The 44,772-nt window shown below is 70.7% G+C and carries 41 protein-coding genes, 1 rRNA gene and 2 pseudogenes; 18 read left to right on the forward strand and 26 right to left on the reverse strand.

What is annotated here, in order from left to right:
* Positions 1-53 precede the first annotated feature (53 nt).
* From ACWBNA_RS35765 to ACWBNA_RS35775, 3 genes are all read left to right on the forward strand, one after another.
* Positions 54-857 carry a DUF6597 domain-containing transcriptional factor gene (locus tag ACWBNA_RS35765; RefSeq protein ID WP_482708673.1) on the forward strand — a complete coding sequence of 268 codons (804 nt, stop codon included), beginning with the start codon at positions 54-56 and terminating at the stop codon, positions 855-857.
* Between the two features lie 90 nt (positions 858-947).
* On the forward strand, positions 948-2,369 hold the full coding sequence (locus tag ACWBNA_RS35770; protein WP_482708674.1) for an MFS transporter: 1,422 nt from the start codon (positions 948-950) through the stop codon (positions 2,367-2,369).
* Between the two features lie 119 nt (positions 2,370-2,488).
* Positions 2,489-2,836: a DoxX family protein gene (locus tag ACWBNA_RS35775; protein WP_482708675.1), complete on the forward strand. Its 348-nt coding sequence runs from the start codon at positions 2,489-2,491 to the stop codon at positions 2,834-2,836.
* 16 nt (positions 2,837-2,852) lie between these two features.
* Here ACWBNA_RS35775 and ACWBNA_RS35780 read toward each other — a convergent pair whose 3' ends face one another.
* A complete protein-coding gene (locus ACWBNA_RS35780; protein WP_482708676.1) occupies positions 2,853-3,743 on the reverse strand; it encodes an NADP-dependent oxidoreductase in 891 nt (296 codons plus the stop codon).
* Between the two features lie 126 nt (positions 3,744-3,869).
* On the opposite strand from ACWBNA_RS35780, the gene ACWBNA_RS35785 reads away from it, so the two are divergent.
* On the forward strand, positions 3,870-4,280 hold the full coding sequence (locus ACWBNA_RS35785) for a winged helix-turn-helix transcriptional regulator (RefSeq protein ID WP_482708677.1): 411 nt from the start codon (positions 3,870-3,872) through the stop codon (positions 4,278-4,280).
* A 71-nt stretch (positions 4,281-4,351) separates the two neighbouring features.
* Here ACWBNA_RS35785 and ACWBNA_RS35790 read toward each other — a convergent pair whose 3' ends face one another.
* Positions 4,352-4,825 carry a MarR family winged helix-turn-helix transcriptional regulator gene (locus ACWBNA_RS35790; protein ID WP_482708716.1) on the reverse strand — a complete coding sequence of 158 codons (474 nt, stop codon included), beginning with the start codon at positions 4,823-4,825 and terminating at the stop codon, positions 4,352-4,354.
* Positions 4,826-4,937: 112 nt separating this feature from the next.
* Positions 4,938-5,414: a hypothetical protein gene (locus tag ACWBNA_RS35795; protein WP_482708678.1), complete on the reverse strand. Its 477-nt coding sequence runs from the start codon at positions 5,412-5,414 to the stop codon at positions 4,938-4,940.
* Between the two features lie 124 nt (positions 5,415-5,538).
* Here ACWBNA_RS35795 and ACWBNA_RS35800 point away from each other — a divergent pair, with 124 nt between their 5' ends.
* The gene (locus tag ACWBNA_RS35800; RefSeq protein ID WP_482708679.1) at positions 5,539-5,874 is read left to right on the forward strand and encodes a YnfA family protein; all 336 of its coding nucleotides are present in this window, start codon (positions 5,539-5,541) and stop codon (positions 5,872-5,874) included.
* 12 nt (positions 5,875-5,886) lie between these two features.
* Here the strand turns inward: ACWBNA_RS35800 and ACWBNA_RS35805 are convergent, their stop codons facing one another.
* Positions 5,887-6,321 (reverse strand): ester cyclase, encoded by a 435-nt coding sequence (locus ACWBNA_RS35805; protein WP_482708680.1) that lies wholly within the window; start codon positions 6,319-6,321, stop codon positions 5,887-5,889.
* A 154-nt stretch (positions 6,322-6,475) separates the two neighbouring features.
* Here ACWBNA_RS35805 and ACWBNA_RS35810 point away from each other — a divergent pair, with 154 nt between their 5' ends.
* From ACWBNA_RS35810 to ACWBNA_RS35820, 3 genes are read left to right on the forward strand one after another with little or no spacing between them, the layout of a single operon-like run.
* Positions 6,476-7,252, forward strand: coding sequence for an SDR family NAD(P)-dependent oxidoreductase (locus ACWBNA_RS35810; protein ID WP_482708681.1), 777 nt, complete (start codon positions 6,476-6,478; stop codon positions 7,250-7,252).
* Positions 7,156-7,371 (forward strand): hypothetical protein, encoded by a 216-nt coding sequence (locus ACWBNA_RS35815; protein WP_482708717.1) that lies wholly within the window; start codon positions 7,156-7,158, stop codon positions 7,369-7,371. Before ACWBNA_RS35810 ends, ACWBNA_RS35815 begins: the two co-directional genes overlap by 97 nt.
* A gap of 38 nt (positions 7,372-7,409) precedes the next feature.
* Positions 7,410-8,666, forward strand: a complete 1,257-nt coding sequence (locus ACWBNA_RS35820) for a GNAT family N-acetyltransferase (RefSeq protein ID WP_482708682.1) — start codon at positions 7,410-7,412, stop codon at positions 8,664-8,666.
* A 43-nt stretch (positions 8,667-8,709) separates the two neighbouring features.
* Here ACWBNA_RS35820 and ACWBNA_RS35825 read toward each other — a convergent pair whose 3' ends face one another.
* The gene (locus ACWBNA_RS35825; RefSeq protein WP_482708683.1) at positions 8,710-9,903 is read right to left on the reverse strand and encodes an RtcB family protein; all 1,194 of its coding nucleotides are present in this window, start codon (positions 9,901-9,903) and stop codon (positions 8,710-8,712) included.
* Between the two features lie 203 nt (positions 9,904-10,106).
* Here ACWBNA_RS35825 and ACWBNA_RS35830 point away from each other — a divergent pair, with 203 nt between their 5' ends.
* A complete protein-coding gene (locus tag ACWBNA_RS35830; protein WP_482708684.1) occupies positions 10,107-10,943 on the forward strand; it encodes a DUF3558 domain-containing protein in 837 nt (278 codons plus the stop codon).
* 118 nt (positions 10,944-11,061) lie between these two features.
* A complete protein-coding gene (locus tag ACWBNA_RS35835; RefSeq protein WP_482708685.1) occupies positions 11,062-11,976 on the forward strand; it encodes a DUF3558 domain-containing protein in 915 nt (304 codons plus the stop codon).
* An 80-nt stretch (positions 11,977-12,056) separates the two neighbouring features.
* Here the strand turns inward: ACWBNA_RS35835 and argG are convergent, their stop codons facing one another.
* Positions 12,057-13,478 (reverse strand): argininosuccinate synthase, encoded by a 1,422-nt coding sequence (argG, locus tag ACWBNA_RS35840; RefSeq protein WP_482708686.1) that lies wholly within the window; start codon positions 13,476-13,478, stop codon positions 12,057-12,059.
* A 111-nt stretch (positions 13,479-13,589) separates the two neighbouring features.
* Here argG and ACWBNA_RS35845 point away from each other — a divergent pair, with 111 nt between their 5' ends.
* Positions 13,590-14,891 carry a DUF2637 domain-containing protein gene (locus ACWBNA_RS35845; protein ID WP_482708687.1) on the forward strand — a complete coding sequence of 434 codons (1,302 nt, stop codon included), beginning with the start codon at positions 13,590-13,592 and terminating at the stop codon, positions 14,889-14,891.
* Positions 14,892-15,122: 231 nt separating this feature from the next.
* On the opposite strand, the gene lysS is transcribed toward ACWBNA_RS35845, so the two are convergent.
* Positions 15,123-16,865 (reverse strand): lysine--tRNA ligase, encoded by a 1,743-nt coding sequence (gene lysS / locus ACWBNA_RS35850; RefSeq protein ID WP_482708688.1) that lies wholly within the window; start codon positions 16,863-16,865, stop codon positions 15,123-15,125.
* Positions 16,866-17,031: 166 nt separating this feature from the next.
* Between lysS and argS the strand changes: the two genes are divergently transcribed.
* Both argS and ACWBNA_RS35860 read left to right on the forward strand, forming a co-directional pair.
* Complete coding sequence (argS, locus tag ACWBNA_RS35855) at positions 17,032-18,792, forward strand: arginine--tRNA ligase (RefSeq protein ID WP_482708689.1); 1,761 nt, start codon at positions 17,032-17,034, stop codon at positions 18,790-18,792.
* A 62-nt stretch (positions 18,793-18,854) separates the two neighbouring features.
* Positions 18,855-19,802, forward strand: a complete 948-nt coding sequence (locus ACWBNA_RS35860; RefSeq protein ID WP_482708690.1) for a DUF4253 domain-containing protein — start codon at positions 18,855-18,857, stop codon at positions 19,800-19,802.
* 26 nt (positions 19,803-19,828) lie between these two features.
* Here ACWBNA_RS35860 and ACWBNA_RS35865 read toward each other — a convergent pair.
* The 3 genes and pseudogenes from ACWBNA_RS35865 to ACWBNA_RS35875 all read right to left on the reverse strand — a co-directional run bounded on the left by ACWBNA_RS35865 (position 19,829) and on the right by ACWBNA_RS35875 (position 22,949).
* Positions 19,829-20,660 (reverse strand): annotated as a pseudogene (locus tag ACWBNA_RS35865) (arylamine N-acetyltransferase family protein).
* 34 nt (positions 20,661-20,694) lie between these two features.
* The gene (locus ACWBNA_RS35870) at positions 20,695-21,921 is read right to left on the reverse strand and encodes an aminotransferase-like domain-containing protein (protein ID WP_482708691.1); all 1,227 of its coding nucleotides are present in this window, start codon (positions 21,919-21,921) and stop codon (positions 20,695-20,697) included.
* 128 nt (positions 21,922-22,049) lie between these two features.
* Positions 22,050-22,949 (reverse strand): SAM-dependent methyltransferase, encoded by a 900-nt coding sequence (locus ACWBNA_RS35875; RefSeq protein WP_482708692.1) that lies wholly within the window; start codon positions 22,947-22,949, stop codon positions 22,050-22,052.
* Positions 22,950-23,173: 224 nt separating this feature from the next.
* Between ACWBNA_RS35875 and ACWBNA_RS35880 the strand changes: the two genes are divergently transcribed.
* The gene (locus ACWBNA_RS35880; RefSeq protein WP_482708693.1) at positions 23,174-23,305 is read left to right on the forward strand and encodes a hypothetical protein; all 132 of its coding nucleotides are present in this window, start codon (positions 23,174-23,176) and stop codon (positions 23,303-23,305) included.
* A 53-nt stretch (positions 23,306-23,358) separates the two neighbouring features.
* Here ACWBNA_RS35880 and ACWBNA_RS35885 read toward each other — a convergent pair whose 3' ends face one another.
* Positions 23,359-23,715 (reverse strand): DUF805 domain-containing protein, encoded by a 357-nt coding sequence (locus tag ACWBNA_RS35885; RefSeq protein WP_482708694.1) that lies wholly within the window; start codon positions 23,713-23,715, stop codon positions 23,359-23,361.
* A 318-nt stretch (positions 23,716-24,033) separates the two neighbouring features.
* Positions 24,034-25,026 carry a porphobilinogen synthase gene (hemB, locus tag ACWBNA_RS35890; protein ID WP_482708695.1) on the reverse strand — a complete coding sequence of 331 codons (993 nt, stop codon included), beginning with the start codon at positions 25,024-25,026 and terminating at the stop codon, positions 24,034-24,036.
* A gap of 342 nt (positions 25,027-25,368) precedes the next feature.
* On the opposite strand from hemB, the gene ACWBNA_RS35895 reads away from it, so the two are divergent.
* Positions 25,369-26,763, forward strand: a complete 1,395-nt coding sequence (locus tag ACWBNA_RS35895) for an FAD-binding oxidoreductase (protein ID WP_482708696.1) — start codon at positions 25,369-25,371, stop codon at positions 26,761-26,763.
* Between the two features lie 203 nt (positions 26,764-26,966).
* On the opposite strand, the gene ACWBNA_RS35900 is transcribed toward ACWBNA_RS35895, so the two are convergent.
* The 5 genes from ACWBNA_RS35900 to ACWBNA_RS35920 form a co-directional block, all read right to left on the reverse strand.
* Positions 26,967-28,688: a bifunctional uroporphyrinogen-III C-methyltransferase/uroporphyrinogen-III synthase gene (locus ACWBNA_RS35900; protein WP_482708698.1), complete on the reverse strand. Its 1,722-nt coding sequence runs from the start codon at positions 28,686-28,688 to the stop codon at positions 26,967-26,969.
* The gene (gene hemC, locus ACWBNA_RS35905; protein ID WP_482708699.1) at positions 28,685-29,644 is read right to left on the reverse strand and encodes a hydroxymethylbilane synthase; all 960 of its coding nucleotides are present in this window, start codon (positions 29,642-29,644) and stop codon (positions 28,685-28,687) included. Before hemC ends, ACWBNA_RS35900 begins: the two co-directional genes overlap by 4 nt.
* Complete coding sequence (locus ACWBNA_RS35910; RefSeq protein ID WP_482708700.1) at positions 29,641-31,416, reverse strand: glutamyl-tRNA reductase; 1,776 nt, start codon at positions 31,414-31,416, stop codon at positions 29,641-29,643. Before ACWBNA_RS35910 ends, hemC begins: the two co-directional genes overlap by 4 nt.
* The gene (locus tag ACWBNA_RS35915) at positions 31,413-32,180 is read right to left on the reverse strand and encodes a redox-sensing transcriptional repressor Rex (RefSeq protein ID WP_482708702.1); all 768 of its coding nucleotides are present in this window, start codon (positions 32,178-32,180) and stop codon (positions 31,413-31,415) included. Before ACWBNA_RS35915 ends, ACWBNA_RS35910 begins: the two co-directional genes overlap by 4 nt.
* A 281-nt stretch (positions 32,181-32,461) precedes the next feature.
* On the reverse strand, positions 32,462-32,740 hold the full coding sequence (locus tag ACWBNA_RS35920; RefSeq protein ID WP_482708703.1) for a glutaredoxin family protein: 279 nt from the start codon (positions 32,738-32,740) through the stop codon (positions 32,462-32,464).
* A 114-nt stretch (positions 32,741-32,854) separates the two neighbouring features.
* Here ACWBNA_RS35920 and ACWBNA_RS35925 point away from each other — a divergent pair, with 114 nt between their 5' ends.
* From ACWBNA_RS35925 to ACWBNA_RS35935, 3 genes are all read left to right on the forward strand, one after another.
* Positions 32,855-33,766 (forward strand): HAD family hydrolase, encoded by a 912-nt coding sequence (locus tag ACWBNA_RS35925; protein WP_482708704.1) that lies wholly within the window; start codon positions 32,855-32,857, stop codon positions 33,764-33,766.
* Between the two features lie 340 nt (positions 33,767-34,106).
* Positions 34,107-34,880, forward strand: a complete 774-nt coding sequence (locus ACWBNA_RS35930) for an ECF subfamily RNA polymerase sigma factor, BldN family (RefSeq protein ID WP_482708705.1) — start codon at positions 34,107-34,109, stop codon at positions 34,878-34,880.
* Positions 34,881-35,113: 233 nt separating this feature from the next.
* A complete protein-coding gene (locus ACWBNA_RS35935) occupies positions 35,114-36,349 on the forward strand; it encodes a DUF5667 domain-containing protein (protein WP_482708706.1) in 1,236 nt (411 codons plus the stop codon).
* Between the two features lie 84 nt (positions 36,350-36,433).
* Here the strand turns inward: ACWBNA_RS35935 and ACWBNA_RS35940 are convergent, their stop codons facing one another.
* From ACWBNA_RS35940 to rrf, 9 genes and pseudogenes are all read right to left on the reverse strand, one after another.
* Entirely contained in the window at positions 36,434-37,498 is a 1,065-nt protein-coding gene (locus tag ACWBNA_RS35940; RefSeq protein WP_482708707.1) for a lysophospholipid acyltransferase family protein, read from the reverse strand.
* Between the two features lie 14 nt (positions 37,499-37,512).
* Entirely contained in the window at positions 37,513-38,574 is a 1,062-nt protein-coding gene (locus ACWBNA_RS35945; RefSeq protein WP_482708708.1) for an NAD-dependent epimerase/dehydratase family protein, read from the reverse strand.
* Between the two features lie 229 nt (positions 38,575-38,803).
* Positions 38,804-38,902, reverse strand: a complete 99-nt coding sequence (locus ACWBNA_RS35950) for a 30S ribosomal protein bS22 (RefSeq protein WP_003948845.1) — start codon at positions 38,900-38,902, stop codon at positions 38,804-38,806.
* A gap of 153 nt (positions 38,903-39,055) precedes the next feature.
* The gene (locus tag ACWBNA_RS35955) at positions 39,056-39,265 is read right to left on the reverse strand and encodes a helix-turn-helix domain-containing protein (protein ID WP_016437488.1); all 210 of its coding nucleotides are present in this window, start codon (positions 39,263-39,265) and stop codon (positions 39,056-39,058) included.
* 129 nt (positions 39,266-39,394) lie between these two features.
* Positions 39,395-40,210: a phosphatase gene (locus ACWBNA_RS35960; RefSeq protein WP_482708710.1), complete on the reverse strand. Its 816-nt coding sequence runs from the start codon at positions 40,208-40,210 to the stop codon at positions 39,395-39,397.
* A 1,185-nt stretch (positions 40,211-41,395) separates the two neighbouring features.
* Positions 41,396-42,568, reverse strand: a complete 1,173-nt coding sequence (locus ACWBNA_RS35965) for an acetoin utilization protein AcuC (RefSeq protein ID WP_482708711.1) — start codon at positions 42,566-42,568, stop codon at positions 41,396-41,398.
* Positions 42,519-43,628: pseudogene (locus ACWBNA_RS35970) on the reverse strand (MFS transporter); the annotation flags it as partial. The pseudogene ACWBNA_RS35970 and the gene ACWBNA_RS35965, both read right to left, overlap by 50 nt.
* A 358-nt stretch (positions 43,629-43,986) precedes the next feature.
* Positions 43,987-44,631, reverse strand: a complete 645-nt coding sequence (locus ACWBNA_RS35975; protein WP_482708712.1) for an HAD family hydrolase — start codon at positions 44,629-44,631, stop codon at positions 43,987-43,989.
* A gap of 71 nt (positions 44,632-44,702) precedes the next feature.
* Positions 44,703-44,772 (reverse strand): 5S ribosomal RNA (rrf, locus tag ACWBNA_RS35980); the annotation flags it as partial.

The following is a 44,772-nucleotide window of genomic DNA, read 5'->3' on the forward strand; positions in this document are numbered from 1 at the left end:
CGCCGTATTCCGGCAACCCGGCGACTGTCGGTCCCCCGTCCTACGATCGGTTCATGGCCCCCGTACGCCGTGACACCCGAGGCATCGTCGACGCCGCGGAGCTCTTCACACACGTGGACTTCCGCCGCGTCGAGCCCGCCGAGCCGCTGCGCCGGTACGTCGAGCAGTACTGGCTGATCGACTGGGACCTCTCCGAGCCATACGTCTCCCATGTGGTCCCGCATCCGGCGGTCAACATCGTCTTCCAGCACTTCGCGGACCAGGAGCCCTTCGTCGAGGTCACGGGCATCCAGTCCGGCCTCTTCGCGCAGAAGCTGGAAGGCCGGGGCCGGGTGTGCGGCGTCAAGTTCCGGCCGGGCGGCTTCCGCCCCTTCGCACCCGAGTACCCCGTCACCCACTGGACGGGCCGCCGGATCCGCTCCCCCGAAATCCTCCCGGACGCGGACCCCGCGGCGATCCTCACCCCGGACGAGGAGAAGGCCCGGATCGCGGCCCTCGACACCTTCCTCCTCGGCCTGGACCCGCGACCCGACCCCCAGGCCGACCTCGCCACGGCCCTGGTCGACCGCATCCACACCGACCGCACGATCCGCCGCGTCGCCGACTTCGCCCGCGCCGAGGGCATGTCCGTACGCCTGCTGCAACGCCTGTTCGCCGCGTACGTCGGCGTCGGCCCCAAGTGGGTCATCCTGCGCTATCGCATCCACGAGGCGCTGGAGCGGGCGGAGACGGACAAGGCGGTGGACTGGGCGGCCCTCGCCGCCGACCTCGGTTACGCCGACCAGGCCCACCTGGTGCGCGACTTCGCGGCGACTGTGGGCGTGCCTCCGACGGCGTACGCGCAAGCCGTGCACTGACCCCCGACGGCGTACGCGCAAGCCGTGCACTGACCTGCCGACACCAAAAGCGCTTGACCCCTCGGCACTTCCGGCCTCACATTTATCTGCGTGACACAGATACTGCATAACGAAGACGAAAAGAGAACGTCCGCCCGCACCCGCTGGGCGATCCTCGCCGTGGTCCTCGCCGCCGACGTCCTGGACCTCCTCGACGCCACGATCACCAACATCGCCGCCCCGACGATCACCAGGGATCTCGGCGGCGGTGCGAGCCTGATCCAGTGGCTCGGCGCCTCCTACGCGCTCGCACTCGGCGTGCTGCTCGTGCCCGGCGGCCGGCTCGGCGACAAATACGGGCGCCGCCGGCTCTTCCTGTTCGGCCTGACCGGCTTCGTCGCCGCGTCCCTGGCCTGCGGACTCGCCCCGACCCCGCTCGTGCTGGTCGTCGCCCGCCTCGTCCAGGGCGCCTTCGCCGCGCTCGTCATCCCGCAGGGCTTCGGCATCCTCGGCGCCACCTGGCCGCGCGACCAGATCGGCAAGGCGTTCAGCCTGTTCGGACCCGTGATGGGCCTGTCCGCCGTCGGCGGCCCGATCCTCGCCGGGTTCCTCGTGGACGCCGACATCGCGGGTCTCGGCTGGCGCCCCATGTTCCTGATCAACCTGGTCCTGGGCGGCGCCGCCCTGCTCGCCGCCGTACGCCTGCTGCCGCGTGACACCGGTGACCCGTCCGTGCAGGTCGACGTCCCCGGGGCGGCGTTGCTCGCCGGCGCGCTGCTCGGCCTGCTCGGCGGCCTCATCGACGGCTCGGACCACGGCTGGACGTCCCGCGCGTGCGCTCTGGTGCTCCTCGGCCTCGCCCTGTTCGCCGGGTTCTGCCACCGCCAGCGCACCGCCGCCCATCCCCTCATCCAGCCCTCGCTGCTGCGTAACCGCGGCTTCACCTCGGGCCTGGTCCTCGGCGTCGTCGCCTTCGCCTCGACGGCCGGCCTCCTCTACGTCATCTCGCTCTTCCTCCAGCGCGGCCTCGGCCGCTCCCCCGCCGGCACCGCACTCGGCCTGATCCCCCTGTCCGTCGGTATCGTCATCGCGTCCATCGCCTGCTACCGCCTCATCCACACCCACGGCCGCCGGCTCATCGTCGCCGGACTGCTGATCGTCCTCGCGGGCTGCGGCTACCTGGCCCTCCTGGTCGGCACCTCAGGTACCGGCACCGGCGGTTGGGCGCTCGTCCCGCCCGTGCTCCTCATCGGCCTGGGCATGGGCACCTGCTTCGGCACGGTCTACGACGTCACGATCGGCGACGTCGAGCCCGAGGAGGCGGGCAGCGCGAGCGGTTCGCTGAGCGCGGTGCAGCAGGTCGCGAACGCGATCGGGGCGGCGGCCGTGACCACCGTGTACTTCCACACGGCCGACGGCGGCGAGGCCCACGCGATGAGCGTGAGCGTCGTCGTGGTCGCCGCGGCCACGCTCCTGTGCGTGCCCCTCGTCCGCCTGCTGCCCCGCAAGGCACCGGCGGAGCACCACCACTGAGGCCGGCCCCGGCCCTCGGGTGCGGCCGCCGAAGAAAATCCGGCCGCCCCGTCACACTTTCGCCCCGCTCCCCGTCAACCCGGTGAACGCACCACAGCCCAACCGATGAGGAGCACCCCATGTCCGTCGCCCACACCGTCGTCACCCTGCTGGCCGCCGCGATGGCGGGGTACTCCGGGGTCGTCGTCCTCACCCGGGCCGAGTGGATCACCAAGGCGCTGACCGACTACCGGGTGCCGAGCTCGTGGTGGCCCTGGCTCGGGGCGGCGAAGGCCGCCGGGGCCATGGGTCTGCTGATCGGCCTGTTCGTGCCGGTCATCGGGATCGCGGCCGGGATCGGCCTGGTGCTGTACTTCGCCGGGGCGGCCGTCACCGTGGCACGGGCGCGCTGGTACGCGCACCTCCCGTTCCCGCTGGTGTACGCCGCCCCGGTGGTCGCCGCGATGACACTGGGCGCCCTGGCCTGACCCGGCCGGCCGCCCCTCAGGGAACGAGCACCAGCCGCCCCCGCACCCCGCCCTCCGCGAGCCGGGCGTGCGCCTTGGGGGCCTCGTCCAGGGCGTACGTCTCGGCCACCCGGAGGGTCAGCACCCCCTGATCCACCAGCGCGGCCAGCTCCGCGAGCCGGGCCCCGTCCGCGCTCACCTCCACCGCGCCGACCCGCACGCCGCGCACCGCGTCCGGAGCCGCCTGCGGGATGACACCGGCGAAGGCGCCGCCGTCCCGCACCCACTCCAGGGCCCGCTCCCCGAGAACCGCCGCGTCCAGCACGGCGTCGACGCAGCCCGGCCCGACGGCACCGGTGGTGAAGGACGAGGCCCCCAGCGACCGTACGAGCTCCTCGTCCTCCGCACGGGCCAGCGCGGTGACGGACACCCCCCGGTGCGCGGCCAGTTGGACGGCGAACCCGCCGACCGCGCCCGCGGCCCCCGTCACCAGCAGCGACTGCCCGGGCGTCAACTCCAGCAGATCCAGGGCCTGTACGGCCGTCAGCGCGTTCAGCGGCAGGGTCGCCGCCGCCACCGCGTCGACCGACCCCGGGGCGAGCGCCACCGCGTCCGTGTCCACGACGACGTACTCGGCGTGCGTGCCCAGCGGCTTGACCACGCCGTAGGCGAGCGCCACCACCTCGTCGCCGACATTCCAGGCGGCGGCCACGCCTGTCGCGTCCACCGTCCCGGCCACGTCCCAGCCGAGCCCGAGCTGCTTGCCCGCGCCGCCGAAGACCCCCGCCCGCACCCCGGCGTCCACCGGGTTCAGCGCGGCCGCCGCGACCTTGATCCGCACCTGCCGCGCCGCCGGCTCGGGCAACCCGGTCTCCACGACCCGCACGGCCTCGGGCCCGCCGAAAGCGGTCACCACCACAGCTCGCATGTCCGTCAACTCCCTGTACGTCACCGATTGCCTCGGAATCTCCTCAGCTGTCGACAACCCTAGGAAGAGTTACTATCCATCAGGAAGTAGTTACCCAAGAGTGCGTACGTACCCCGGAGGTGAGCCATGGCGACCATGACAGCGGCCCAGCGGCGGGAACAGGCCCGCGCCGAGTACGACGCGTTCATCAAGGGCTGCCCCACCAACCAGCTCCTGGACCGGCTCAGCGACAAGTGGGTCAGCCTCGTCGTCTCCGCCCTCTCCCCCGGCCCGCTCCGCTACAGCGACCTCGGCCGCAAACTCGCCGGCGTCAGCCCCAAGATGCTCACGCAGACGCTGCGTTCACTGGAACGCGACGGCATCCTCACCCGCACGGTCACCCCGTCCGTCCCCGTCCGCGTCGACTACGAACTCACCGACCTGGGCCGCAGTCTGAGCCTGCTGCTCCTCGCGGTGAAGGACTGGGCCGAGACCCACATCGAGGAGGTCCGGGAGGCACGGGAGCAGTACGACGCCGAGGACGCGGCGGCTTCCTAGCGGGCCCGCCCGTCCCTCAGCCGTCGGATTCCGGGCCCGGGCCGGTGCCGTTCAGACCTCGCCCGCCCGCATCAGACCTCGCCCGCCCGCAGCCGCGCCACCTGAGCCGCGCTGAAGTCCGTCGTACGCCGCATGTGGTCGACGAGCAGGCCGAGTTCGGAGTCGTCGAGGTCGTCGAAGAGCGACGACCAGCCGCCGCCCAGCCGCTCCCACATCCGCCCGAACTCGGCGATCCGCTCCGGCACGGTCACCACCAGCACCCGCCGCCGGTCGGCCGCGTCCCGCTCCCGTACGACGTACCCCGCCCGCTCCAGCCGGTCCACCAGCCGCGTCGCCGACCCGGTCGTCAGCCCGGTCAGCTCGGCGACGCGGCCGGTCGTGACCGGCCCGCCCTCCAGCGTGAGCAGGTTCAGACACTGCAGGTCGGTGGGGTGCAGTCCGAGATGGTCGGCGACCGCCTGGTTGAACAGGGCGTACGACGCCATGTACCGGCGGGAGACCGTGGACAGCTCCGCCATCAGCCGCTCACGTGCCGTACCCGTCATCGCCTCGCCGGCCATCCCGTCCACCTCTCCTCTGCGTCGCGCAGAGATCGTACGACGCAACCGCCGGGACGGGTGCGGTGCCGGCGCCTGATGTCGGTGGCACGGGTGCTGTTCAGAAGTGGTACTCGTCCCCCGTGTCCAGGACCAGCACCCGCCGCCGGTCGTTGTCCCGGTTGCGGTCCACCGTCCCGGCGCTCCACACGGTGTCGATCTCCAGCAGCACCTCCGACGGCGCCCCCCGCAGCCAGACCCCCAGCTCGACCCGCTCCCCCAGCCCGTCGGCGGCCAGCGCCCCCAGCCGGCACAGCACCACCCGCGGCCCCGACCGCGCACACCCGTCCGGCAGCATCTGCCGCAACGCCAGCGGCTGGGACCAGCGCAGCCGCACCGTCACGTCCGGCACCGCGGACGGCCCGTGATTGCGCGGCGTGAACCGCACGTCGACCAGGCCGGAGGCCATGGTCGCGGACCCGTGATAGGCGAGATCGGCCTCGGGCTCCTCCGTCGCCGACGCGGCCGGAGCCACCCCGCCCACCGCCACCACGACGGCACCCCACACCGCAAGACCCCGCAGAACCCGCTCCCGCATGCCACCACTCCTCGATAGGCAGTCAGCCGTGGTCGTACGGGATGTATCCCACGTGCGGCGCCCCACAGGCGCGGCCCAACAGGTGACACCCGGCCGCCCACACGCGCGTGGCAGGCTGGCCCGCATGCTCGTCCTGCGCTCCGCCGCCCTCTTCGTCATCGCCGCGCTCTTCGAGATCGGCGGCGCCTGGCTGGTCTGGCAGGGCGTGCGCGAACACCGCGGGTGGCTGTGGATCGGCGCGGGTGTCCTGGCCCTCGGCGCCTACGGCTTCGTCGCCACGCTCCAGCCGGACGCCGAGTTCGGCCGCATCCTCGCCGCGTACGGCGGTGTCTTCGTCGCCGGTTCCCTGGCCTGGGGCATGGCCGCGGACGGCTACCGCCCGGACCGCTGGGACGTCACGGGCGCGCTGATCTGCCTCGCGGGCATGGCGGTGATCATGTACGCACCGCGGGGCAACTGACCGGACGAACCGTCAGGACGGCTCGTCGGGCAGCAGACCGAGCTGCCCCAGGAAGTCCATCTCGTCGAAGTAGAGCCGGTAGTCGACGATCCGGCCGTCCGCCACGGTGGCGATGTCCACCCCGCGGATCCTGATCTCCTTCTGGGTCGGAGGAAGCGTCTCCCCGTTGGGCAGCTGCAGCGGCCCGGTGTTCCTCCCGCTGAAGAAGCCCTCGTCGATGGCCGTGTCGCCGACCTCGTACGAGTGCAGCGTCTCGTAGGTGGCCTCGGGGACCGCCTCCGTCATCTGCCGCCAGTACTCGACGATCTGGTCGCGCCCGCGGATCTCCCCCTCGTCGGGGGTGAAGGCGACCGCGTCGTCGGCATACAGCTCACCTATGACCTTGATGTCCTGGTGCGCGGTCAGCGCGTCCGTGAGCCGGTCCATGACCTCACGTGCCTGTCCCATTGATCCACCTCCGGTGCAGTCAGAGGATCACCCATCTCATTCTCCCACCGCACCCCCGCCCGGGCAGACCGGAGAACGAGATGCCGAACCACCCGAGCGCCGGGCCTGCCTATCCTGACCGAACAGGTTTCTGACCACGTCCGAGGAGCAGCCCATGGCCACCGCCGCACCGTCCGCCGCCTCCCGCATCGCCGTCGTCACCGGTGCGAGCAGCGGAATCGGCGCCGCCACGGCACGCCGGCTCGCCGAAGCCGGCTACCGCGTCGTGTTGACCGCCCGCCGCAAGGACCGCATCGAGGCGCTCGCGGAGGAGATCAACGCGGCCGGCCACCAGGCGACCGCGTACGCCCTCGACGTCACCGACCGCGCCGCGGTGGACGAGTTCGCCACCGCGTTCCCCGCGATCGGCGTCCTGGTCAACAACGCGGGCGGGGCCCTCGGCGCCGACCCCGTGGCCACCGGCGACCCGGCCGACTGGCGCTCGATGTACGAGACGAACGTCATCGGCACCCTCAACCTCACCCAGGCCCTGCTCCCCAAGCTCGACGCGAGCGGTGACGGCACCGTCGTCGTCGTCTCCTCGACCGCCGGCCACGGCACGTACGAGGGCGGCGCGGGCTACGTCGCCGCCAAGCACGGCGCCCACGTCCTCGCCGAGACCCTCCGCCTGGAGATCGTCGGCCGCCCGATCCGCGTCATCGAGATCGCCCCCGGCATGGTCAAGACGGACGAGTTCGCCCTGACCCGCTTCGCCGGCGACAAGGAGAAGGCGGAGAAGGTCTACCAAGGCGTGGCCGAGCCCCTCACCGCCGACGACGTGGCCGACACCATCGCCTGGACGGTCACCCGCCCCAGCCACGTCAACATCGACCTCCTGGTCGTCCGCCCCCGCGCCCAGGCGTCGAACACCAAGGTCCACCGGGAGTCGTGATGGCGGACAAGGAGCACCACAACGAACGCCAGATGTGGTGGTGGCTCGCCTACTTCCTCTTCGGCATCCACATCGTCGCCTTCGTGATGATCTACGCGATGACGCACGCGCCGAAATAAGAGGTACCCGGCACGACGGAGACGTAGGGTCCCGGTCCGTGGACAGACACCTACCGTTCTCCCGGCTGCACAACTTCCGCGACCTGGGCGGCTACCCGGCCCCGGACGGACTCCGCGTCCGTCCGGGCCGCCTCTACCGCGCCGACTCCCTCGGCAAGCTGACCCCCGGCACCCCCCACTGGGACCGCTTCCTGTCCCTCGGGATCCGCACGGTCATCGACCTGCGCCACCCCTGGGAGGCCGACGCCGCGGGCCGAGTCCCGCCGCACCCCTCCTTCACGTACCACAACCTCAGCATCGAGCACCGCCCCTACGACCAGGCGGTCCAGACCCCGGACGTGGACCCCGGCCCGTACCTGGTGCAGCGCTACCTGGAGGTGGCGGAGGACGGCACGAAGGAGATCCGCAAGGCGCTGGAGCTGATAGCCGAGGCGGATGCCCCCCTGGTCTTCCACTGCGCCTCGGGCAAGGACCGCACGGGCCAGCTGGCGGCCCTGGTCCTGGCTCTCCTGGGCGTCCCGGACACGACCATCACGGAGGACTTCAGCCTCACGGAACTGGCGACCCCGGCCCTGCTGGCCGACTGGAAGGCACGCCACGACGGCCGCACCCCGGCCTGGCCGGGCTTCGGCCGGGCTCCCGAGGCGGTGATGCGCCTGTTCCTGGCGTCGATGAAGTCCCGCTACGGCTCGATCGAGGCGTACGTCACCCAGGCCCTGGGCATGGACGCGCAGGCCCTCTCGGACACCCTCCGCACGGCCCTCCTCGAACCGCCCCCCACCACCCACCCGCCCCTGACCTACCGCAAGGCCACCCCGGACGACGCGAAGCTCCTGGTCCGCCTGCGCGACACCTCGGCCCTATGGCAACTCGCCCGCGGCATCTCCCAATGGCAGCCGGGCGAGAAGGACGAGACCCACTTCCGCACCCGCATGCACGAGGGCGAGGTCTGGCTCACGTACGCGAACCAGACCCCGATCGGCGCCTGGGAACTCTGGTGGACCGACCCGGCCGCCTGGGGCCCCCGCCCACCCGACGCCGGCTACATCCACCGCCTGATGACCACCCCGCACACGTCCCCGCCCGGGACGGGCCGCCGCATGCTGGCAGAGGCGGAATCCCGCATCACGGCAACCGGCCACCCCTACGCCCGCCTCGACTGCCTCGCCTCCAACCCCCACCTCCGCGCGTACTACGAGTCGGCCGGCTACACGGTCGTGGGCGAACAGCGCGCCAAGAAGGACGGATCGGGCAGCCCGTACGCGGTCACGCTGCTGGAGAAGCGGCTGCGGTGACGCGACGAGGGCCCGAGTCTCCTCGGGCCCTCGCGCCTGACCGTCAACCCTTCACACACACGACCTGCTTCAGCTTCGCCACGACCTCCACGAGGTCCCGCTGCTGATCGATGACCTGCTCGATCGGCTTGTAGGCGCCCGGGATCTCGTCCACGACGCCGGAGTCCTTGCGGCACTCCACGCCCCGCGTCTGCTCCTCCAGGTCCTTCGTCGAGAAGCGACGCTTCGCCGCGGTCCGGCTCATGCGCCGACCGGCGCCGTGCGAGGCCGAGTTGAAGGCCTTCTCGTTCCCGAGGCCCTTCACGATGTACGAACCCGTACCCATGGAGCCGGGGATGATCCCGTACTCGCCGGAACCCGCGCGGATCGCGCCCTTGCGGGTGACGAGCAGGTCCATCCCGTCGTAGCGCTCCTCGGCGACGTAGTTGTGGTGTGCGCTGATCTCGGGCTCGAAGGTGGGCTTGGCCTTCTTGAACTCCTTGCGGATCACGTCCTTCAGGAGCCCCATCATGATCGTGCGGTTGTACTTGGCGTACTCCTGCGCCCAGAACAGGTCGTTGCGGTACGCCGCCATCTGCGGGGTGTCCGCGATGAACACGGCGAGGTCGCGGTCGACCAGGCCCTGGTTGTGCGGGAGCTTCCGGGCGATGCCGATGTGATGCTCGGCCAGTTCCTTGCCGATGTTCCGGGAGCCGGAGTGGAGCATGAGCCAGACAGAACCGATCGTGTCAGTGCATACCTCAACAAAGTGGTTTCCGGATCCGAGCGTTCCCATTTGCTTTCCAGCACGCTCGTGACGGAATTTGACCGCTTCAGCCACTCCGTCAAACCGCCCCCAGAAGTCGTCCCACCCACCGGTCGCGAATCCGTACATCCGCCCCGGATCGACGGGACTGTCATGCATCCCCCGCCCCACCGGAATCGCCTGCTCGATCTTCGACCGCAGCCGCGACAGATCCCCCGGCAGATCGTTCTCCGTGAGGGACGTCTTGACGGCGGACATCCCGCACCCGATGTCCACGCCCACCGCCGCGGGACACACCGCCCCCCGCATCGCGATGACCGACCCGACCGTCGCACCCTTGCCGTAATGCACGTCGGGCATGACGGCCAGGCCCTTGATCCACGGCAGCGTCGCCACGTTCCGCAACTGCTGCAGCGCGCCTTCCTCGACCGTCGCCGGGTCGGCCCACATGCGGATGGGCACCTTCGCACCCGGCATCTCCACGTACGACATATCGCCCTCGTTCCCCCGAAATCACAACAGAAGTCCCACAACGCAAAAGCGGCGCCTAGGTCGACGTAAAGGACAACGGACCGGCGTCCACGGCCATGCGTGCGATACACATTGTCTGCCGGGCACGCCCCCGTGCGGCAAGCGATTAACCAGCGGGGACACTGATCATCCCGGCACCGAGCCCCGTCGAGAGGAACCTGACCGTGCAGCGGAAGGCGTACATACCCGGCGTCGCCGCGCTCCTCGCGGCCCTGCTGGCCGGCTGCACCGGCAGCTCGGGAGACACCGGTACGACCGACGACGCGAACCCCGGCGACGCCGGCACGGCATCCGCCGTGGCCGAGCCCGGCAAGTACCGCGTGCTCCCGGAACCCTGCGGCGCGGTCAGTCAGGGCACCCTCGACTCGCTCCTGCCCGGCATCAAACAGCTCACCGACGAGGAGCAGCGCGAGAGCGCGTACGCGGGCGAGGCCACGCCCACCTACGACACCGACCGCAAGGTCGGCTGCCGTTGGAAGGTGGAGTCCGCCGACGCCACCGACCACCTGCTCGTCGACTTCGAGCGCGTGGTCTCCTACGACACCTCGGTGAGCGACGACACCCAGGCCCAGCGGCTCTTCGCGACGACGGAGGAGGCGGCCGACCTCCCGGCGGCGAGCACCAGCGCCACGTCCGACGTCGACACGGGCACCACCCCGCCGACCGGCGCCGCCTCGGCGTCCCCCTCGCCCTCGTCGCCCTCGTCGACCCCCTCCTCCTCGGGCTCGCCCTCCTCCACGGTCTCCGCCACCCCGACCGACCTCCAGCCGCGTCTGCTCGACGATCTGGGCGACGAGGCGTTCCTGGACGACGTGTTGAGCAGTTCCGGTTCAACGGCCCAGCAGCGCACGGTGACTGTGGCGTTCCGCACGTCGAACGTGATCGTGACGATCGAGTACGTGGAGCAGCCGGCGACGATCGGCGTGGCCCCGGACAGCAAGGAAATGCAGGACAAGGCCAGGAATCTGGCCGTTCAGCTGGCCGACTCACTGGTCGGCTAGCGGCCCTTCACAGCCCTCTCACGCCCGCGCACAAAGCGGCCGAAGCGAGACCGCACAACTCCCTCACCGCGTACCGTGGCCCCTCGGACCAGATCCGACGGCAGGAACCACCAGCGTCATGAGTGAAGGAACCATGCAGCGACCAGCACAGGCAGAGCAGCGTGACGAGCGAGACCAGCGGGCCAAGCGCCTCCACCGCGTACTTGTCTGCGCGGCCGCAGTCCCCGTGATGCTGATCGCCGCCGGCTGCTCCTCGGACTCCGGCTCCGACGACACCGGCGGCAAGAGCGCGGACATCGCCGCGTCTTCTTCCGCGAGCCCCTCGCCGACGGTGCGGGCGGCGGCGTACAAGTCGCTTCCGGAGCCGTGTGCGGTGTTCGGGAAGAAGACTCTGGGCGAACTGGTGCCGAAGGCGCCGAAGTCGGGCAAGCAGGGCACCTCGGACGACACGAAGGTGCGTGCCAGCTGCTCCTGGAGCAGCCTCGACAACAACGGCGTGAAGGGCTCCCAGTTCCGCTGGCTGAACGTCTCCCTGCTCCGCTTCGAGTCGGACGTCTCGCGCGGCGCGGGTGACGAGCAGGCCCAGACGTACTACGAGAAGCAGGTCCAGGACGCCCAGGCGGCGGACGGTGCGAAGAACGTCAAGTCGCAGCCGGTGAGCGGGACGGGCGACGCGGCGACGACGGTGACGTACGACCTGAAGAAGAAGGAGGGCTCCTTCAGGCAGCAGACGGTCGTCACGCGCGTCGAGAACGTCGTCATCACCCTCGACTACAACGGCGCGGGTCTCGCCGGTGAGAAGTCCCCGAGCGCGGCCACCCTGACGAAGCTCGCCGAGAAGGCCGCCAAGGAGGCGGTGGCGGCGGTGTCGTCGGCGAACGGCGAGGGATCCGGCAAGGGGTCGGGCTCGGGGGACTCGGCCTCGACGAACCCTTCGCCGTCGAAGTCGGCGTCCAAGTCCCCGTCGAAGTCGGCGTCGCCGTCCGCGTCGAAGTCCGCCTCCGCGTCGGCGTCGGCCGCGAAGAAGAGCTGACGGACCTCACCGGCTCGGCGCCCCCGCTCCGGGCGTCGCCGTAGCCGGTGTGCCGCGCCCGGGTCGGGCACGGACCGGGGTCAGTCCGTACCCGACTCGATCGCCGCCTGGTCGAGCGCGTCGGAGTCCACCGGCGCGGCGCCTTCGTAGCTGCCCGCCGCGATGGCGTCCGCGCCGCCCGGGGGCAGCTCGCCGATGAGCCCGCCCCAGGCCGCGAGCTGGCCCTGTGCGGCGTACTGCTCGAGCTTGCTGCGCGAGTCGGCGATGTCGAGGTTGCGCATGGTCAGCTGGCCGATGCGGTCGTCCGGGGCGAACGCCGGGTCGTGGCTTCGCTCCATCGACAGCTTCTCGGGGTGGTAGCTGAGGTAGGGGCCCTGGGTGTCGAGGAGCGAGTAGTCCTGGCCGCGGCGCAGCCGGACCGTGACGCTGCCGGTGACGGGGTTGCCGACCCAGCGCTGCAGGCTCTCGCGGAGCATGAGCGCCTGCGGGTCGAACCAGCGGCCCTCGTAGAGCAGCCGCCCGAGCCGACGCCCCTCGCCGTGGTACATGGCGACGGTGTCCTCGTTGTGGATGGCGTTGAGCAGCCGCTCGTAGGCCAGGTGCAGCAGCGCCATGCCGGGGGCCTCGTAGATGCCGCGGCTCTTGGCCTCGATGATGCGGTTCTCGATCTGGTCCGACATGCCGAGGCCGTGCCGGCCGCCGATGAGGTTGGCCTCCTGCACCAGTTCGACGGCGGTCGGGAAGGTGCGCCCGTTGATCCGCACCGGGCGGCCGTTCTCGAACTCGACGGTGACGTCCTCGGCCGGGATGTCGACCTCGGGGTCCCAGAAGGCGACGCCCATGATCGGGGAGACGATCTCGAGCGAGGTGTCGAGGTGCTCCAGGCGCTTGGCCTCGTGGGTGGCGCCCCAGATGTTCGCGTCGGTCGAGTACGCCTTCTCGGCGGAGTCCCGGTAGGGCAGCTCGCGCTGGGTCAGCCAGGCGGACATCTCGTGCCGGCCGCCGAGCTCGGCGACGAAGGCCTGGTCGAGCCAGGGCTTGTAGATCCGCAGGTTGGGGTTGGCGAGGAGGCCGTAGCGGTAGAACCGCTCGATGTCGTTGCCCTTGTAGGTGGACCCGTCGCCCCAGATGGAGACGTCGTCCTCGCGCATCGCGCGCACCAGCAGGGTGCCGGTGACCGCACGCCCGAGGGGGGTCGTGTTGAAGTACGTCTGCCCGGCCGACCGAATGTGGAAGGCGCCGCACGCGAGGGCGGCCAGGCCTTCCTCGACGAGGGGCTCACGGCAGTCGACGAGCCGGGCCTGTTCGGCACCGTAGGTGCGCCCGCGCTCCGGCACATCGGCCAGATCCGGTTCGTCGTACTGCCCGATGTCGGCTGTATAGGCATAAGGGATGGCGCCACGCTCACGCATCCACGCCACGGCAACGGAGGTGTCCAAACCGCCGGAGAACGCGATTCCGATGCGCTCTCCGATTGGAAGTTTATTCAGTACCTTCGACATGTATGCATCCTAGACCCGAAGTAGAGCGGCCGATTCCTACCGGCCACGCGTACGAAGCACATCTGTGCCACCCTGTTGCGCGCAACAACACGCATCGGGAGGGGAGTACGGGTGGCCGCGCCACTGCAGCTGACACGGATGCACCGGATTCTGATCGGCGTGGTCGTCGCCGGTGCGGTCGTCATCGCCGGAATCGGCTTCGCCGGCTCGTACGCCGCCGTCCGTGAACTCGCTCTCCAGAAGGGCTTCGGGAACTTCAGTTACGTGTTCCCGATCGGCATCGACGCAGGCATCTGCGTCCTGCTCTCCCTCGACCTGCTCCTGACCTGGATCCGGATCCCGTTCCCGCTGCTGCGCCAGACGGCGTGGCTGCTGACGATGGCGACGATCGCCTTCAACGGCGCTGCCGCCTGGCCGGACCCGCTGGGCGTGGGCATGCACGCGGTGATCCCGGTCCTGTTCGTGGTCTCCGTCGAGGCGGCCCGGCACGCGATCGGCCGCATCGCCGACATCACGGCCGACAAGCACATGGAGGGGGTCCGCCTCACCCGCTGGCTCCTGTCCCCCGTTCCCACGTTCCTCCTGTGGCGGCGCATGAAGCTGTGGGAGCTCCGCTCCTACGAGCAGGTCATCAAGCTCGAGCAGGAACGTCTCGTCTACCAGGCCCGCCTGCGCTCCCGCTTCGGCCGCGCCTGGCGCCGCAAGGCCCCGGTGGAGTCCCTGATGCCGCTGCGGCTGGCGAAGTACGGCGTCCCGCTGGCCCGGACCGCCCCGGCGGGCCTGGCGGCGGCGGGCATCGAGCCGGCGCTCCTGCCCCCGGCTCCCCGTCAGGCGGAGGTGGAGACGGCGCCGGCCGCCGAGGCAGCCCCGCCGGCCGCCGCCGCGGCGCCTCCCGTCGAGCAGCGCCTGGAGCTCGACACCACCCCGAACGCACCGAACGCACCGAACGCGCCCGCGGAGGAGGAGAGCCCCTGGTTCAGGCCTCCGCAGCAGGTCGACTACCAGGGCGGCTACGACCCCGCCTACGACCCGCCGGAGCAGTACGAGCAGTGGTACGAGGAGCAGCAGCACGCCGAGCAGTACCTGGAGCCCCAGTACCAGGAGGCCCCGTACCAGGAGCCCCTGCGGGAACCCTCTCCCGAGGAGACCGGCAGCTTCCCCATCCCGGTGAGTCCCGGCCGCACCCGCGAGCTGGGCGAGGGCGGCGGCACCCCGGCCACCGAGCCGGACGAGGAGTCGTACTACCAGGTCTTCAAGCAGTCGATAAACGGCAGCTACCCGACCCCGAGCCAGTTCAGCGACAACGTGGAGGCGACCTACGGCGTGCCCGTCCCGGACGCCGAGGCCAAGCGCATGGTCATGCGCTTCCAGAACCGCCACACGGCGGAACTGGAGGAGGACCACATCGCCTGACCCACCCGGGTACGACGGAGGGGGGGGGCCGGGNGAGCCAGTTCAGCGACAACGTGGAGGCGACCTACGGCGTGCCCGTCCCGGACGCCGAGGCCAAGCGCATGGTCATGCGCTTCCAGAACCGCCACACGGCGGAACTGGAGGAGGACCACATCGCCTGACCCACCCGGGTACGACGGAGGGGGCGCCCGGTGTCAGCACCGGGCGCCCCCTCCGTCGTAGCACCCGGGCCTATTCCCCGAGCAGGGCCCGCACCCGCTCCTGCCCGACCGCCAACAGCAGCGTGGGCAGACGCGGACCCGTGTCACGCCCGACGAGCAGGTGGTACAGCAGGGCGAAGAAGGACCGCTGGGCGCTCTTGATCTCCGCCGGCAGCTCCTTCGGCGTCGCGTCCGCCGCGAACCCGGCCTGCACCTTGGGCACGCCGTACACGAGGTGGGTCAGCCCGTCCAGCGACCAGTGCGAGGCCAGCCCGTCCAGCAGCAGCCGCAGCGACCCCTGCGCCTGCTCGTCGAGGGACTTCAGCAGCTCGGCGTCGGGTTCGTCGCGCACGATGGTCCGCTGGTCGGCGGGCACCTGCGTGTTGATCCACGCCTCGGCCTTGTCGTACCGCGGCCGGGCCTCGTCGAGGGAGCCGAGCGGGTTCGACGGGTCGAGCTCGGACAGGATCCGCAGGGCCTGGTCCGCGTGCCCGGCGGTGATGTCGGCGACGGAGGCCAGCGTCCGGTACGGCAGCGGCCGGACGGTCTTCGGCAGCTCACCGCCCGCGGTTCCCACGGCACGCGCGTGCGCGGCCACGTCACCCGGCAGGGCGGACCCGTCCGCGACCTTCGCGTCCAGCTTGTCCCACTCGTCGTAGAGCCGCTGGATCTCCTGGTCGAAGGCGATCTTGAAGGACTGGTTGGGCCTGCGCCGGGCGTACAGCCACCGCAGGAGCTGCGGCTCCATGATCTTCAGAGCGTCGCCGGGGGTGGGCACGCCACCCTTCGACGAGGACATCTTCGCCATCCCGCTGATGCCCACGAAGGCGTACATCGGCCCGATCGGCTGCTTCCCGCCGAAGATCCCGACGATCTGCCCGCCGACCTGGAAGGACGATCCGGGGGACGAGTGGTCGACGCCGCTCGGCTCGAAGATCACGCCCTCGTAGGCCCAGCGCATCGGCCAGTCGACCTTCCAGACCAGCTTGCCGCGGTTGAACTCGTTCAGCCGGACGGTCTCGGAGAAGCCACAGGCGGTGCAGGCGTACGTCAGCTCGGTGCTGTCGTCGTCGTAGGAGGTGACGGTGGTGAGGTCCTTCTCGCAGTTGCCACAGTAGGGCTTGTACGGGAAGTACCCGGCCGACCCGGAGCTGCCGTCGTCCTCGCCCGCCGCCCCCGACCCTTCGGCGGCCTCCAGCTCGGCCTCGTCGAGGGGCTTCTGCGACGGCTTCTTGCCGGGGGCCTTCTTGGTCCGGTACTGGTCGAGGATCGCGTCGATGTCCCCGCGGTGCCTGATCGCGTGCAGGATCTGCTCGCGGTAGACGCCGGAGGTGTACTGCGCGGTCTGGCTGATCCCGTCGAAGTCGACGCCCAGCTCGGCGAGCGACTCGACCATCGCGGCCTTGAAGTGCTCGGCCCAGTTCGGGTGGGACGACCCCTTCGGCGCGGGCACGGAGGTCAGCGGCTTGCCGATGTGCTCGGCCCAGGACTCGTCGACGCCGGGGACTCCGGCGGGCACCTTGCGGTACCGGTCGTAGTCGTCCCAGGAGATCAGGTGGCGCACCTGACGGCCCCGCCGCCGGATCTCGTCGGCGACGAGGTGCGGGGTCATGACCTCGCGGAGGTTCCCCAGGTGGATGGGGCCGGAGGGGGAGAGCCCGGACGCGACGACAACCGGTTTGCCCGGGGCCCGACGCTCCGACTCCTCGATGACCTCATCCGCGAAACGGGAGACCCAGTCGGTGGTCTCGGTGCTCTGAGCCACGATCGGCACGTCCTCTTTTTGAAGGTTCCTGAAGTTTCCACACGAGCGGCCGGTACGGTCGCACGGCTGACGCCCCATTCTCCCAGACCACCTCGCGCCCAGGAAAACCGCTTTACGCACCGTGGGATACTGGCCGGGCTCACCTATTCCCACGAGGAGAACGGCACCCACTCCTATGGCCCCGGTCACGTCCCTCACCGCTTCCGTCAACCAGCGCCTCGCGTCCGCCCTCTCGGCTGCTCTGCCGGAGGCCGGCTCCGCCGACCCGCTGCTGCGCCGAAGCGACCGGGCGGACTTCCAGGCCAACGGGATCCTGGCCCTCGCGAAGAAGGCGAAGACGAACCCGCGGGAGCTGGCGACGCAGGTCGTCTCCCAGGTGGTCACCGGCGACGTGATCAAGGACATCGAGGTCTCCGGCCCCGGCTTCCTGAACATCACGCTCACGGACAGCGCCATCACCGAGAACCTGGCCGCGCGGCACGCGGACGCCGACCGCCTCGGGGTCCCCTTCGCCGAGAACCCGGGCACCACGGTCATCGACTACGCCCAGCCGAACGTGGCGAAGGAGATGCACGTCGGTCACCTGCGCTCCGCGGTGATCGGCGACGCGGCGGTCCACCTCCTGGAGTTCACCGGCGAGACGGTGGTCCGCAGGCACCACATCGGCGACTGGGGCACCCAGTTCGGCATGCTCATCCAGTACCTGGACGAGCACCCGCACGAGCTGGACCACAAGGACGCCCAGGTGTCGGGCGAGGAGGCGATGTCCAACCTCGACCGCCTCTACAAGGCCGCTCGCAAGCACTTCGACTCCGACGAGGAGTTCAAGACGCGGGCCCGCCGCAGGGTGGTCGACCTCCAGGCCGGCGACCCGCACACCCTCGCCACCTGGCAGAAGTTCGTGGACGAGTCGAAGATCTACTTCTTCTCCGTCTTCGAGAAGCTGGACATGGAGGTCCGGGACGCGGACATCGTCGGCGAGTCCGGCTACAACGACATGCTCGCGGAGACCTGCCGCCTCCTGGAGGAGTCCGGTGTCGCGGTCCGCTCCGAGGGCGCCCTCTGCGTCTTCTTCGACGACGTCAAGGGCCCGGACGGCAACCCGGTCCCGCTGATCGTCCAGAAGTCGGACGGCGGCTACGGCTACGCGGCGACCGACCTCTCGGCCATCCGCGACCGCGTCTTCAACCTGAAGGCGAACACCCTCGTCTACGTCGTCGACGCCCGCCAGTCCCTCCACTTCAAGATGGTCTTCGAGACCGCCCGGAGGGCCGGCTGGCTGGGCGAGGACGTCAAGGCGGTCCAGCTCGCCTTCGGCACGGTCCTCGGCAAGGACGGCAAGCCGTTCAAGACCCGTGAGGGCGAGACGGTGAAGCTCGTCGACCTCCTCGACGAGGCGGTCGAGCGCGCCTCGGCGGTCGTGCGGGAGAAGGCGCGGGACCTCTCCGAGGAGGAGATCGCCGAGCGCGGCACCCAGGTGGGCGTCGGCGCGGTGAAGTACGCGGACCTGTCGACGTCGGCGAACCGGGACTACAAGTTCGACCTGGACCAGATGGTCTCGCTGAACGGCGACACGTCCGTCTACCTCCAGTACGCGTACGCCCGTATCCAGTCGATCCTCCGCAAGGCCGGAGAGGTACGCCCCTGCGCGCACCCGGAGCTGTCGCTGCACGAGGCGGAGCGCGCCCTGGGCCTGCACGCGGACGCGTTCGCGGAGGTCGTGGCGGAGGCGGCGTCGGAGTACGCCCCGCACAAGCTGGCGGCCTACCTCTACCAGCTGGCGTCCCTCTACACGACCTTCTACGACAAGTGCCCGGTCCTGAAGGCCGAGTCGCCGGAGCAGGTGGAGAACCGCCTCTTCCTCTGCGACATCACGGCCCGGACGCTGCACCGGGGCATGGCCCTCCTGGGCATCAGGACGCCCGAGCGCCTCTGACCCCGTCACCGCGGGACAGGCAGGGGCAGCCGCTGTCAGTGGCTGCCCCTACAGTCACCGGCATGGCGACACTTCCCAACCCCCTGCCGCGGCTTGCGACGCTCGGCCTGCGGCTCCCGCCCGGAAGGCTGGTCGACGAGACGTCCGACGGCCCCTGGCACGAACCGCTGCTGTGGTACGCCGAGCAGCCCCCGTCCCCGGGCGACTGGGCGGCCCTGGCACCGCCCGCCGCCCGGCTCGGGCTGCTCCCCGTGCTCGTGGACACCTACGGCGCCGACGGTGGCGGCCCGGAGCGCTGGGCCCTGTGCCCCGAGCTGACGTCGTACCCCGGGGACCACGACGCCGAAGAGGTGCTCGCGGACTTCTGGGAGGAGCACACGGGATACGAGACCGAGCCCGACGAGCGGTCCACCGCCGAGACGACGGTCGATCACCCCCCGCACGACACCGAAGCGGCCGAAGCCACCGAAGCCACCGAAGCCACCGAAGCCACCGAAGCCACCGAAGCCACCGAAGCCACCGGGCAAGCCTCTTACGACGACACGCTCGCCCCCTTCGGCCCGGCCTGGCCCGGCCTCGCTCCCGCCGCCCAGGAGGAGGCAGCCGACCCGGACACGCGGGCGGCCGAGGTCGCCGACTCGGTGCGCGGCGGCAGGGGCTCCGCGTTCCACCACCCGCGCCTCGCCCTGGTCCCGGCCCGCCGCTCCGCCGACATCCCGGCGGCGATCGGCTGGACCGGCCCGCTCAACCATGAGAACGACGTGGCGCGGCTCTGCGCGGTCCTGCGTTCCTGGGAGGACCGATTCGGCATACGGGTCGTGGCGCTGACCTCCGACACGCTGGTCGTCTCCGTCGCCGCCCCGCCCCTCACTCCCGCCGAGGCCGAGGCGGTCGCCGCCGAGCACTTCGCCTTCTGCCCGGACAGCATCATGCAGGGCGACTTCGACGACCTGCGCACCTACGCGAAGAAGCTCATCGGCGAACGCTCCTGGTCCTTCTGGTGGGACTGACAGGCAGGCGGGAGTGATGGCCGGCGTCACGACAACAGGGTCGTCCCCGCCGGAGCCACGATCCCGAACTCGTCCTCCAGGACCCGACGCGGCCTCGGCCTCGTCCGCCAACTCCCGCTGCCTGACCGTGCCGTCGGCCCGCGTCTCGGTGAGGAGCCGGCCGTCGAGGAGGAGGTGCCGGTCGGGGGTGCCCCGCTGCACGTAGAGGCCCTGGGTGAAGGGGGAGCGCGGGTTCGTCGCGATGTGCCAGTCGATGACCTCGAAGTCGGGCTTTCTCGAACGGCTCGAGTGTGAACGCGTACGGCGCCTGCACCGGATCAGCGGCGCCCTTCCCCGGCAGGTACGCCTCGAGCACCCACGTCTCCGAGGGTCCCCGGTGCTCAGCCGCGTGCACCAACCGGTGCCGCCGCTCCGCGTCCCGGAACTCGGTGCCGGCCACCAGCGGCACCGGCTCCAGCAGCGACCCGAGGGTCCCGAAGCCGACGTCGGCCAGATACGGCCGGGGGTCGCCCGGCACCTCGACGAGCAGGGTCATGTGTGTGCGGCCGGCTCTCGATGCGGTCGGTGCCCACGACGACGCGGGCGGTCAGGCGGGTCACGCCGAAGCCCAGCGCCTCCAGGATCAGCGCGAACAGCGAGTTGTGCTCGTAGCACTAGCCGCCGCGCCGGCTGTGGACCGGCTTGGCCATGAGGTCGGCGGGGTCCAGGGAGGGCGCCCGGCGGTCCAGTGCGTCCAGGTTCTCGAAGGGGATGGCCCGGGTGTGCGCGCCAGGCGCACACCCTTCAGCGTCGCCGATCGGCCCGCCGCTCCCCGTCCCAGCCGATCCTTTCGAAGTACTTCTCCCCGACATCCGACATGACTGCACCATGAGCAGCCCCCATTGCGCGGACCTCAGGAAATCTGCGAAGCCGCCTCGCGCAGCCCCACTCCCAGCCGTCGCAGCCCCTCCCCGATCTCCTGCGGCGTCTGCGTCACGAAGCACAGCCGCAGCGTCGACCGGTCCGGCTCACCGGCGTAGAAGGGCGCCCCCGGCACGTAGGCGACGTCCTGCCGCACCACCCCCTCCAGCAGCTCGGTCGTGTCGTACGTAGCCGGCAGTCGAGCCCAGAGGAACATGCCGCCCTCCGGCCGGCTCCAGGCCGACCCCTCCGGCAGCGCGTCCCCCAGCCCCGCGAGCATGGCGTCCCGCCGCTCCCGGTACACCCCGGCGACCCGCCGGACATGGGCGTCCAGGTCCCGGTCGGCCAAGTAGCGTGCCGCGGCGAGCTGGTTGACCGTCGGCGTGTGCAGATCGGCGGCCTGCTTGGCGACCACGCACGCCCGCCGCAGCGATCCCGGCGCCCGCAGCCACCCCAGCCGCAGCCCCGGCGCCATCACCTTGGAGAAGGAGCCGAGCAGGACCGTACGGTCCTCCGCCCCCGGGTACGTGGCGATCCACGGCACCCGTTCGCCCTCGAACCGCAGCTCCCCGTACGGGTCGTCCTCGACGATCCACAGCCCCCGCCGGGCGGCAACGGCGGCGACCGCTGCCCGACGCGAGGCCGGCAGCGTACGGCCCGTCGGATTCTGGAACGTCGGCACGGTGTACAGCAGCTTGGGCCGCTCCCGCACCACCAGCTCCTCCAGCGCCGCCGGGTCCAGCCCGTCCTCGTCCCCCGGCACGGCCAGCACCCGCGCCCCGGCGAAGCCGAAGGCCTGAAGTGCCGCCAGATAACAGGGACGTTCGACGAGAACCGTGTCCCCGGGCTCCACCAGCGCGGTCGCGAGCAGGGACAGCGCCTGCTGCGAGCCCGTGGTGACCAGGACGTCGTCGGCCTCGGTCGGCAGCCCGCGCACCGACATCCGTCCCGCGAGGGCAGCCCGCAGCCCCGGCTCGCCCTCGGTCGTGGAGTACTGCAACGCCCGCGCGGGCGCCTCCGCCAGCACCGCCCGGTACGCCGCCGCGATGCCCTCCGCGTCGAACAGCTCCGGCGCCGGCAGCCCGCCCGCGAAGTTGATCACCTCGGGCCGGGCGGTGACGGCGAGGATGTCCCGCACGGCCGAGCCGCCGACCGCCCGGGCCCGAGCGGCGAGCTGCGGCACGGGAGCGGGCGCGGTTTCCACCTCGGTGACGGTCATGACGACGGCTCCTTCGACTACAGCGGACGAACAGCGACTCGTGCCACGGCAGCCTAGAGACATACATGCCCTCTACAAGTAGGTTTCCGCCATACGGACGGAATCAGCCCCCCCCAGAGCCCGGGCGGTCAGACCTTCGTCCCCACCGCCGCGTACACGTTGATGTCCGCGTCCGTCACGTCGTTGATGTCGGCGTACCGCACCTTCTCGATGGCGTCGAGCCCCGCCAGGTACGACGCCTCCGGCTGCTCCGGCACCGGCGCCGCGCCGTCCGACCGCCACCGGTGGGCCGGCACGACACCCGGCTCGACGAGCTCCAGCGAGTTCTCGGCGAAGAACCGCTCGACCTCCGCCTTCGTCCGCAGCACGAAGGTGAACCCGCGCTCGGTGTAGGTCCGTTGCACCGCCCGGACGTTCTCCGCGTTGAGGTCCTCGGTGAGATGGCTGAGGACCAGCCGGCTCCCGGAGGGCAGCTCGTCGACGAGTCCGCGCACGATCGGGTACGCCTCCTCGTCCTCGACGAAGTGCAGGATCGCCACCAGGCACAGTGCGATCGGCTGGTCGAAGTCCAGCGTCTTCGCGGCCTGTTCGAGGATCTGCGCCGGGTCCTTGAAGTCGGCGTCGATGTAGTCCGTACGCCCCTCGGGCCCGCTCGTCAGCAGGGCACGCGCGTGCGCGAGGACGACCGGATCGTTGTCGACGTACACGACCCGCGAGTCCGGCGCGATGCGCTGGGCGATCTGATGGACGTTCTCCGCGGTCGGCAGGCCGGTGCCGATGTCGAGGAACTGCCGGATGCCGTCCTCGGCGAGCGTGTTCACGGCCCGGCGCAGGAAGTCGCGGTTGTGGCGGACGTCGAGGTACCCGCGCGGGTTGGCGGCGAGCGCCGCGGCGGCCGCCTCACGGTCGACGGGGTAGTTGTCCTTGCCGCCGAGGAAGACGTCGTAGACACGGGCCGGGTGCGCCTTGGTGGTGTCGATCCTCCTTCTCAGCTCGGCGGGATCCTGGCTGAGGGCGTCACCGGACATCGGCGTCTCCTCGAAGAGTCGGCGGAAGAGGGTCAACAACCTAACTCCCGGCGGCACTTGATGGTGCCCACGCCCACATTTCCCGCATCCCCGCCCCACGGCGTCCCGCACGACGTCCCGCGACCGAGCCATCCCCGCAGGTCAGCCCGCGTCCCATCGCCCCGGCGTCCCGAATCCCCCGCGAACCCTGGCAACCGCCGCGGATCACCCCGCACGCTGTTCCCATGCCCGCCCGAATCCGCTGCCTCCTCGTCACCGCCGCCCTCACGCTCCTCGCGCTCGTACTGACGGGCTGCGAGGACGGAACGGGCGTACGCGACGAGGGCCCGTCGACCGTGTCCTCGACGACCCGCTGAACAAGCCGAAAGGCCGCCCGGTGAGCCGGACGGCCTCGAAGCACAGCAGGGTCTCAGGCGAGAACGGGCGCTTCCTTCGGGTTCGGACCGAACTTGTTCGGGCCCGACTCCCCCTCGCTGCACAGGAAGACCAGCATCACGATCGCGCCGACGAGCGGAACGAGCCCGATGAGGACCCACCAGCCGGAGCGGGCGGTGTCGTGCAGGCGGCGAACGGTGACCGCCAGGCTCGGCAGGAGGATCGCCAGGTAGAAGACGACCGCGATCAGCGGCTGCTTGGTCACGCCGGCGATGATGGCCAGCACGATGTAGATGATCGCCACGAACAGCGTGAACATCCAGTATTCCTTGCGGCGCGCGCGCCCACTGAACACGGCGTACTTCTTCAGCGCCTCGATGAACCAGCTCATTGCGTCCCCCCAGGGATCGACGTAAGACCCCTCCGAACGGATCAGGCCAGGCGCAGAAGATATGGACGCTGACGGGGACTCGTCAATTCGTCACATCCGTCCAGCTCCGCGCCCCGAGCCCACCGTCCGCCGGAGAGCCGGACCTCTCCTCAGGGTCGTTTTCCGGACAGACCCCCAGAAGCTCACCGCGGAAACCCCGAAACGCCACCGAAACACCACACTCGACGGCCCGTTTGTTCCCCGGACCGAGTTCCGTCCGTGACGGGACCGAGTTCGAACCGTTGCCCACCGTAGGCACCCGAGAGCGCCCCGTTCGCGTCACAGCAATCGCTGCGCGACCTCGGTGGCCCAGTACGTGAGGATGTTCCGCGCACCCGCCCGCTTGATGCCGGTCAGCGACTCCAGGATGGCCCGGTCCCGATCGATCCAGCCCTTCTCGGCGGCGGCCTCGATCATCGAGTACTCGCCGGAGATCTGGTAAGCGGCAACAGGCACGTCCACGGAGTCCGCCACACGGGCCAGGATGTCCAGATAGGGCCCGGCCGGCTTCACCATCACCATGTCGGCGCCCTCCTCGAGATCGAGCGCCAGCTCCCGCAGAGACTCCCGCGCGTTCGCCGGGTCCTGCTGGTACGTCTTCCGGTCACCCTTCAACGACGAACCGACGGCCTCCCGGAACGGCCCGTAGAACGCGGACGCGTACTTCGCCGTGTACGCGAGGACGGCGACATCCTCCCGCCCGATCTGATCCAGGGCATCCCGGACAACCCCGATCTGCCCGTCCATCATCCCGCTGGGCCCCACCACATGGGCCCCGGCGTCGGCCTGGACCTGAGCCATCTCGGCGTACCGCTCGAGGGTGACGTCGTTGTCGACCCGCCCCTCCCCGTCGAGCACCCCGCAGTGCCCGTGATCAGTCGTCTCGTCGAGACACAGATCGGACATGACGAGCAACTCGTCACCCACCTCGGCCCGCACATCCCGGATGGCGACCTGCAGGATCCCGTCCGGATCGGTCCCGGGCGTCCCCACCGCGTCCTTCTTCGACTCCTCCGGCACGCCGAACAGCATGATCCCGGAGATCCCGGCCGCCACGGCCTCCGCGGCGGCCTTCTTCAGCGTGTCCCGGGTGTGCTGCACCACCCCGGGCATCGCCGCGATCGGCACCGGCTCGGCAACGCCCTCGCGCACAAAGGCCGGAAGGATGAAATCCGCGGGATGCAGCCGGGTCTCGGCGACCATCCTCCGCATGACGGGGGTGGTCCGCAGCCGCCGGGGCCGACTGCCGGGAAAGGATCCGTACGTCGTCATACACCCACGCTACGCCCGCCCCACCACCCCCTTTGCCGACGCCCCGTCGGCCCGTACAAGCCCCAGGCACGACCCGACTCGGTCGGTCGAGAGGTGCACGAACTGCACCCGCGCCCGGCCACGGCGGCAAGGGGCCGTGTCGGGGGGTGTCCGCCAGCAGCGGTTGGCGCGTCAACACGGGTGAGCCGGTAGGTGACCGATTCCGCGCCGTTCCGAGGACGGACACCCCCCGACACGGCCCCGACCTCCCACGCATCCGAAGCCGGAACCCGTACCCCGCATGCGCCACACACACCACAGGTCCAAGCTGAAAGTACAAGCCTCCCACCCCCGGAGGACGAGATGACGTCCACGCACCACCCCCACCCCACCCCCGACCTCTTCGCCCTCTCCGACATCAGAGGCCCGGTCCTGCGCCCCGGCGACGACGGCTACGCCGACGAGGTCACCGGTTTCAACCTGGCCGCCCTGCACACCCCCGACGTGGTCATAGGAGCAACCAGCGCCGACGACATCGTCGCGGCGATGCGCTGGGCGACCGCGACCGGCACCCCGGTAGCCGTCCAGGCCACCGGCCACGGCGCCAACTTCCCCATAGACAGCGGCCTGTTGATCACGACCACCCGTATGACGGACGTACAGATCGACCCGGCCAACCGCACCGCGACCACCGCCGCCGGCGCGAAGTGGCGCCACGTCATGGACGCCGCGGCCCCCCACGGCCTCGGCCCCCTGACCGGCACCTCCACAGACGCGGGCGTCGTCGGCTACACCCTCGGCGGCGGCCTCCCCGTCCTCGGCCGGACCTACGGCTACGCGGCCGACCTGGTCCGCTCGTTCCAGGTCGTCACCCCCGACGGCGTTCTCCGCGAGGTGAACCAGAGCACCGAACCCGAGCTTTTCTGGGCCCTGCGCGGCGGCAAGGGCAACGTAGGGATCGTCACGCGACTGACCTTCGACCTGCTCCCCCTCGCCCGCATCCTGGGCGGCGGCATCTACTGCCCCGGCGAGCACACCGAGCCCCTCCTGCGCGCATGGGCGGAGTGGACACGCACCGTGCCGAACGAGATGTGCAGCGCGTTCAGCCTCCTGCGCCTGCCCCCGATCCCCCAGATCCCCGAACCCCTGCGCGGCGGCTTCTGGGCAAGGGTGGCGATCGCGTGGACGGGCGACACACAGGAGGGCGAACGCCTCCTGGCCCCCATCCGCGAGGCCGCCCCCGTGGCGGTCGACTTGGTGGAGGAGATGGACTACGCGGCGGTGGACCGCATCTACATGGAGCCCCAGGACCCGCTCCCCGCCCGCGAATCCTGCGCCCTGCTCCGCGACCTGAGCCCGGACGCCATCCGCACGTTCCTGGACCAGGTGGGCCCGGACAACCCCGACTGCCCGATCCTCCTGGTGGAGATCCGCCACATGGGCGGAGCCCTGTCCGACCCGGCAGCGGTCGAGGACGCGATCTGCTCCCGCGACGCGGAGTACTTCCTGGAAACGGTGGCGGTCCTGGCCGCCCCGCCGGCCGCCGAGGCCATAGAACGGGCCACGACAGCCCTGCAGACCGCGATGGCCCCGTACGGCACGGGCCGCACGATGGTCAACATCCACGGCACCCCGGGCGACGAAGCGGACCGGGCCCGAGCCTGGACCCCGGAGGTCTACGCCCACCTGCAACAGGCCAAGTCGACCTGGGACCCGGACAACCTCCTGCGCTACGGCCACACGGTGACACCGGCCTGAGCACGCCACTACCAGGCAACCGCCCGCCCCCCAGGCAGCCGCACGCCACCAGGCACCCGCACGCCACCGGCAGGCAGGCCGCACACCAGCACCAGACATCCGCCCGCACCACCGGTCAGACAGCCGCACACCACCCCAGGCAACCGCCCGCACCACCGGTCAGACAGCCGCCCGCCACCCCAGGCAACCGCCCGCACCACCGGTCAGGTAGTCGTACGCCTCCGCCGAGCCCCAGGCCGCCGCTCACTCGGCCGAGTCACCGCGTCCCCGGCCTCCAGCGCGGCAGCCCTCCGCCGCAGCCCGAAGTCGGCAAGGGCCTCGGCCAGCTTGTGCACGGACGGCTCGGGAGCCATCACGTCGACCCGCAGCCCGTGCTCCTCGGCGGTCTTGGCCGTGGCGGGTCCGATACACGCGATGACCGTCACGTTGTGCGGCTTGCCGGCGATACCCACCAGGTTCCGCACCGTGCTGGACGAGGTGAACAGCACGGCGTCGAACCCACCGCCCTTGATCGCCTCACGGGTCTCGGCCGGCGGCGGCGACGCCCGCACGGTCCGGTAGGCGGTGACGTCGTCGACCTCCCACCCGAGCTCGATCAGCCCGGCGACCAGCGTCTCGGTGGCGATGTCGGCACGCGGCAGGAACACCCGGTCGATCGGGTCGAACACCGGGTCGTACGGAGGCCAGTCCTCCAGCAGCCCGGCGGCCGACTGCTCCCCACTCGGCACGAGGTCGGGCTTCACACCGAAGGCGACGAGCGCCTTGGCGGTCTGCTCCCCCACCGCGGCGACCTTGATGCCGGCGAAGGCGCGCGCGTCGAGCCCGTACTCCTCGAACTTCTCCCGGACGGCCTTCACGGCGTTCACGCTCGTGAAAGCGATCCACTCGTACCGTCCGGTCACCAGCCCCTTGACCGCCCGCTCCATCTGCTGCGGCGTCCGCGGCGGCTCGACGGCGATCGTCGGCACCTCGTGCGGCACGGCCCCGTAGGACCGCAGTTGGTCGGAGAGCGAAGCCGACTGCTCCTTGGTGCGCGGCACGAGCACCTTCCAGCCGAACAGCGGCTTGGACTCGAACCACGAGAGCTGCTCACGCTGAGCCGCGGCGGACCGCTCACCGACCACGGCTATCACCGGCCGCCCGCCCTCGGGGGACGGCAGCACCTTGGCCTGCTTCAGCGTCTGGGCGATGGTGCCCAGCGTCGCGCTCCAGGTCCGCTGCCGGGTGGTCGTACCGGCGACGGTGACGGTCAGCGGCGTATCGGGCTTGCGCCCGGCGGAGACCAGCTCACCGGCCGCGGCGGCCACGGAGTCGAGGGTCGTCGAGACGACGACCGTGCCGTCCGAGGCTCCCACCTCCGTCCAGCACCGGTCGGAGGCGGTCCGCGCATCCACGAACCGGACGTCCGCGCCTTCGGCGTCCCGCAGCGGTACGCCGGCGTAGGCGGGCACGCCGACGCCGGCCGCGACCCCGGGGACGACCTCGAACGGCACCCCCGCGGCGGCGCACGCCAGCATCTCCTCGGCGGCGTACGCGTCGAGCCCGGGATCCCCGGACACGGCACGTACGACCCGCCTGCCGCCCCGCGCGGCCTCCATGACAAGATGTGCGGCATCCCGCACGACGGGGACACTCACGGTGGTTGATGCGCCGTCAACTACCGTTAGTTGAGGCGTGCCTGTGCCCGGAGTCGGACCGGAGGACAGATCCACAGAGGGATCCGAATCCGTGTTCACGACGGTGACACCGGCCCTGGCGTGCGTACGTACGACGTCGAGCACTTCGTGCCCGGCGACGAGAACGTCCGCGTGCGTCAGCGCCTCGACGGCGCGAAGAGTCAGCAGTCCCGGATCCCCGGGTCCGGCACCAAGGAAGGTGACGTGCCCGTGTTCGTGACCGGCGGCGGGAAGGGTGGTGGGGCTCACTGTGCTCGCTCCCCCATCAGACCGGCCGCGCCCTGGGCAAGCATCTCGGCAGCGAGCTCGCGACCGAGCGCCATTGCCTGGTCGTTCGTCTCGGGCACGGGACCGGTGGTGGACAACTGCACCATCCGCGTGCCGTCGGTGGTACCGACGACTGCGCGCAGGCGCATTTCCTTGACAATCTGCCCGTCGGCCAGAAGGTCGGCCAGCGCGCCCACAGGGGCGCTGCAACCGGCCTCCAGGGCGGCGAGCAGGGACCGTTCGGCAGTCACGGCGACCCGCGTGAACGGGTCGTCGAGCTCACCGAGCGCGGCGATCAGGTGCGCGTTGTCCGCGGCACATTCGATCGCGAGTGCCCCCTGGCCGGGGGCGGGCAAAACCGTGTCGACCGACAGGAAGTCGGTCACTTCGTCACCGCGGCCGATGCGATTGAGGCCGGCCGCGGCCAGCACGACCGCATCCAGCTCGCCGTCGCGCACGAACCCGATCCGCGTATCCACGTTCCCCCGGATCGGAACCGTCTCGATGTCCAGCCCGTGGCCGCGCGCGTACGCGTTCAGCTGGGCCATCCGGCGCGGCGAACCCGTACCGATGCGCGCGCCGCGCGGCAGGTCGGTGAACTTCAGCGCGTCCCGGGCGACGATCACGTCCCGCGGGTCCTCGCGCACCGGTACGGCGGCGAGCGCCAGCTGGTCGGGCTGCCCGGTAGGCAGGTCCTTCAGCGAATGAACCGCGAAGTCGACCTCCCCCTTCAGCAGCGCTTCCCGCAGCGCGGTCACGAAGACGCCCGTGCCGCCGATCTGTGCGAGCTGCTCGCGGGAGGTGTCGCCGTAGGTGGTGATCTCGACGAGCTCGACGGGCCGTCCGGTCACCTGGCTCACGGCGTCCGCGACCTGCCCGGACTGGGCCATGGCGAGTTTGCTCCGCCTGGTCCCGAGCCTCAATGCCTTGCTACTCATGCCGGCCCTCGGTTCTTGCTGTTCTCAGGTTCGTCGTCGGCGCCGTCGGCCCGGGAGACGGCGGCCACCGTCTCGGGGTCGAGGTCGAACAGGGTCCGCAGCGCGTCCGCGTACCCGGCGCCGCCAGGTTCGGCCGCCAGCTGCTTGATCCGTACGGTCGGCGCGTGCAGCAGTTTGTCGACGACGCGCTTCACGGTCTGGGTGATCTCGGCGCGGTGCTTGTCGTCGAGGCCGGGCAGCCGCCCGTCGAGCCGGGCGATCTCGCCCGCGACCACGTCGGCGGCCATCGTGCGCAGCGCGACCACGGTGGGCGTGATGTGCGCGGCCCGCAGCGCGGCCCCGAAGGCGGCGACCTCGTCGGCGACGATACGGCGGACCTGGTCGACGTCGGCCGCCATCGGAGCGTCGGCCGAGGCGTCGGCCAGTGACTCGATGTCCACGAGCCGCACCCGGGCCAGCCGGTGCACGGCCGCGTCGATGTCGCGGGGCATGGCCAGGTCGAGCAGGAAGAGGGTCGGCTCGGGCCGCGGGATCTCGGCGACGGGCTCGGGCTTGCGCCGCTCGGGCACCCGGCCGAGGGTGGCCGCGGCCGCGGCGAGCGCGGCGATGGCGTCCGCCTCCTCGGCCGGGTCGAGCACGGTGAGGGCACCCGCGGGGGCGGAGGTCTGCTGGCGCTGGGTGCCCTTGTCCACCCAGGCGGCGTGCTGTTCCAGGTCGGCGGCGGCCATCCCGGCCACGGCGGCCTCCCCGAGCACGGAGAACCCGGCGGTGGCGGCCTGCGCGGCCGGCAGGTCTATCGGGCAGCCGTCCTCGGTGCCCAGGCTGGTGGGCGGGAGCTCGCCGCGCCCGGCGTCCGCCACGGCCGTACGGCCGAAGCCGCCGTCGGACGGCGTTGGCGAAACGGTCCCGCTGTGCGCGACGGTCTCTTCGGTACGGTCCTCGACCGCCGCCGCGACCGCCTCGGCCGTCAGGACCAGGCCCGTCGCTCCCGTACAGGAGACGGCGAGATCGGCACGTGTCAGCTCGGCCGGCACCGATTCCATCGGTACCGCGCGGGCCAGCACGTCCGTGTCGTCGCCCTCGGTCAGGATCTGGACGAGCCGCTCGGCGCGGTCGGGGGTGCGGTTGGCGACGACGATCTCGGCGACCCCGGCACGCGCGAGCGTGGCCGCGGCCAGCGAGGACATCGAGCCGGCGCCGATGACCAGGGCCTTCTTGCCGCGGGCCCACTGCTCGACGGCGTTGCCGGCGGCCAGTTGCTCCAGGCCGAAGGTGACCAGGGACTGTCCGGCCCGGTCGATGCCGGTCTCGGAGTGGGCACGCTTGCCGACGCGCAGGGCCTGCTGGAACAGGTCGTTCAGGAGCCGTCCGGCGGAGTGCACGTCCTGCGCCTTGGCAAGGGAGTCCTTCATCTGGCCGAGGATCTGGCCCTCGCCGACGACCATCGAGTCCAGCCCGCAGGCCACCGAGAAGAGATGGTGGACGGCCCGGTCCTCGTAGTGCACGTACAGATACGGAGTGAGCTCCTCCAGCCCCACTCCGCTGTGCTGGGCGAGCAGCGTGGACAGCTCGGCGACACCGGCGTGGAACTTGTCCACGTCGGCGTACAGCTCGATGCGGTTGCAGGTGGCGAGGACCGCGGCCTCGGTGGCGGGCTCCGCGGCGACGGTGTCCTGGAGCAGCTTGACCTGCGCGTCCGCGTTCAGCGCGGCCCGCTCCAGCACGCTGACCGGGGCGCTGCGGTGGCTCAGCCCGACGACGAGGAGACTCATGCCGGCATCACGGCGGGGACGTCCCCGTCTGGACCCTTGTCGGCGGGCTGCTTGCGGGCGGCGGTGTGCGGGACCGCGCCGTCGGCCGCGGCGGCGGCCTCCTCGCCGGCCTTGCGCTGCTCGTGGAAGGCGAGGATCTGCAGCTCGATGGAGAGGTCGACCTTGCGCACGTCGACGCCGTCCGGCACGGACAGCACGGTCGGCGCGAAGTTCAGGATGGAGGTGACCCCGGCGGCCACGAGCCGGTCGCAGACCTGCTGGGCGGCACCGGCGGGCGTGGCGATGACCCCGATGGACACGCCGTTGTCGTCGATGATCCGTTCGAGCTCGTCGGTGTGCTGGACGGGGATCCCGGCCACCGGCTTTCCGGCCATCGCGGGGTCGGCGTCTATGAGCGCGGCGACCCGGAAGCCGCGCGAGGCGAACCCGCCGTAGTTGGCGAGGGCGGCGCCGAGGTTACCGATACCGACGATCACTACCGGCCAGTCCTGGGTCAGGCCCAGCTCGCGGGAGATCTGGTAGACGAGGTACTCGACGTCGTAGCCCACACCACGCGTTCCGTACGAGCCCAGGTAGGAGAAGTCCTTGCGCAGCTTCGCGGAGTTGACCCCCGCGGCGGCCGCGAGCTCTTCGGAGGAGACCGTGGGCACCGAGCGCTCCGACAGTGCGGTCAGCGCGCGGAGGTACAGCGGAAGGCGGGCGACGGTGGCCTCGGGAATCCCTCGGCTACGGGTCGCCGGTCGGTGAGTTCGGCCAGTTGCCACGGTGCTCCTGCGGGTAGAGCGGGGCTGCAGGCGGTCACACGTTCCCGGACCGCCCCGTCGAAAGCAGGCTATGTCTTTGTGAACGCGTGCACAAAGATGGTGTCCGATTTGCCCGGCCAACGTGACCGGGGTCACGCGCCCCCGGCGCACCTGTACGGAACCGGCGCACACGCACCACCGTTCCTCTTCTCTTGGGGGCAAAACCGCACACGCTCCTCTACGATTCCCGCCCCCGAGACCAAGTCGCCGCCGATCCTAAGCGACGTTCCGGCCCAGTTGGACTACTCGGTCAGTGCCGTGCGGAGGCGGCCCTCGTCCACCCGCCAGAAGGTGTGCTGCTCCCCGTCGACGAGCACGACGGGGATCTGTTCCCAGTACTGGTCGTGGAGTTGGGGATCCTGGGTGATGTCCTTGCGCTCCCAGGGAACACCGAGATCGGCACACACCTTCTCGACCACGGTCTGTGCGTCATCACACAGATGACACCCGGGCTTGCGGACGAGAGTGACGAGCCGGTCCTGTGGGGACCTTGGGGCGTTGCGCCGAAAGAGGGGAGTCATGTCGGCCATTCTCGCTCCGCCGGACCGGCTCTTTAACGACACGGTCGCCGAGAGTTCACACCCTTCGAACCTCGCGACTCCGGAACCACCGAACAGACTGGCTATGCTCACGCCATGGCCGCTCTCGGATGGCTCACTCCCCGTAGGCGCTCCGCCACGGCGCGGAGCGTGTTGGCAGGCGAGGCCTCGGCGGAGGCCGCGCGCAAGTCGACGCAGGAAACCGCCGGTGAGGAACCGGCGTTCCCGGTGCACGGCGACGCGCACGCCGCCGCCTTCTTCGACCTGGACAACACCGTGATGCAGGGCGCCGCCCTGTTCCACTTCGGCCGCGGCCTGTACAAGCGGAAGTTCTTCGAGACCCGCGACCTCGCGAAGTTCGCCTGGCAGCAGGCGTGGTTCCGGCTGGCCGGCGTCGAGGACCCGGAGCACATGCAGGAGGCCCGCGACTCGGCGCTGTCGATCGTCCAGGGCCACCGGGTCTCCGAGCTGATGTCGATCGGCGAGGAGATCTACGACGAGTACATGGCCGAGCGCATCTGGCCCGGCACCCGGGCCCTGGCCCAGGCGCACCTGGACGCGGGCCAGAAGGTGTGGCTGGTCACCGCGGCCCCGGTGGAGATCGCCCAGGTCATCGCCCGCCGCCTCGGCCTGACCGGCGCGCTCGGCACGGTCGCCGAGTCGGTGGACGGCGTCTACACGGGCAAGCTGGTCGGTGAACCGCTGCACGGCCCGGCGAAGGCGGAGGCGGTCCGCGCGCTGGCCGCGGCGGAGGGCCTGGACCTGTCCCGCTGCGCCGCCTACAGCGACTCGCACAACGACATCCCGATGCTCTCGCTGGTCGGCCACCCCTACGCCATCAACCCGGACAGCAAGCTGCGCAAGCACGCCCGCCGGCTGGAGTGGCGCCTGCGCGACTACCGCACGGGCCGCAAGGCGGCGAAGGTCGGCATCCCGGCGGCCGCGGGCGTCGGCGCGGTGGCGGGCGGCACGGCGGCGGCGATCGCCCTGCACAAGCGCCGTCGCTGACACCGGGCGTCACAACAGGTCACGCCCGGCGCGCCCGGTCAATCCCGCAGTCGTACCCCGTGACCCCGCTGTCCAGTCCCGTTGGCTGCACACGGCCACAACACGCCCCGGACCCAGACGGAACGCGACCCTTTTCGATCAACAATCGATCACTCAGCGGTACTTGATCAGGCGCCATTCGGTTACAGAAGCGACGTAATCGGTGAATTGAGCAACTGCGTGTAGCAGCGCCTGCACTAAGCGTTATTCTCCTCAGACGCAATCCGGTACCCCTTCCGTCGCTACGGCGGGTGAACGGTCCCGCACTGCACGTGATGGAAGCTCTGCCTCTGGGAGTCCCGTGTACCCACACGTCGGGGTTGACGCCTCGGGCCTGGCTACGCTGCGCGCAACGGTCCAAGGCCTGTTGCGCGGCTTCGTCCCCACCGCGTACGCCGTCCCTGCCCTCGCCGTTGCCACCACCCCCGTCGGCCCGTGCTACGCGCTCGCCGACGGCAGCGCCGCCGTCGGAAGACGAGGGCGTTCGACCGGTGCCACAACCACCCGCCGTCCCGCCGCGGACAGCGACAGCGCCCGCATGATGGATCTTGTGGAGCGCGCTCAGGCCGGCGAGGCCGATGCCTTCGGCCGTCTCTACGACCAGTACAGCGACACCGTGTACCGGTACATCTACTACCGAGTGGGAGGCAAGGCGACCGCTGAGGATCTCACCAGCGAGACGTTCCTGCGCGCACTGCGCCGGATCGGCACGTTCACCTGGCAGGGCCGCGACTTCGGCGCGTGGCTCGTCACCATCGCCCGCAACCTCGTCGCCGACCACTTCAAGTCGAGCCGTTTCCGGCTGGAAGTCACCACCGGCGAGATGCTCGACGCCAACGAGGTCGAGCGTTCCCCCGAGGACTCCGTCCTGGAGTCCCTCTCGAACGCCGCCCTCCTCGATGCCGTACGACGGCTCAACCCCCAGCAGCAGGAGTGCGTGACACTCCGCTTCCTCCAAGGGCTCTCCGTCGCCGAGACCGCCCGCGTGATGGGCAAGAACGAGGGTGCGATCAAGACCCTCCAGTACCGCGCCGTACGCACGCTGGCCCGGCTCCTCCCGGAAGACGCCCGCTGACAGAACACACTCGGTAATACCCAACTCGCAGTCAGTGAAAGTCCGTTGACTTCCCGATCCGCTCGTCCGTCGTCCGTAACCCAAGTGCCGCGCCGCTCGTTGTGCGGGATGCAGGCTCCCTGTGGTCACTCCCTGGCCGACTTCGATCACTCGATCGAGTGCTTGTGGTCAGGGCGTGCAACCCTCAGGACCCCCTGGGGAGTCGACCGTCTTGACGAGAGGAGGTGCCGCCAGTGATCGCGAACGTATCGGCGCACCGGCGGGCGAACGCCTTCGCCCAGGCCCTGGAGGAGCAGTCCAGCCAGGGCACGGCGGCCGAGCAGTCCGATGGACCACCGCCGTCCCCGGCTGCTGCGGAACAGACCGAGCAGGGCCGCCTCACGGCCCTCGCGACCGGTCTCGGCGAGCTGCCCAAGCCACAGCTGGACCCCGCGGTCAAGGTCGTCCAGCGGGCCCAGCTCGTGGCCGCTATGGAGGCCATGCTGCTGGAGGGCACCGCTGGAGGCGAGGCAGACCGTTCGGTGCCGGAGCAGCGCTCCCGGTCCCGTGGCGCCCACCGGGCGAGCACGCTGGGCAAGCTCCGACCGCGTTCCCGGCTCACCAAGGGCCTCGCCGCGGGCGGACTCAGTGTCGGTGTCGCCGCCGGCGCGTTCGGCGGAGTCGCAGCGGCGAGCTCGGACGCCCTGCCCGGCGACTCCCTCTACGGCCTCAAGCGAGGTATCGAGGACTTCAAACTCACCTACATGTCCGACGGGGACGACGAACGCGGCGTGGCCTATCTCGACCAGGCCTCCACCCGCCTCAGCGAGGCCCGCCGGCTGATGGAGCGCGACCGCGGCGGCCCACTCGACCACGAGTCCCTCGGCGAGATCCGCCGCGCCCTGTCCGGCATGACCCACGACGCCTCCGAGGGCCACCGGCTACTGACGGCGGCGTACGAACGCGACCCGGACTCCCTCGGCCCCATCCAGGCCCTGGACACCTTCTCGCGCTCGCACCGAGAAGTGTGGGGCGCGCTCCGCGACCGGCTGCCCGTCCAGCTCGGTGACGTCAGCCAGGAGGTGTCGTCGGTCTTCGAAGCCATAGACGAAGAGGTCGCCCCGCTCCAGTCCCTCCTCCCGAAGCCCCCGGCCCCGGGCGGCGGCAACGGCCAGCGGCAGGGCTCCGGCTCGGCATCCTCCGACACCTCGACGGGTTCCGGCCGTTCGTCGGCGCCCGGCACCGGCGACGGCGGCTCCTCCGGCGGCAGCGGCACCGGCAGCAACAGCCCCAGCAAGTCGGCCGGCTCCGACACCGAGGACGACGGCCTCCTGGGCGGCAACACCGGCGGCCTCCTCGACCCGCCCGAGGACACCGGCAGCTCGTCCCCGCCGACCACGACACCGACCACCCAGCCCGACGTCACCGTCCCGCCGCTCCTGCCCGGCCTGCTGCCCGGCCTGGGCATCGACCCGGAGGACGCGGAGTAGTCCGTACGACGACGGGGGCGCCCTTCCTGAGAAGGGCGCCCCCGTCGTCGTACCCAGGCTTTCGTCTGGTTCTCAAAAGGTCTCTCAGAAGAAGACCGACCGACGCTGCACCAGCAGCTTGTAAAGCGTGTGCTGGATCTGTTCGCGGACCTGGTCGGTCAGGTTGAACATCAGCATCGGATCCTCGGCCGCCTCCGGCGGATAGCCGTCCGTCGGGATCGGCTCGCCGAACTGGATGGTCCACTTGGTCGGCAGCGGGATCCCACCCAGCGGACCCAGCCACGGGAAGGTCGGCGTGAGCGGGAAGTACGGGAAGCCCAGGACCCTCGCGAGGGTCTTGGCGTTGCCGATCATCGGGTAGATCTCCTCGGCCCCGACGATCGAGCACGGGATGATCGGGGTGCCCTGGCGCAGCGCCGTCGAGACGAAGCCGCCGCGGCCGAAGCGCTGAAGCTTGTAGCGCTCGCTGAAGGGCTTGCCGATGCCCTTGAAGCCCTCGGGCATCACCCCGACCACCTCGCCCTGGGCCAGCAGCCGTTCGGCGTCCTCGGCGCAGGCCAGGGTGTGGCCGAGCTTGCGGGCCAGCTCGTTGACCACCGGCAGCATGAACACCAGGTCCGCCGCCAGGAGCCGCAGATGGCGGTTGGCGGGATGGTGGTCGTGGACGGCGACCTGCATCATCAGGCCGTCCAGCGGCAGCGTCCCGGAATGGTTGGCGACGATCAGCGCCCCGCCCTCCGACGGGATGTTCTCGACGCCCTTCACCTCGACCCGGAAGTACTTCTCGTACACCGGGCGCAGCAGGGACATCAGGACCTGGTCGGTCAGCTCCTCGTCGTAGCCGAAGTCGTCGACCTCGTAGTCGCCGGTGAGGCGGCGGCGCAGGAAGGCGAGGCCGCCCGCGACACGGCGCTCCAGGCCGCCGCCGGACTCGCTCTCGTCCGGCGACTGCTGGGGCGGCTGTTCCTCACGGGTCACAAGAACATCATCCTGCGCCGGCGACCTGCTGGGCAGGGGCTGGACCTCACGGACCTGCGCCGATTCCGTGCCCTTGCGCCGGCTGCCCGCGCTCCGGCGCCGCGGCGGGCGCTGCACGGCGCTCCCGCGGGACCGGTCGTCGTCGAACGGAATGACCTTGGCGTCCGCCATCGTTGATGCGCTCCTCAGTTGGCGCTCTGCGTCGGGGGGTGGCCGCTGCCCGCCAGCGGCAGCGCGGCGATCCGGTCGACGGCCCCCGCAAGGGCCTCCGGCGGCAGAAGTCCCGGTCCGCGACTGCGCGCGAACTCCGCGAACGTCTCCGCCGTCGTGTGCTTCGGCTTGAACCCGAGCGTCTCACGCATCTGGGTCGTCGACACGACCCGGCCGTGGGTGAGCAGCCGGATCTGTTCGGGCGAGAAGTCCGTCATGCCCAGCGTACGCACCAGCGATCCGGTCCAGGTGACCGCGGGAAGCAGCAACGGCACCGTGGGCCGCCCCAGCCGCCGCGAGCACTGCGACAGCAGCAGGACCCCGTCCCCGGCGATGTTGAACGTCCCGCTGTTGAGCGTCCCCCGCGCCGGTTCGTGCGAGGCGATCCGCAGCACCTCGATCACGTCGTCCTCGTGCACGAACTGCAGCCGGGGGTCGTAGCCCAGCACGGTCGGCAGGATCGGCAGCGAGAAGTACGCGGCGAGCGGGGTGTCCGCGGTCGGGCCGAGGATGTTGGCGAACCGCAGCACGCACACGGCGACGTCCGGCCGCCGCCGGGCGAACCCGCGCACATAGCCCTCGACCTCCACCGCGTCCTTGGCGAACCCGCCACTGGGCAGCGACTTCGGCGGGGTGTTCTCGGTGAACACGGCGGGATCGCGCGGCGCGGATCCGTACACGTTCGTACTGGACTTGACCACGAGCCGCTTCACGGTCGGGGACTTCTGACAGGCCCCCAGCAGCTGCATGGTGCCGATGACGTTGGTCTCCTTGACGGAGGTCCGGCTGCCGCTGCCCAGCGCGGTACCGGTGACGTCCATGTGGACGACCGTGTCGGCGGCCGTCTCCGCGAGCACACGCGCTATCCCGGGCTGGCGGATGTCGGCCTGGATGAAGTCGGCACCGCCCAGGTGGTGCTCGGGCGGCACAGCGTCCACGGCGATCACCCGGTCCACCTGCGGGTCACGCTGGATGCGTCGTACGAAACGGCCCCCCAGTTGACGGGCCACTCCGGTCACGAGCACGACCTTGCCCAAGATCAGCGCCTTCCTTCCAGCCCATCCGGCACTCGTAGCCTGCCGCGTTCCCCGTGTGCGGCCAACCTAGCGGGTTGATGTTGCGCTGTGATGACTGCCCAATGCAAGAAGTGACGACATCAAGCCCCCGAGTGACGAACCCAAAACCCTCGGACGCGGTACCCGGACACGCGTGTGGCCCCCCACCATCACGGGTGGGGGGCCACAGAACACGCTCTCGCGGTGTCGCTTACTTCTTGTTGCGACGCTGAACGCGCGTGCGCTTGAGCAGCTTGCGGTGCTTCTTCTTGGCCATCCGCTTGCGCCGCTTCTTAATAACAGAGCCCACGACTACCCTCGCTCACTTCTCATCACTCGGTGCTGGGCGCCATGGGCCCATACGACCTACGAGGGGCTAGCCTACCCGCCCGAGCGCTGAGGTCGTAATCGAGGGGACCGGGGTGATCCAATACCGCCCTGAGACCGCCCCGGCCCGCCGTCGTCAGGCTGTTTCCACCCCCACATAGCTCTCACGCAGGTACTCGTGAACCGCATTCTCCGGGACGCGGAAGGACCGCCCCACCCGGATGGCGGGCAGATGACCGCTGTGCACCAATCGGTACACGGTCATCTTCGACACTCGCATCACCGAGGCGACTTCCGCCACGGTAAGGAACTGAACCTCGCTCAGAGGCCTCTGCTCAGCAGCCATGACACACCTGAACCTTCCGCACTCGACGGCCACCGGCTTCCCCTTCCGGTGACTCTTCGTCGCTGCGTGCTCACTCCCCAATGTAGGGGCGGGTGATGCAAGTGGGGAAGAGGTGCACCCATCGGCGGCCTACTGTGACAGACACGCTCGATTGAGTACGTAGCGGGTCAGCGGCCGGTAGTAATCAGACCGCACACCGTCATCAAGTGGAACGACGACGGACACGACCCCCTCCGCCTCCCCCACAAAGAGCGCGGGGTCATCCGTATCCGCCAGCCCAATGGCCTCACACCCCAGCTGACCTGCTCCGCAGACCCAGCCGTGGTCTCCGATGACGAGCTCGGGAAGAGGTCCGCCGGCATCCGCGGCCGCGGCCAGCGCGACCCGAACCGGGAGCGGTGAGTGCGTGTGTGCGCCGGTCGCACAACCGGAGCTCGGCGCGCCCGGTTCCCGCACCAGCGCGACTCCTCGTACGTAGTCAAGGTTGTACGTGCGTAGACCGAACCGGGTCGTTATGTCGACAGAGTGACCCTGCGCCGGGGTGAGGACGGTACATCCCGCCGCCGACAACGCGTCCGCCAAGGCGGCGTAGAAGCCGAGCAGTCGATGGGGGTGTCCGGTGCCGAGGAGCACGGTCGAGCGGCACTGGACGGCCGCCTCGATCCGCCCGGCGAAGGCATCCAGGGCGGCCAGCGTCCGCTCAGGATCGATCACGTCATGGCCTTCGACATCCCGAGGGTCGCCCGAAACGCCACACTTGTCCGCCATCAATCCGATCAAATCCCGCTGCCCCCAAGACCACTGAGGATCAAGCCCGATCAGCACCCGAGGATCCCGAGCAGCGAACAACCGATAACTCCGCAGACTCTCCTCCCGCGAGGTCGCCACCTTCCCGGCCAACCCCGCGGCAAGCAGATGGGCACGCAGCGCCCCGACGCTCAACACGCTGCGATGCTGACGGAAAACCCCCACCCCCGCGACCCGAACCCCCAAACACCCCACAGTCGGCGTAACCCCCACCCACCCAGACCCGAGGCCCACCCCCAGCCCTGCCCGGGCGCAGAGTCCCGCCCCACCCGGCGCCCACCTCTGCCCGGGGCGCACGGGCCCGCCCACCCCGCCGAAGGCCCACCCCTGCCCGAGGCGCATGGGCCCGTCCACCCCTCCGAAGGCCTACCCCTGCCCGGGGCGCAGAGGCACAGCCCCACTCGCGCCCAAGAGCCCAGCCCGCCAAGGGCCCACGGCCCAACCCTGCCTTGGTGCAGGGGCCCGCCCCGCCCAGGTCCAGGGGCCCGGCCCGGTCCGGGCCCGCCCCGCCCGGGTCCAGAGGTCCGGCCCGCCAAGGATCCACGGCCCACCCTGCCTGGGCGCAGGGGGCACAGACCGGCCTGGTCCAGCGGGGAGCCCGACCCAGGGTGCGGGGGCCCGCCCAGGTGCAGAGGCCGGGCCTCGTGCCCTGATGTCCAGGGGCAGCCCGGCCCGACCCAGGGTGCAGTGGCCCGCCCACGTGCAGAGGCCCGGCCTCGCGCCCGGGTCCAGCGGCCCATTTCCCCGCCCGGGTCCAGAGGCCCAGCCTCGCCCGGTGTACAAGGGCCCAGCCCCGCCTCGCATGCAGTGCCCGACCGGGGCGCAGGAGCGCAGCCCCGCCAAGGATCCACGGCCCACCCTGCCTGGGCGCAGGGCCCACCCCGCTCAGATCCAGGGGGCCAGCCGCGCCCGGCCCAGGGCGCAGCCCGGCCCAGGGCGCAGCGACCCCAACCCCGCCCCGGGTCCAGGGGCGGGGCTCAACCCCGCCTCGCGTGCGGCGCCCCGCCCTCGGCGCAGGAGCGCAGCCCGGCCCGAGATGCAGCGGCCGCCCCGCCCCCGAGTCCAGAGACCCAATCCCGCCCGAGTCCAGAGGCACAACCCCGCCCGAGTCCAGGAGCCCAGCCCGGCCCGACCCAAGGACTCAGCCCGGCCCGGGGTGCAACGCCCCGCCCGAGGCCCAGCCCCGCCAAGGACCCACGGCCCAGCCCTCCAGGGGTCCAGGGGCCCTGCCCCTGGCGGGGTCGAAGGGGCAGCGCCCCTGGGGGATGGGACGGGTAGGGGCGGCGGGGGCGAGGAAACGTCATCGCCAACCCCCACCACGCCCTACGCCAACAACCCCCGCAACGGAAACACCGCCCGCCGAGCCGCCAACACCGCCTGGTCCAACCGATCCGCAGGGTCGTACCCCGCCTCCCAGCCGGCCCACCCCACCGGCCATCGCCCATCAGTCATCCGCCCCGGCCCCAACTGCCGAGTCCGAGCGAACACTTCCTGCCGCCACCCATCAGGAATCATCGCCGTGGGCTCCACCGCCCGCCCCGCCGCAATCCCCACCAGATGAGTCCATGACCGCGGCACCACATCCACCACCGCGTAACCGCCCCCGCCCAACGCGACCCACCGCCCGTCGGCGTACTCGTGCGCCAGGTCGTGACAGGCCTCCTGCACGGCCCGCTGCGCGTCCAGAGACACGGCCAGATGAGCCAGCGGATCCTCGAAATGCGTGTCGGCCCCGTGCTGAGTCACCAGCACCTCCGGCCGAAAGTCGGCGATCACCTCCGGCACCACCGCATGGAACGCCCGCAACCACCCCGCGTCCCCGGTCCCCGCCGGCAACGCGACATTCACGGCCGCCCCCTCCGCGCTCTCCGCCCCCGTCTCCTCCGGCCACCCGGTCTGCGGGAACAACGTACGGGGATGCTCATGCAGCGAAATCGTCAGAACCCGCGGATCCTCCCAGAACGCCGCCTGCACCCCGTCCCCGTGATGCACGTCGACATCCACATAGGCGACCCGCGAGGCCCCGAGCTCCAGCAACCGGGCGATGGCGAGCGACGCGTCGTTGTAGATGCAGAACCCCGACGCAGCCCCCGGCATCGCATGATGCAACCCACCCGCGAAGTTCACCGCGTGCAGCGCGTCCCCCCGCCACACGGCCTCCGCGGCTCCCACCGACTGCCCCGCGATCAGCGCGGACACCTCGTGCATCCCGGCGAACGCCGGATCATCCATGGTCCCCAGCCCGTACGACTGGTCAGCCGCCCCGGGATCCACGGAAGCCGCCTTGACGGCCTCGATGTAGTCCTCCCGGTGAACCAGCCGCAGCGTGGACTCCCCGGCCGGCTTGGCGGCCACCACCGTCATCTCCCGATCAAGCCCGAAGGCCTGGACAAGACTCCAGGTAAGGGCCAGCCGGACCGGATCCATCGGATGATCCGGACCGAAGTCATAGCCCGTTACTGCCTCGTCCCACATCAGCTGTGCGCGGCCGCTCATGCCCGCCACCGTATCGGTCCGGTTGAGCGGCGAACGACCGGGCGTACACCAGCGTCACCAGCACCAACACCATCGGCACAAGCATGGCCCCGCGATAACTCCAGGCGTCCCCCAACGCCCCCACCAACGGCGACCCGACCAGGAACCCGACGTAGTTGAAAACATTGAGCCGGGCCACGGCCGCATCGGACGCCCCCGGGAACAACCGCCCGGCCGCCGCGAAGGTCTGCGGCACCAGCACACACAACCCGAGCCCCAGCAACGTGAACCCGAGCATCCCGACCCACGCCCCGGGCGCCACCGCCACCACGCCGAACCCGACCGCCGCCACCACCGCGCCAGCCCGCACGACAGCGACCGCCCCGAACCGCCGTACCCCGAGGTCCCCGATGGCCCGCCCCACCAACGTGGTCACCATGTACACGTTGTACGGCACGGTCGCCAGCTGCTCACTGCTCCCCAGCACGTCCTGCAGATACTTCGCGCTCCAGTTGGAGACGGTCGAGTCCCCGATGTACGCGAAACACATCACCAGACACAGCGGCAGGAGCAACTTGAAGGCGAGGGTCCCGCCCTCGCCCTTCTCCTCCACGACATCGGCGTCCCCGCCCCCGTCGACGTACCACCGACTCCCCACCAGGGCCGCCGGCAACAGCAACAGCACCACCGGCAGATACGACACCCACAACGCGAGATGCCAGTGCGCCCCCGCCCAGGCGAGTGAGGCGCCCAGGATCCCGCCCAGGCTGTACACGGCATGGAAACTGAGCATGATGCTGCGCCCGTACGCCCGCTGCAGACTCACCCCGAGCATGTTCATCGACGCGTCCAGCGCACCCACGGCGAGCCCGAAGGCGGCGAGCGACACTCCCAGTTCGAGCATCGACTCCCCCGCCCCCACCCCGAGCAGCGCCAGGAGCACGACGGGCTGGGACCAGCGGAGTATCCGGCTGGGCGGTATTCGCTTCACCAACTGCTCGGTGCTCACGCTCCCGACGCCGGCGAGGATCGGCACGGCCGCGAGGAACGCGGGCAGCAACGCGTCGGAGACCCCGTATCGGNGACCAGCGGAGTATCCGGCTGGGCGGTATTCGCTTCACCAACTGCTCGGTGCTCACGCTCCCGACGCCGGCGAGGATCGGCACGGCCGCGAGGAACGCGGGCAGCAACGCGTCGGAGACCCCGTATCGGTCCTGGATGGCCGGGATCCGCGTCACGAGCAGGGCGAAGGCGACACCCTGCGCGAAGAAGCTGAACGCCAGCGAGGCCCTACCGCGCCGCAGCACATCAGTCATGGCCGCGAGCGTAGGGCCCCGGCGTACTCATGGGTAGATCCAGCCAAAGATGAGTTTCCCTCAGCTTTACTTCGTCACCGGTGACAGCCCCACCAAACGCCTCGTCGACCGTCCGCACTGACGTCAGACCAGCAGGTCAGCCAACTCCCCCATGCCCGAGAAGAGTTGATTGGCCCCCGCCAGCCGCTCGGCAGGAGTCATGGCGGTGAACCCGTACACATCCATCCCGGCCGACACAGCCGCCCGCACCCCCAACGGACTGTCTTCGATGACGACACACCGCTCGGGCGCGACACCCATCCGCTCGGCCGCGTACAGGAAGAGGTCCGGTGCCGGCTTCCCTCGTCCCACATCCTGCGAACTGAAGATCCGCCCCTCGTCGAACCACCGGTCCAGCCCGGTCTTCCGATGCCCCACCCGGATCCGCTCATGGCTCCCGGAAGAGGCGACGCAGTACGGCACCCCGTCCGCGGTCAGCTTCTCCAGCACCCCCACGGCGCCCGCCACGGGTTCCAGCTCGCGCTCGAAGGCCGCGAACACCCGCCCGTGGAAGACGTCGTCGAAGTCCCCGGGAAGCCGCCTCCCCGTGCGCTCCCGAACGAGGTCGTGGATCCGATGCATCGCGGCGCCCATGTAGTCCCGGATGGAGTCCTCGTACGACGTCGGGTGCCCGAGCTCGGTCAGATAGCCGGCCAGGAGCCGGTTGGAGATGGGCTCGCTGTCGACGAGGACACCGTCGTTGTCGAAGATGACTAGGTCATAGCGCATGGCCCGACCCTAAACGACCCGGAAAAACAGAAAACCCCCGTGCCGATGGCACGGGGGTTTTCTCAAAAATTGTTCGGCGGCGTCCTACTCTCCCACAGGGTCCCCCCTGCAGTACCATCGGCGCTGTAAGGCTTAGCTTCC

The sequence above is a fragment of the Streptomyces sp. Q2 genome, from assembly GCF_056820935.1.

Excerpts from the sequence above, each read along its gene's own strand:
- ACWBNA_RS35765 (WP_482708673.1), top strand. The coding sequence starts at position 54 with ATGGCCCCCGTACGCCGTGACACCCGAGGCATCGTCGACGCCGCGGAG.
- ACWBNA_RS35775 (WP_482708675.1), top strand. The coding sequence starts at position 2,489 with ATGTCCGTCGCCCACACCGTCGTCACCCTGCTGGCCGCCGCGATGGCG.
- ACWBNA_RS35780 (WP_482708676.1), bottom strand. The coding sequence starts at position 3,743 with ATGCGAGCTGTGGTGGTGACCGCTTTCGGCGGGCCCGAGGCCGTGCGG.
- ACWBNA_RS35785 (WP_482708677.1), top strand. The coding sequence starts at position 3,870 with ATGGCGACCATGACAGCGGCCCAGCGGCGGGAACAGGCCCGCGCCGAG.
- ACWBNA_RS35790 (WP_482708716.1), bottom strand. The coding sequence starts at position 4,825 with ATGACGGGTACGGCACGTGAGCGGCTGATGGCGGAGCTGTCCACGGTC.
- ACWBNA_RS35795 (WP_482708678.1), bottom strand. The coding sequence starts at position 5,414 with ATGCGGGAGCGGGTTCTGCGGGGTCTTGCGGTGTGGGGTGCCGTCGTG.
- ACWBNA_RS35800 (WP_482708679.1), top strand. The coding sequence starts at position 5,539 with ATGCTCGTCCTGCGCTCCGCCGCCCTCTTCGTCATCGCCGCGCTCTTC.
- ACWBNA_RS35805 (WP_482708680.1), bottom strand. The coding sequence starts at position 6,321 with ATGGGACAGGCACGTGAGGTCATGGACCGGCTCACGGACGCGCTGACC.
- ACWBNA_RS35810 (WP_482708681.1), top strand. The coding sequence starts at position 6,476 with ATGGCCACCGCCGCACCGTCCGCCGCCTCCCGCATCGCCGTCGTCACC.
- ACWBNA_RS35825 (WP_482708683.1), bottom strand. The coding sequence starts at position 9,903 with ATGTCGTACGTGGAGATGCCGGGTGCGAAGGTGCCCATCCGCATGTGG.
- ACWBNA_RS35835 (WP_482708685.1), top strand. The coding sequence starts at position 11,062 with ATGAGTGAAGGAACCATGCAGCGACCAGCACAGGCAGAGCAGCGTGAC.
- argG (WP_482708686.1), bottom strand. The coding sequence starts at position 13,478 with ATGTCGAAGGTACTGAATAAACTTCCAATCGGAGAGCGCATCGGAATC.
- argS (WP_482708689.1), top strand. The coding sequence starts at position 17,032 with ATGGCCCCGGTCACGTCCCTCACCGCTTCCGTCAACCAGCGCCTCGCG.
- ACWBNA_RS35860 (WP_482708690.1), top strand. The coding sequence starts at position 18,855 with ATGGCGACACTTCCCAACCCCCTGCCGCGGCTTGCGACGCTCGGCCTG.
- ACWBNA_RS35870 (WP_482708691.1), bottom strand. The coding sequence starts at position 21,921 with ATGACCGTCACCGAGGTGGAAACCGCGCCCGCTCCCGTGCCGCAGCTC.
- ACWBNA_RS35875 (WP_482708692.1), bottom strand. The coding sequence starts at position 22,949 with ATGTCCGGTGACGCCCTCAGCCAGGATCCCGCCGAGCTGAGAAGGAGG.
- ACWBNA_RS35880 (WP_482708693.1), top strand. The coding sequence starts at position 23,174 with ATGCCCGCCCGAATCCGCTGCCTCCTCGTCACCGCCGCCCTCACGCTC.
- ACWBNA_RS35885 (WP_482708694.1), bottom strand. The coding sequence starts at position 23,715 with ATGAGCTGGTTCATCGAGGCGCTGAAGAAGTACGCCGTGTTCAGTGGG.
- hemB (WP_482708695.1), bottom strand. The coding sequence starts at position 25,026 with ATGACGACGTACGGATCCTTTCCCGGCAGTCGGCCCCGGCGGCTGCGG.
- ACWBNA_RS35895 (WP_482708696.1), top strand. The coding sequence starts at position 25,369 with ATGACGTCCACGCACCACCCCCACCCCACCCCCGACCTCTTCGCCCTC.
- hemC (WP_482708699.1), bottom strand. The coding sequence starts at position 29,644 with ATGAGTAGCAAGGCATTGAGGCTCGGGACCAGGCGGAGCAAACTCGCC.
- ACWBNA_RS35910 (WP_482708700.1), bottom strand. The coding sequence starts at position 31,416 with ATGAGTCTCCTCGTCGTCGGGCTGAGCCACCGCAGCGCCCCGGTCAGC.
- ACWBNA_RS35920 (WP_482708703.1), bottom strand. The coding sequence starts at position 32,740 with ATGACTCCCCTCTTTCGGCGCAACGCCCCAAGGTCCCCACAGGACCGG.
- ACWBNA_RS35925 (WP_482708704.1), top strand. The coding sequence starts at position 32,855 with ATGGCCGCTCTCGGATGGCTCACTCCCCGTAGGCGCTCCGCCACGGCG.
- ACWBNA_RS35940 (WP_482708707.1), bottom strand. The coding sequence starts at position 37,498 with ATGGCGGACGCCAAGGTCATTCCGTTCGACGACGACCGGTCCCGCGGG.
- ACWBNA_RS35955 (WP_016437488.1), bottom strand. The coding sequence starts at position 39,265 with ATGGCTGCTGAGCAGAGGCCTCTGAGCGAGGTTCAGTTCCTTACCGTG.
- ACWBNA_RS35965 (WP_482708711.1), bottom strand. The coding sequence starts at position 42,568 with ATGAGCGGCCGCGCACAGCTGATGTGGGACGAGGCAGTAACGGGCTAT.
- ACWBNA_RS35975 (WP_482708712.1), bottom strand. The coding sequence starts at position 44,631 with ATGCGCTATGACCTAGTCATCTTCGACAACGACGGTGTCCTCGTCGAC.